Below are 57,018 nucleotides of genomic sequence, written 5' to 3'. Positions count from 1 at the left end.
TCACTTTACGCGTAACGATGATATTCGCCAGGCCATTCTGGCGCTGGGCCCACCGGGGACCTTCATGACCCAGAATGTGGATGTGATCCAGCAGCAGATTGAGCGTTTACCGTGGATCAAGCAGGCCAGCGTGCGCAAGCAGTGGCCGAATGAGCTGAAAATCCACGTGGTGGAGTATGTCCCTGTGGCGCGTTGGAATGACTTGCGGTTGGTGGATAACGAGGGCAAGTCATTCAGCGTTCCGGCCGATAGAACCGGCAAACAGCCATTGCCGTTGTTGTATGGGCCGGAGGGCAGTGAAATGGATGTCCTGGAAGGTTATCGCGCGATGAGCAAGACGCTGGCGAAAGATAACTTTACGCTGAAAATGGTAGCGATGAGCGCGCGTCACTCCTGGCAACTGGGGTTGGCCGACGACATTCGCTTGGAGTTGGGCCGCGAGGATGTCGCCGGTCGCTTGGCTCGCTTCGAGGAGCTTTACCCGGCATTGCAACAGCAGGCCGAGGCCACGCATCAGCGTATCAGTTATGTGGATCTGCGTTATGACAGTGGCGCTGCGGTAGGCTGGGCGCCGGCGTACAGCGATACGCCGCCGTCCGGTGCGAATCAGCAACAGAATCAGCAACAGAATCAGGCACAGGCTAAACAACAATGATCAAGTCGACGGACAGAAAACTGGTAGTTGGGCTGGAGATCGGTACGGCAAAAGTCGCTGCGCTGGTAGGGGAGGTTCTGCCCGATGGCATGGTCAATATTATCGGCGTGGGCAGTTGCCCATCACGCGGCATGGATAAGGGCGGCGTTAACGATTTGGAGTCGGTGGTAAAATGCGTGCAGCGTACCATCGATCAGGCTGAGCTGATGGCCGATTGCCAGATCTCGTCGGTGTATCTGGCGCTCTCCGGCAAGCACATCAGTTGCCAGAACGAGATCGGTATGGTGCCGATCTCAGAGGAGGAGGTCACCCAGGAAGACGTGGAAAACGTGGTGCATACCGCAAAATCGGTGCGTGTCCGCGACGAACACCGCGTTTTACATGTGATTCCGCAGGAATACGCCATTGATTATCAGGAAGGAATTAAAAATCCGGTGGGACTGTCTGGCGTGCGTATGCAAGCCAAGGTCCACCTGATTACCTGTCATAATGATATGGCGAAAAATATTGTTAAGGCGGTGGAGCGCTGTGGGCTAAAGGTCGATCAGCTGATTTTCGCCGGCCTGGCCTCCAGCTATGCGGTCTTGACCGAGGATGAGCGCGAGCTCGGGGTCTGCGTGGTCGATATCGGCGGCGGCACCATGGATATGGCGGTCTATACCGGCGGAGCCTTGCGTCATACTAAGGTGATCCCTTACGCGGGCAACGTGGTAACCAGTGATATCGCCTATGCCTTCGGTACTCCCCCGACGGATGCCGAGGCGATTAAGGTGCGCTATGGCTGCGCTCTCGGCTCACTGGTAAGCAAAGACGAAAGTGTCGAGGTGCCGAGTGTGGGGGGACGCCCGCCGCGTAGCCTACAGCGTCAGACATTGGCCGAGGTGATCGAACCGCGTTATGCCGAGTTGTTGAACCTGGTGAACGATGAGCTGTTGCAGTTACAGGAGCAGTTGCGTCAACAGGGCGTGAAGCATCACTTGGCGGCGGGGATTGTGCTGACCGGTGGCGCCGCGCAGATCGAGGGATTGGCTGAATGCGCCCAGCGCGTATTCCATACCCAGGTGCGTATCGGGCAGCCGTTGAACATCACGGGCCTGACGGATTACGCTCAGGCGCCGTACTATTCCACGGCGGTTGGGTTGTTACATTACGGCAAAGAGACTCATCTGAGCGGTGAGGCTGAAGTCGAAAAGCGTGCCTCAGTTGGCAATTGGTTTAAGAAAATCAATGGCTGGTTGAGAAAAGAGTTTTAATGTTTGAAAAAAGGGATCATTCTACGCGTTAATGATTCCGCAGCGACAGGCACAAGACGGAGAGAAACTATGTTTGAACCAATGGAATTAACCAATGACGCGGTGATTAAAGTCATCGGCGTCGGCGGTGGCGGTGGTAACGCCGTTGAACACATGGTACGTGAGCGTATCGAAGGTGTTGAATTTTTTGCGGTGAATACCGATGCGCAGGCTCTGCGTAAGACGGCCGTTGGCCAGACTATCCAGATCGGTAGCGGTATTACTAAAGGACTGGGCGCGGGCGCCAATCCGGAAGTCGGACGTAACGCGGCGGAAGAGGATCGCGAAGCGCTGCGCTCAGCGTTGGATGGCGCTGATATGGTCTTCATCGCTGCCGGTATGGGCGGCGGTACGGGTACCGGTGCGGCACCGGTGGTGGCGGAAGTGGCGAAAGAGCTGGGTATCCTGACGGTCGCCGTGGTCACCAAGCCGTTTAATTTCGAAGGTAAACGCCGTATGGCCTTTGCTGAGCAGGGGATCGCCGAGCTGTCCAAGCACGTTGACTCGCTGATCACCATTCCTAACGACAAGCTGCTCAAAGTGTTGGGGCGCGGCATCTCGTTACTGGACGCGTTCGGGGCGGCTAACGATGTGCTGAAAGGTGCGGTGCAGGGTATCGCCGAGCTGATCACCCGTCCGGGGCTGATGAACGTCGACTTTGCCGACGTACGTACCGTGATGTCCGAGATGGGCTACGCCATGATGGGATCCGGTATGGCTAACGGGGAAGATCGTGCTGAAGAAGCGGCCGAGATGGCCATCTCTTCACCGCTGTTGGAAGATATCGACCTGTCAGGCGCGCGCGGCGTACTGGTCAACATCACCGCCGGCTTTGACTTGCGTCTGGATGAGTTTGAGACCGTGGGTAATACCATTCGCGCCTTCGCCTCGGACAACGCCACGGTGGTGATCGGGACCTCACTTGATCCAGATATGAATGATGAGCTGCGCGTAACCGTCGTGGCGACCGGTATCGGCATGGACAAGCGTCCGGAGATCACCTTGGTGTCCAATAAGCAGGGACAACAACCGGTGATCGACCAGCGCTACCAGCAGCACGGTTTGTCGCCGTTGCCGCAGGAGAGCAAGCCGGCTGCGGCGAAGGTCGTTAACGATCAGAGCGTGCCGAGTGGTAAAGAGTCTGACGATTACCTGGATATTCCGGCCTTCCTGCGTAAGCAGGCCGATTGAGTATTGGGGAACTCCGCTCTTTGTGCTAAACTGTCTCGCCACCTTTAATGTATAGTCATTATCATTTAGAGGTGGTTGGACGGATAAACACTGCGAGATAACACGATGATCAAACAACGGACCATAAAACGTATTGTTCAGGCGACCGGGGTCGGGCTACATACCGGCAAGAAAGTCACGCTGACCATGCGCCCGGCGGCAGCAAATACCGGGGTCATCTATCGTCGCACTGACTTGAATCCTCCGGTTGATTTCCCGGCCGATGCCAAATCGGTACGTGACACCATGCTCTGTACTTGCCTGGTTAACGAGCATGACGTGCGTATTTCCACTGTGGAACATCTGAACGCAGCCCTGGCTGGACTGGGGATCGATAACTTGGTTATCGAGGTCGATGCGGCAGAGATCCCCATTATGGACGGCAGCGCCGCGCCTTTCGTTTTCCTGTTGCTAGACGCCGGGATTGATGAGCTGAACTGCGCCAAGAAGTTCTTGCGCATCAAGCAGGCGGTACGGGTCGAGGACGGTGATAAGTGGGCCGAGCTGGCGCCTTATAATGGTTTTAGCCTGGATTTCACCATCGACTTTAACCATCCGGCCATCGATGCCAGCACGCAGCGCTACAGTCTGGACTTCTCCGCCGATTCGTTCGTGCGTCAGATCAGTCGAGCGCGAACTTTTGGTTTTATGCGTGACATCGAGTATCTACAGTCGCGTGGTCTGTGCCTGGGCGGTAGCTTCGATTGCGCTATCGTGGTTGATGATTATCGTGTCTTGAATGAAGATGGTCTGCGTTTTGAAGACGAGTTCGTGCGTCACAAAATGCTGGATGCCATCGGTGACCTGTTCATGTGTGGGCACAACATCATCGGTGCTTTCACCGCATTCAAGTCAGGCCATGCCCTGAACAACCGCTTGCTGCAAGCCGTTCTGGCTAAGCAAGAGGCTTGGGAGCTGGTGACGTTCGAAGATGGCGAGGAAATGCCGTTGGCATTCCGCGCGCCGTCCACCGTGTTGGCCTGACGGGTTTCCCTCAGGAGCGGCGGTTCTTATTGCGACTGGTTGCGTCGGTACTCTCTCCGGCCAATGCAGCCAGTCGTTCCAATTTCTTGCGTAATCCCTCCGGGCTTTGGCTCGCCAACCAACGTAGCTGCTGCGCGCTCTCAGTACTCAACGTCCGCATCATCACTGTTTCGGGTTCCTTCGCCTGGCATGGCGTGGCGTCCGATTGTGCATTTTTCCCACATTGGCGCATCAGGTCGGGATTAATCCTGGTGTCGATCGATGACAATGATGGTAAAATCTCAGCCCTGAGTGCGGAAAGTAGGCGGCTCTGCTCATAGCGTAGACGCATCAGCCAACTGGCGTTAGCCACTTCCAACACCAGAACGCCCTGGCGAAAGTTAGCGACGCGGCAGAACGGCTGTAGCGGCGTCGGCAACAGGGCTTGTACTGCCCGATCGAGTCGGAGTAATGCCACTGCGCGTTGCTGAACGTTTTTGAGGATGCCGTCGGCGGCGGCATTGTCATCCAGCAGGGTATCCAGGGATTGTGGGCGACTATCACGCATAAATACGGCTCCGCGGCTATATAGGGCTATTGATTCGGTACGGCATGTGATTGCTATTCTAAAGCGTTGGCGACAGTTTGGCAGACGTTATTTTTGGCCGCATCTCCTGTGGGGGATGGTGGCGGCGACGCTTGGCGTGCCGTCATGGGCCAATGCCGAGCAGCCACGCCCTTCGGCCCAGACCATCACGCTCCAGCGCCTGATCGCCGCACACCATAGCCACGCTACGCTGCAATTGTTCTCCGGCAAGCGGCGGGGGCATGGCGTCGACTACTGGCATCAATACGCCCTGCGCATCGCCATTCGCCAACTGAGCACGCCTTGCATCGCGCTCCGTAGCCTATCACCCGAACAGCAGTGTCAGCATCTGGTATTGCTCTCATCGCTTAGTTCGCTGCTGACCCGTCAACCGCCACGTTATGCGCCGCCCCGTCGTCAGATGCTGCCCCGTTATACGGTGCAGCCTACGATGCCGCTTCCCGCGCTCTGGCTGGCCCGTATCCAAGGGATCCGGGCAGGCCCCGGCGTCGCCGTCTAATTTAATTTCTTGCGTTTCTTTTTGTCCTATTTTGACCCGGGCAGCCGATGCTGCCCATGAGAGATTACATAATTATGTTAATTAAATTATTGACTAAGGTTTTTGGCAGCCGTAACGATCGTACCCTGCGTCGCATGCGTAAAGTGGTCGAACAGATCAATCGCATGGAGCCAGAGATGGAGCAACTCAGCGACGAGCAGCTCAAGGGCAAGACCGCCGAGTTTCGTGAGCGTTTGGCGCAAGGCGCCACGCTGGAAAGCCTGCTACCGGAGGCCTTCGCCACCGTGCGCGAGGCCAGTAAGCGCGTATTCGGTATGCGCCACTTCGATGTGCAGTTGCTGGGCGGCATGGTGTTGAACGAGCGCTGCATCGCCGAGATGCGTACCGGTGAAGGTAAGACCCTGACCGCGACCCTGCCGGCCTACCTGAATGCCCTGACCGGTAAAGGGGTGCATGTGGTGACGGTCAACGACTACCTGGCACAGCGTGACGCCGAAAATAACCGTCCGTTGTTCGAGTTTCTCGGCCTGAGCGTCGGCATCAACCTGCCGGGGATGGCCGCGCCGGCCAAACGTGCCGCCTATGCCGCCGACATCACTTACGGCACCAACAACGAGTACGGTTTTGACTACCTGCGCGATAACATGGCGTTCAGCCCGGAAGAGCGCGTTCAACGTAAGCTGCACTATGCGCTGGTGGATGAGGTGGACTCCATCTTGATCGATGAGGCACGTACCCCGCTGATCATCTCCGGCCCCGCCGAGGACAGCTCCGAGTTGTATATCAAGGTCGACAAGCTGATCCCGCACCTGAAGCGCCAGGAGAAGGAGGATTCCGATACCTTCCAGGGCGACGGTCACTATTCTGTCGATGAAAAGACCCGTCAGGTCAACCTAACGGAGCGCGGTTTGGTGTTGATCGAAGAGTTGCTGGCTGGCGCCGGGATCATGGCTGAAGGTGAATCGCTGTACTCACCGGCTAACATCATGTTGATGCACCATGTTACGGCGGCCTTGCGCGCCCACGCGCTGTTTACCCGCGACGTCGACTACATCGTCAAAGAGGGCGAAGTGATCATCGTCGATGAGCATACCGGGCGTACCATGCAGGGGCGTCGTTGGTCCGATGGCTTGCATCAGGCGGTGGAAGCCAAAGAAGGTGTGCAGATCCAGAACGAGAACCAGACGTTGGCTTCCATCACCTTCCAGAATTACTTCCGTTTGTATGAGAAGCTGGCGGGGATGACGGGAACCGCCGATACCGAAGCCTTTGAATTCAGCTCGATCTACAAGTTGGACACCATCGTGGTGCCGACCAACCGCCCGATGATCCGTAAGGATCTGCCGGATCTGGTCTATATGACCGAGCAGGACAAGATCGCGGCGATCATCGAAGATATTCGCGAACGCACCGCCAACGGGCAGCCAGTACTGGTGGGGACCGTCTCGATCGAGAAGTCGGAGACTGTCTCCCATGAGCTGAAGAAGGCCGGCATCGCCCATAACGTGTTGAACGCTAAGTTCCACGCCAAAGAGGCGGATATCGTGGCTCAGGCCGGCCAGCCGGGGGCGGTGACCATCGCCACCAACATGGCCGGTCGTGGTACCGATATCATGCTGGGGGGAAGCTGGCAGGCTGAAGTCGCCGAGCTGGAGGCACCGACCCAGGCGCAGATCGACGCTATCAAGGCGGCATGGCAGGAGCGGCACGATGCGGTGTTAGCCGCCGGTGGGTTGCACATCATCGGTACCGAGCGTCACGAATCGCGCCGTATCGATAACCAGTTGCGTGGGCGTTCTGGCCGTCAGGGCGATGCGGGCTCTTCCCGTTTCTATCTGTCACTGGAAGACTCGCTGATGCGTATCTTCGCCTCCGATCGTGTGGCTAACATGATGCGTAAGTTGGGGATGAAGCCGGGCGAGGCCATCGAGCACCCATGGGTAACGAAGGCTATCGCCAATGCTCAGCGCAAAGTGGAAAGCCGTAACTTCGATATTCGTAAGCAGTTGCTGGAGTACGATGATGTGGCGAACGATCAACGCCGTGCCATCTATACCCAGCGTAACGAATTGCTGGACGGCGGCGATGTGGTCGATACCATCAACAGCATCCGTGAAGATGTCTTTAAGATGGTGATCGACAACTACATTCCGCCGCAGTCGCTGGAGGAGATGTGGGATGTGCCGGGGCTGGAGGAGCGCCTGCGCAAGGACTTCGATCTGGATCTGCCGATCGCCGATTGGCTGGACAAGGAGCCGGAGCTGCATGAAGAAACTCTGCGTGAGCGTATCCTCAACATGGCCGTTGAGCGCTACCAAGAGAAAGAAGAGGTGGTCGGCAGCGATATGATGCGCAACTTCGAGAAAGGGATCATGCTGCAAACCCTAGACTCGTTGTGGAAAGAGCATCTGGCGGCGATGGACTACCTGCGCCAAGGGATCCACCTGCGCGGCTATGCGCAGAAAGATCCCAAGCAGGAGTATAAGCGCGAATCCTTCGCTATGTTCTCGGCCATGCTGGAGTCCCTCAAGTATGAGGTGATCAGCGTGCTGAGCAAGGTGCAGGTGCGGATGCCGGAAGAGGTGGAGGCGCTGGAACGTCAGCGTCGAGAAGAGGCCGAGCGTCTGGCACGCCAGCAGCAATTGAGCCACCTGGACGATCAGAGTGCCGCCGCTCAGGCGATGGCCGCGCAGACCGGCGAACGCAAGATCGGGCGTAACGATCCGTGCCCGTGCGGCTCGGGTAAGAAGTATAAGCAGTGTCATGGCCGCCTCACCGCCTAACGCGATGAACGGAGCCGTATGACCGCCGACAGGGAAGCGCATTGCGTTTCCCTGTTTTTTATCTCGGGAACCGTAAGAGAGGAGCGTATGCGTGAGTCACACTGAGACACTACAGATCGCCGTTGGGATCATCCGCAATGCACAGCATCAGATTTTTATTGCCCGGCGTCAGGCGGGCCGTCACCTTGCTGGTTTATGGGAGTTTCCCGGCGGCAAGATCGAGGCAGGGGAGAGCGCCGAACAGGGACTGGCGCGCGAGTTGTTTGAAGAGGTCGGGATCGTGCCGCAAGCCGATGGCGTGCGCCTGTTACAGTGTGTCGAGCATGCTTTTAGCGAGCGGCGGGTGAAACTCTATTTCTTCTTGGTCAGTGCCTGGCAAGGAGAGCCGGGCGGGCGTGAGGGGCAGGAGACGCGTTGGGTTGACCAGCAGGCACTGCGTGTCGCGGATTTTCCTGCGCCCAACCGGGCGATCGTTGAGGCCCTACGCGCTCAAGGATAACCCGGTGTGTAAGCCAGCGCCCCGTTGCGGCAGCGGGCGGGGGCACGCGGCTGCGGTTACCTTAACGCTCCGGCTCCTCGCTCCAGCCCTCGCTGTCGGAATGCTCCGCCTCGCTAGCGATGCGCTTCTCTTCATTGGCCCACTCGCCCAAATCGATCAACTGGCAGCGTTTGCTACAGAAAGGGCGAAAGGGGCTTTGTTCCCCCCAGATGACCGACTTGCCGCAAGTCGGGCAGGCGACGGTGATGATTTCGTTTTCCATTGATGACTCCATGAAGCTCGCCGCTTAGCAGCAGGCCAGATTAAATGATAGGCGATCCGGCACCACCCCCTGCTCGCTGTCCAAAGGAAGGAAGCGGATAGCGAAGCGGGTCTTATGGCCGGAGACCTGAGGGTAAACCTGGAGATCCAGAGGCAACTGAATGCGCAGCAAATCCGCGCCCTCGGCATTGTCTTGGTAGAAGCCGTGTAGGCTGGTCATCGGCTTGAAGGCTGCCGCCTTACGCAGCAGATCCAGTACCAGGCTGAGGCTGTCGTTCAACGGTGCCAGCGAGGTCAGCCAGTGATCGATCTGGGCATCACGCACCGCTTGGCTTTGCTTCAGCCACAGATAGAGCGTCGGCAGGTCGAAGCTACAACAGCCGCCCGGAATACCCAGACGTTGGCGCACTAGGGCGATCAGCCGATCTTCTCGTAGCGCCTGGCCGATGCGCGGTGCGGCCATCAAGGTCGCCGCCTGCTGTTTTAGACGCTGGCTTAAGGTATGGATCATCGCCTGATCGACCCCCGGAACATTAAACCACTGCATCAACTTACGCTGCTGGCGCTCCATCTCTTTGAGCAGATCGGTACGCACTTCGCCGCGTTCGAGCACGTCGAGCAGATCGGACAGGGTACGGAAGAAGGTCAATGCCGCAGCGGCTTCGCCTTGCGGACGATTGGGTAACAGCTGCTGCAACAGAAACTCCAGGCGTAACCAGGTACGCATCTTCTCGTTGAGCGGGTGTTCGAACAGTATGGTCGGAGTGACGTCACTCATGCTTGGGTCCTGTCGGGGATGAGGCCGCCAGTGCCAGCGCCAGATAGTGGCGATGCAACGCGGCGACCTGCGGGATAAGCGCCTCGGCTGACCCGCTGTTATCAATAATATCATCGGCCCAGGCGAGCCGCTGTTGCCGCGAGGCCTGGGCGGCCAAAATACGTTGCGCGTGTTCGGCACTGACACCGTCGCGCGCTTGGGTGCGAGTCAGTTGCTGCTCGACAGGGAGATCGACCACCAGAATGCGATCGGCCTGCGCCGTGAGTCGATTCTCCACCAGTAGCGGCACCACCCACAATGCATAGGGGGCGGTGATGTGGGTCAGTTGACGCCGTGTCTCTGCCTGGATCTGCGGATGCAGCAGAGCATCGAGCCAAGCCTTCTCGGCGGGATGGGCGAAGACGATGCGTCGTAGCGCCGCTCGATCCAGATGACCATCGGCTTGCAAGAGTGCCGGGCCAAAATGGGCGACGATCTGTGCCAGCGCCGGGCTGCCTGGGGCGACCAGTTGGCGGGCGATGACATCGGCATCGACCAACGGCACGCCGAGGCGAGCGAAGGCGTCGGCGACGGTCGACTTGCCACTACCGATACCGCCGGTGAGAGCAACTGTATACGCCATGAGGAGATCCTGCGAGAGTAGGCGATGGCATGAAGGCATCGCAAAAAAATCGGCTGACCTGCGGATCATAATGGTCTAGACGGCAAGTGCAAGCCGCAGATACGCGTACGGCGGTGCCGCCGCGGATAAATTTAGACGAGTTTACCTGAAATTTTGTTGAAAAAGCAGACTTGTCGCCAGGTTATTCCTGCGTATGATAGCGTCACTGGAACTGGCGTCATACGGCGAAGCAATCGTTTGTATGATCACATTTTCCCTAGGACGTGTTCCACGAGGTGCGGGCACGGCTTACATTGTCGCCATTAACCAGGGAAGTCCCTCATGCGTATTGAAGAAGATCTGAAGCTGGGTTTTAAAGATGTCCTGATCCGCCCGAAGCGTTCTACGTTGAAAAGTCGTTCGGATGTCGAGTTAGCTCGTGAGTATCGCTTTAAGCACAGTGGCTGGCAGTGGTCTGGTGTACCGTTGATCGCTGCGAATATGGATACTGTCGGTACTTTCCGCATGGCGCAGGCGTTGGCGGCTTTCGATGTGCTCACCGCCGTCCATAAACACTATAGTGTTGAACAGTGGCAGGCATTTGTTGCCAGCGCCGGCGAAGAGACGTTGCGTCACGTTATGGTCTCTACCGGTACGTCGCAGGCGGACTTTGTTAAGCTACGTCAGATCCTGGCGCTCTCTCCGGCATTGAAATTTATCTGCATCGATGTGGCCAATGGCTACTCCGAACACTTCGTCGATTTCCTGCGTCAGGCACGCGAGGCTTGTCCCGATAAGGTGATCTGCGCCGGTAACGTAGTGACGGGGGAGATGGTCGAGGAGCTGATCCTCTCCGGTGCCGATATCGTCAAGGTCGGAATTGGCCCTGGCTCCGTGTGCACCACGCGGGTGAAGACCGGTGTCGGGTATCCTCAACTGTCTGCGGTGATCGAATGCGCCGATGCGGCACACGGCCTGGGGGGCCAGATTGTTTCCGATGGTGGCTGCACGGTGCCGGGCGACGTTGCTAAGGCGTTTGGTGGCGGTGCTGATTTCGTCATGCTGGGCGGCATGTTGGCGGCCCATGAAGAGTGCGAAGGACGTATTGTTGAAGAGCAAGGCCGCAAGATGATGATGTTCTACGGCATGAGCTCCGCTTCGGCGATGAACCGCCATGTCGGTGGGGTAGCCGACTATCGCGCGGCTGAAGGTAAGACCGTTAGCCTGCCGTTACGCGGCCCGGTGGAAAATACCGTGCGTGATATTTTGGGGGGCTTGCGTTCGGCCTGTACTTATGTCGGAGCCTCGCGGCTGAAAGAGTTGACCAAGCGCACCACGTTTATCCGCGTCGCCGAGCAGGAGAATCGAGTATTCGGTCAGGCGGAGTGATCCCCCTTATTTCCCGCAATCACATCCATCATGACGCCGGCGATAGCCGGCGTCATTGCATCACATCCCCTAAGTGCAGGATCGGCAGGTATAGCGCCAGTACCAACAAGGCGATCAGCGCGGCGCAGAGTAGTAGCATCGCCGGTTCGACTAAGGTCGTCAGTGTCTCGCCACGGCGCTGCGCTTGTTGTCGATAATACTCGCCCAGGTGTGTGCAAAGCAGGGCGAGGCGGCCCGAGGCCTCGCCCTGGCGGATCAACTGATGGCATTGCGCGGGAAACAGTCGTCGCTCCGCCAGGGTCGCCGACAGCAACTCGCCCTGACGCAGATGTAATACCGCGTGATGCAGGGCGCGGCGATAAACTTCCAGGCGCAGGGCGTGGCGGCAGGCGGTCAATGCCTGTGGCAGGGCGATGCCCGCGTGCAGCAGCAACGCCAAGGTGTGAAACAGTTGGGCCAGCGTTGTGTCGCGCAACAGCGGGCCATAGCCTGGCAGGCGTAAGGCCAGACGTTGCAGCAGGCGGCGCAGGGTTGCGGCGTAGTGGCGTGCCATCCCGGCGCTCAGTAGTGCTAGTGCGCCGGCGCTGCCAAGTAGTCCCAGCCAGTGCGATTGTAGCCCCGCGCCCAGCGCTAATAGACGCTGAGTCAGCCAGGGCAACGGGGCGTTCAGTGAGGCATAGAGCTGTGCGAATTGCGGCAATAGGGTGACAAGCATCGCGAGAGTGATCAGCAGCGCGACAGTCAGCAGAAATAGCGGATAGCGCAGGGCGCGTAACAGGCGCTGGCGTAGGGCGAGGGCCTGGCGTTGATGCTGGGCCAATTGGCGGCAGACGGCGGCCAACTCTCCGCTCTGCTCCGCCGCCGCCAGAGAGCGGCCATACAGCGCTGGAAAGACGTGGTGGTGCGCACGTAAGGCCTGGGAGAATGATAAGCCTTCGGTGATCGCCTGGTGCAACTGGTGGATGAGAGCCTGCCATTCTGGATAAGGATGGCTGTCGGCCATCAACGCCAGCACCGCCGCCAGCGCTAGGCCGGTATCCAGGAGATCGGCCAGCTGAGTGATGAAATCACAACAGGCATCCGCTTGCCAGTGGTAGCGCCGTGGGGGCCAGGCAGCGTTGATGGCGAGCGGTATGGCTCCGCTCTGTTGGAACTGGTGCCACAGTTGGCGCCGGTTGAGGCCGAGCACCGTCCCTTGTCGGTAGACTCCGTCGCGTGCCAGTATGCGATAGTGAAATAGGCGGGGCTTCATGTTAGTGATCCGGAGGGACCGAGGACTCGCATCACCTCGCTCCAGGCGGTGACCCCCTGCTGCGCCAGGTGTTGCGCTGTCGCGCGTAGTGGCTGCATGCCATGCTCTTCGGCCAACTGTTGGAGGCGGGTACTGCTGGCACCGTTACGGATAGCATGGCGTAACGCGGGCGTCAGCGGCAACAGCTCGAACAGGGCCCGTCGTCCCCGGTAACCGCCATTACAGCGTGGACAATCGCCCGGCTGCCAGCGTAGCGGGGCGGATTGCGGCGTTTGGCGCCGGCAATGGCGGCATAGACGGCGCACCAGACGCTGGGCGATAACCAGCGACAGACTATCGGCCAAGAGGTAGGGGGCGATGCCGAGCTGAAGCAGGCGCGTCACGGTTTCCGCCGCACTATTAGTATGCAGGGTAGAGAGAACCAGATGACCGGTCTGCGCCGCATCGATTGCGATGTGGGCCGTGGCTTCGTCACGGATCTCGCCGATCATGATCACGTCGGGATCTTGACGTAACAGGGCGCGCAGCACCGTCGCGAACTGGAGGCCGGCGGCGGGGGCGATGGCGGTCTGGTTGATATTATCCAGCGGTGTCTCAATGGGATCTTCCACACTACAGATGTTTAGCGCCAGCGCATCTAACCAACGTAGTCCGCCATACAAGGTGGCTGTCTTGCCGCTGCCCGTTGGCCCGGTAACCAGGATCAGCCCCTGAGGGCGCGTTAGCGCCTGCTCCAACAGCCGCCGTTGTTCCACGGTGAGGCCCAATTGCGCCAGGGTACGTGGCGCTTGCCAGTTATCCACCTGGCGCAGCACAGCCTTTTCGCCATGCAGGGTTGGCAGGGTGGAGAGGCGAAAACTGATCTCGCGCTGCGCCAGAGTGAGGCGTAGCTGCCCATCCTGCGGCAGACGCCGTTGGGCGATGTCCAGTCCAGCGAGGACTTTCAAGCGAATGACTAAGCGTGCGAATTGGCTGGTGGGATAATGCGCTACCGGATGCAGCACACCATCGATGCGCAGACGTACACGCCCTTGCTGGGCGAGTGGTTCCAGGTGAATGTCTGAGGCGCGGCGCGCGAGCGCATGTGCCAACAACTGTTCCAATTGCGGGGCCGTGGCCTGCTCGTCCATCCGTGGCGCGCTCTCCGCCTGCTGTGGGCTGAGCGCACGCCAGACTGGGTCGATACCGGTCGCGAAACGGATCGCGGCGCAGAGCGCTTCAGGTGCCTCGCCCGAACCACCGATGATGATGCTGTGAGCGTCCTGGTGGAGGAGGCGGCAGTGATAGTGTTGGCATAGCTGTGCTAAGTCGCTCATAGCGGGCTGACGCCGTCATCGTGCAGGATGCTGCGGCACGACTCCAGTAAGGCGGGCGCTGCATTATCGCTCTGACAGCGCTGGTGCCAGCGTAGGGTACCGGCATCGCGATCCAGCTCCGGTGTTAGCGTCACCTGTAACCCGGCCAGGGTTTGTTGACCACTGAGGCTGATGACTCCCTGTGCGACATCGAGGTTGGCGATATAGCTGGAGGGAGGTAACGTCGCCAGTCCCAGTTGCGCCGCACTGCATCCCGCGAGAGCGCCTTGTTCTAGGGCGCATAGCTCGACCTCCGTCTTATAGGGAGCCAGCGCCTGTAACACGTCAGTCATGGCGGCCTTTTGCAGGTAACGCTGGTAGGCGGGAACGGCGATGGCACCAAGAATGGCAATGATGGCGATCACCACCATCAGTTCGAGTAGGGTAAAGCCGTGCTGTGATGACATGGGGGCCTCCACGGGGTGATTGCGGGTAGTGTGCCCAGCGATGCGGATATCGGCCAACGAAGATGTCTTGCCTTATGTATCCCGCCGCAGATAAAGCGCGTGTGGCGACAATGAGCTCATGCTATCTGCGTAAGCGTGCGCAAAGGGAGCGGCGGCTTTTGGCCGGCAGAGGCTGGGGAGGATTGCGGTGGGGGGCGGGAATCATGCTACCCTGTAGGGTATTTCCCTCTGTGACAAGTGAGTTTGGCGATGCGACTGGAAAACGGATGGCTACGTGGCGTCAGGCGGGTAGTGTCGCCTCATTGCGATATGCGCCCACAGGGCGAGTTACCCTCTTTGCTCGTAATTCATAATATTAGCTTGCCGCCAGGCGAGTTTGGTGGCCCCTATATCGATCGCCTGTTCAGCGGAACGCTGGCGGCGGCGGATCATCCCTTCTTCGCCGAACTACAAGGGTTGCGGGTGTCGGCACATTGTCTGATCCGGCGCGATGGGCAGATCGTCCAATACGTACCGTTTGATGCGCGTGCGTGGCATGCGGGGGTATCACGTTACCAGGGACGTGAGCGCTGTAATGATTTTTCCGTGGGTATCGAACTGGAGGGGACGGATAGCTTGCCCTATACCCCGCAGCAATATCAGGCACTGGCCGAAGTGAGTGCGACACTCATGCATTATTACCCGATATCGCCGGCGCGAGTGACCGGTCACAGTGATATCGCGCCCGGGCGCAAGAGCGATCCTGGCGCGGCTTTCTGCTGGCAGACTTTCCATCGCCAGTTGCGGATGGCGCTCGCCGCTATCGAGGCGGCAACGCCACCATCCCACCGTCCATAAAATACGAAGAGAGCTACCGGAGATGACGTTATTCTCGCTACTACTGGTCCTGGGCTGGGAGCGGTTGTTTAAGTTGGGCAATCACTGGCAGATCGATCAGCGTTTCGCCCCGTTGTTCGCCTTGGGTAAAGGGGTGTCGTTGGCGAAAAGTCTGGCGTTATTGCTGCTGTGGATGCTGTTGCTCGTCTTGGCGTTACGAAGTTTGCACGGGCTGTTTTTCGGTCTGCCGACGTTGCTGCTGTGGCTTGTCGTCGGGCTGTTCTGCTTCGGCGCCGGCGAGATCCGCCGAGACTACCGCGTCTATATGAAGGCGGCGCGCCGCGGAGAGCAGAATGCCATGACGCAGATGGCGGCCGAGTTAGCGTTGATCCCCGGTCTGTCCGCTGATGGACGGCCTGAGGTGCGGCTACGCGAGTTGCAGAGCGCACTGGTGTGGATCAACTACCGTTTCTATCTGGCTCCCCTGTTTTACTTTGTGTCGGCCGGCCCTTATGGGCCGGTGGCGCTGGGGGGCTATGCACTGTTACGCGCCTACCAGAGTTGGCTGATACGCCAGGGAGATCCGCTGGCACGCGCCCAGTCGGGCATCGATCGCTTGTTGCATTGGGTTGATTGGCTTCCGGTGCGTGTGGCCGGTGTCGCCTATGCGTTGTTGGGACACGGCGAGCGGGCGTTGCCGGCTTGGTTGGCTTCGCTGGGAGATTTACGTAGCAGCCCCTACCAGGTGCTGACCGGTCTGGCACAGCTTTCGTTGGCGCGCGATCCCCATCTCGACGCGCTGAAGACACCGCTGGCGGCAGTGATGCTGGCACGGCGTATCACCGTGGCATTGATCGTCGTAGTGGCGCTGTTGACTATCTACGGCGCGTTGCTGTAACGGCGGTGAACCGGTGATAAAAATAAAACCCCGGCATGGTGGCCGGGGTTTTATTTTGGAGGGATTGGCGCGCCGCTTAGCCGTGGCTGGAGAGGCTACCCTGCTGTCGGGCTCGTTGCTTCTTGATGGCATAGCCGATGGCCAATACCAGTAGCCACAGTGGGATCAGTAATACCGAAATTTGGATCCCCGGCGTGAAGAACATGATGACCAGAATCGCGGCCATAAAGAGCAAGCACAGGTAGTTGCCTGCCGGGTACCAGAAGGCACGGAAGCGCGTCACTACACCTTCGCGGTCTTTCTGGGCGCGGAAGCGCAGGTGCGCTACGCTGATCATCGCCCAGTTGATCACCAGCGCCGAGACGACCAGCGCCATCAGCAGTTCAAAGGCTTTACCGGGCATCAGGTAGTTGATCAGAACGCACAGCAGTGTCGCCGCCGCCGATAGACCAATCGCCACCACGGGCACGCCACGCCCATCGACTTTGAGCAGAGCCTTCGGCCCGTTGCCTTGTTGTGCCAGGCCGAACAGCATTCGGCTATTGCAATAGACACAGCTATTGTAGACCGACAGGGCGGCGGTCAAGACCACGATATTGAGAACGGTCGCCACCAGGTTACTGTCCAGGGCGTGGAAGATCATCACGAACGGGCTGCCGCCTTCCACGACCTTCCCCCAGGGGTAGAGCGAGAGCAGAATAGCCAACGCTCCGATGTAGAAGATTAGAATCCGGTAGATGACCTGATTGGTCGCTTTCGGAATGCTGCGTTGCGGATCATCGGCTTCCGCCGCGGTGATCCCGACCAACTCCAACCCGCCGAACGAGAACATGATCACCGCCATCGCCATCACCAACCCCATGATACCGTTGGGGAAGAATCCTCCCTGATCCCACAGGTTGCTAACCGAGGCTTCGGGGCCTCCCTGGCCGCTGAGCAGCAGCCAGCCGCCGAACAGGATCATCCCGATAATCGCGACCACTTTAATGATGGCGAACCAGAACTCCAATTCACCATAAATTTTGACGTTGGCTAAATTTATTGCATTGATTAATAAGAAGAAAACAGCAGCGGAGACCCAGGTAGGGATCTCGGGGAACCAATACTGTACATAGATACCGACGGCGGTGAGTTCCGCCATGGCGACCAGGACATACAGTACCCAGTAGTTCCAGCCGGAGGCGAAGCCGGCGAAGTCACCCCAATATTTATAAGCGAAGTGACTGAAAGAGCCGGCGACCGGCTCTTCGACCACCATCTCGCCCAGTTGGCGCATGATTAAAAAGGCAATAAAGCCGCCGATGGCGTAACCCAGCAGTACCGCCGGTCCGGCCATCTTAATCGTCTGTGCGATGCCGAGAAATAATCCGGTACCGATGGCCCCGCCCAGGGCGATCAGTTGGATGTGGCGATTCTTCAGGCCGCGCTGTAACTGCTCGCCGTGTTGCTCACTCATATGTCCTTGTCCTCTCCCGGTTCGTTCAGTGCGCTGCCCGTGCCAGGCTGTCATAGTATCGCTACGAATTTCGTAATTTTATGTTTACATTGATTGGTAATCTAAATGCTAACGATGACTACCAATAATCTTAGAATAATGGTAGCCGAAAAAAAATTCACCTGATTTCTTGTCTAAGCCGTAAAAGCGGATGGGGCGCTTGAGCGCGGCGTTTCTTGGCCGGGGATGCCGTGATCGGCGAGCACCTGGCTCATTGATGCGTGAACATTGGCTGTTTAGCCGGCAAGCTGCCACGATTAGGCTAGGCTTACACGCTTCAGCTCGGTCAGGCGGGTTGAATTTGCGTTAATTGATACATGACGGTCGTAAATGGTAATACCCTGCTTTGGTTGCCTTTATGCTGTGTCGTTGGTTCGATTTTGTTAAAAAACGTCCGTTTTATGATTTGCATCAATAGCTGTATGGACAAGTGGTGAAGATTTTGTTACTTTGTCGTCATGTTTTTGAAATTGGTAATACCAATTTACTTTGCGACTCTCCGATGAGAACGCGTTTACGCTCAGAGAAGACATTGCCACATGGCCTACAGCAAAATCCGCCAGCCTAAATTGTCAGATGTGATCGAACAGCAGTTGGAATATCTGATCCTGGAAGGAACGCTGCGTCCCGGCGAAAAGCTACCGCCGGAGCGCGAGTTAGCGAAGCAATTCGATGTCTCTCGACCCTCTTTGCGTGAGGCGATTCAACGCCTGGAAGCTAAAGGATTGTTGCTGCGCCGTCAGGGCGGCGGCACCTTTGTTCAGAGCAATCTTTGGCAGAGTTTCAGCGATCCGCTGGCCGAACTCCTCGCCGCTCACCCCGAATCTCAATTCGATCTGTTGGAAACGCGACATGCTCTGGAAGGGATCGCCGCCTATTACGCCGCGCTGCGGGGTACGGAGGAAGATTTCGCCCGTCTGCGTGAGTGTCACTTGGCGATCGAGCATGCCCAGGCCGCGGGTGATCTGGAGCGTGAAGCGGACGCGGTGATGCAGTATCAGGTGGCGGTGACCGAGGCCGCGCATAACGTGGTGTTGCTCCACCTATTGCGTTGCATGGCCCCGATGCTAGAGCAGAACGTGAAGCAAAACTTCGAGTTGCTCTACTCGCGGCGCGAAATGCTCGCGCTGGTGAGCGACCATCGCGCCAGTATCTTTGCGGCTATCGTGGCGCGTGAGCCGGAGCGGGCGCGTGAGGCGTCGCACCGTCATCTGGCCTTTATTGAAGACATTCTGCTGGAGATGAGTCGTGAGCATAGTCGCCGCGAGCGCTCGCTGCGGCTGCTCCAGCAGCGTAAAGATTGAAAATTGGTCCGTGCATGACCCGTAAGGGGTGTACACCGATGTTAATGCTAGGCAACTAACCGATTGGGCCTGTCTTCGTGCGTTTTTGCTAGGAAAATGCAGGGAGACAGGCTCCAGATAACCCATTAGACAGATAAGGAATACCACCATGTCAGATCGTTTACTCAATGACGTGGATCCGATCGAAACCCGCGATTGGCTGCAGGCGATAGAATCGGTCATCCGTGAAGAAGGCGTAGAGCGTGCGCAATATCTGATCGATCAGGTATTGAACACCGCCCGTCAAGGCGGCGTTAACCTGCCTTCCGCCACGCTGGACCGCGATTATGTGAACACCATTGCCCCGGAAGACGAACCGGCTTATCCGGGAAACCTGGAGCTGGAGCGGCGTATCCGTATCGCGATGCGTTGGAACGCGGTGATGATCGTCCTGCATGCGTCGAAGAAAGATCTGGAGCTGGGCGGTCACATGGCCTCCTATCAGTCTTCTGCTACCGTTTACGAGGTGGGCTTCAACCACTTCTTCCGCGCGCGTAACCAGAAGGATGGCGGCGATTTGGTCTACTTCCAGGGCCACATTTCTCCAGGGATCTATGCGCGCGCCTTCCTGGAAGGGCGCCTGACGGAAGAGCAACTGAACAACTTCCGCCAGGAGGTGCACGGCAAGGGGTTGTCCTCCTATCCGCACCCGAAACTGATGCCGGAGTTCTGGCAGTTCCCGACCGTCTCCATGGGCTTGGGGCCGTTGGGGGCAATCTATCAGGCTAAGTTCCTGAAGTATCTGAATCATCGTGGCCTGAAAGATACCACGGCACAGCGTGTCTATGCGTTCCTGGGGGACGGGGAGATGGATGAGCCGGAATCCAAGGGCGCCATTACCATCGCCACCCGCGATAAGCTGGATAACCTGTGCTTCGTTATCAACTGTAACTTGCAACGTCTGGACGGCCCGGTCACCGGTAACGGTAAGATCATCAACGAACTGGAAGGCATTTTCGCCGGTGCTGGCTGGAACGTCATCAAGGTCATCTGGGGTTCCCGTTGGGATGCGCTGCTGCGTAAAGACACCAGTGGCAAGCTGATTCAGCTGATGAATGAGACGCTGGACGGCGATTACCAGACCTTTAAATCGAAGAACGGTGCCTATGTGCGCGAACACTTCTTCGGTCGTTATCCGGAAACGGCGGCACTGGTCAAGGACATGTCCGACGACGAGATCTGGGCGCTGAACCGTGGCGGTCACGATCCGAAGAAAGTCTATGCCGCCTTCAAGAAGGCCGAAGAGACTAAAGGCCAGCCGACGGTGATCCTGGTGCATACCATCAAGGGTTACGGTATGGGCGATACCGCCGAAGGTAAGAACATTGCGCATCAGGTGAAGAAGATGAATATGGAAGGGGTACGCCACTTCCGCGATCGCTTCAATGTCCCGGTGGCCGACGCCGATCTGGAGAAACTGCCTTACGTGACCTTCGAGGCTGACTCCGAGGAAGCGCGTTATCTGCATGAGCGCCGTGCGGCGTTGCAGGGCTATGTGCCGACCCGTCTGACGCACTTCAGCGAGAAGTTGGCGTTGCCGACGCTGGAAGACTTCTCTCCGCTGTTGGAAGAGCAGAACAAAGAGATCTCGACCACCATCGCCTTCGTCCGTGCGCTGAACGTGATGCTGAAGAACAAATCCATCAAGGATCGCCTGGTACCGATCATCGCCGACGAGGCGCGTACCTTCGGTATGGAAGGTCTGTTCCGTCAGATTGGTATCTATAGCCCGAATGGTCAGCAGTATACCCCGCAGGACCGCGAGCAGGTTGCTTACTACAAAGAAGATGAGAAGGGACAGATCCTGCAAGAGGGGATCAACGAGCTGGGTGCCGGTGCCTCTTGGCTGGCGGCGGCGACCTCCTACAGCACCAACGATCTGCCGATGATCCCGTTCTATATCTACTACTCCATGTTTGGTTTCCAGCGTATCGGCGACCTGTGCTGGGCGGCGGGCGATCAGCAGGCGCGCGGTTTCCTGATCGGCGGTACCTCTGGGCGTACTACCCTGAACGGCGAAGGCTTGCAGCATGAAGATGGTCATAGCCATATTCAGTCGCTGACGATCCCGAACTGCATCTCCTACGATCCGGCCTACGCCTATGAAGTGGCGGTGATCATGCACGATGGCCTGGAGCGCATGTACGGTGAGAAGCAGGAGAACGTCTACTACTACATCACCACCCTGAACGAAAACTACCATATGCCGGCGATGCCGCAGGGCGTCGAAGAGGGCATCCGTCGCGGGATCTACCGTCTGGATACGCTGGCGGGCGACAAGGGTAAGGTTCAGCTGCTGGGCTCCGGCTCCATGCTGCGTCATGTCCGTGAAGCGGCACGTATCCTGTCTGACGAGTATGGCGTAGGCAGCGATGTATACAGCGTCACCTCCTTCACCGAGCTGGCTCGTGATGGTCAGGATTGCGAGCGCTGGAACATGCTGCACCCGCTGGAAACCCCGCGTGTGCCGTATATCGCTCAGGTGATGAACGATGCGCCGGCCGTGGCATCGACCGACTATATGAAACTGTTTGCCGAGCAGGTTCGTACCTATGTACCGGCCAGCGACTATCGCGTGCTGGGGACCGACGGTTTCGGTCGCTCCGACAGCCGTGAGAATCTGCGTCACCACTTCGAGGTCGATGCCTCCTATGTGGTCGTGGCGGCCCTGGGCGAACTGGCGAAACGCGGAGAGATCGCCGCTTCTGTGGTGGCGGACGCCATCAGCAAGTTCAACATCGATCCGGAAAAAGTAAACCCGCGTCTGGCATAAGAGGTACGGAATAATGGCAATTGCAATCAATGTACCGGACATCGGTGCGGATGAAGTTGAAGTCACTGAGATTCTGGTGAAAGTCGGTGACCGCGTCGAGGCGGAGCAGTCGTTGATCACGGTCGAGGGCGATAAGGCCTCGATGGAAGTCCCCTCGCCTCAGGCGGGCGTGGTAAGCGCGCTGAAGGTAGCGGTTGGAGATAAAGTCTCTACCGGCTCCCTGATCATGGAGTTCGAGGCGGCGGATGCGGCCCCGGCTCAGCCGGCTGCCTCGGCCGCGCCGGCAGTTGCACCGGTCGCGGCCAGTGCCGCGGCGCTGCGTGAAGTACAGGTGCCGGACATCGGTGGCGATGAAGTCGAGGTCACCGAGATTTTGGTTAAGGTCGGCGATAGCGTCGAGGCGGAGCAGTCGCTGATCACCGTCGAAGGCGATAAGGCTTCAATGGAAGTCCCCGCCCCGTTCGCCGGCGTGGTGCAGTCAATCACTATCGCCACTGGCGACAAGGTGAAGACCGGCTCGCCGATCATGACCTTCAGTATTGGCGGTAGTGCGCCGGCCGCCGCCGAGCCCGTCGCTGCTGCGGCCTCTAGTGCACCCGCAGCCAGCGCCGAACAGCCGGTCAGCGTGCCGGACATTGGCGGCGATGAAGTGGAAGTGACCGAGATTATGGTGAAGGTCGGTGACAGCATCAGCGCCGAGCAATCCCTGATCACCGTCGAAGGCGATAAGGCTTCGATGGAAGTCCCGGCTCCCTTCGCGGGGATCGTGAGCGCGATTAGCGTCAAGGTGGGCGATAAAGTTAAAACGGGCTCGCCGATCATGACCTTCAGCGTAGTCAGCAATGCTACCGCTCCGGCCGCCGCAGCGGCAGCTCCGACCGCGAGCGTTGCCGTGGCGACGCCGCCGGCTACGCCGTCTGTCGCGGCTTCGCAGAGCACCAGCGCGGCGAAGAGTGAGTTTAGCGAAAACGCCGCCTACGTTCATGCGACGCCGGTGATCCGCCGTCTGGCGCGTGAGTTTGGCCTCGATCTGGCGAAGGTAAAAGGCAGCGGGCGTAAAGGCCGTATCTTGCGTGAAGACGTACAGGCTTACGTTAAAGAGCTGGTCAAGCGTGCCGAAAGCGCGCCAGCCACCGCAGGGGGCGCACTGCCGGGCCTGCTACCGTGGCCGAAGGTCGATTTCAGTAAGTTTGGTGAGGTGGAAGAGGTCGAACTGGGTCGTATCCAGAAGATCTCTGGCGCTAACTTGCATCGTAACTGGGTGATGATCCCGCATGTGACCCAGTTCGACGAGACCGATATCACCGAAGTGGAGGCGTTCCGTAAGCAGCAGAATGTCGAGGCTGAGAAGCGTAAGCTAGGTGTCAAGATCACGCCGCTGGTGTTTATCATTAAGGCCGTGGCGAAGGCATTGGAAGCGATGCCACGTTTTAACAGTTCGCTGTCGGAAGATGCGCAGCGCCTGACGCTGAAGAAATACATCAACATCGGTGTGGCGGTGGATACGCCGAATGGCTTGGTGGTTCCGGTGCTGCGTGATGTTAACAAGAAGGGCATTATCGAGCTGTCGCGCGATCTGGCCGAGCTCTCCGCCAAGGCGCGAGCGGGTAAGCTGACCGCCAGCGATATGCAGGGCGGCTGCTTCACCATCTCCAGCCTGGGGGGCATCGGCGGTACTGCGTTTACGCCGATCGTCAACGCGCCGGAGGTGGCGATCCTCGGCGTATCCAAGTCGTCGATGAAGCCGGTATGGAACGGCAAAGAGTTTACGCCGCGGCTGATGTTACCGCTGGCGCTGTCCTATGATCACCGGGTGATCGACGGGGCCGATGGTGCTCGCTTTATCAGCTTGATCAACAGCGTGATGTCGGACATTCGCCGTCTGGTGATGTAAGTCCGAGGCCGGCCAGCGGGCCGGCCTTTTTCTGGAATCGATGGCAGGGTTGACGCTGGCTCGCATCAGCCCGATAGCCAGAGCCACTTGGCGACAGATCATCCCTTTACAGAATTATTAACATTTCTGTAAACTGTGATGCGCGACAGGTGTCCCGGCGGAAGCCGCGTCCCCACGGTGAGTGTTAAATGTGGGGGACGGCGGTAGGCGTGCAGGCCAGGATGCCGCCACGGTGCATCCACACCGCCGGAAAAACAATAAAGAGGTCATGATGAGTACTGAAATCAAAACACAGGTCGTGGTACTTGGCGCAGGCCCGGCAGGGTATTCTGCGGCGTTCCGCTGCGCGGATTTAGGGTTAGAGACGGTTATCGTTGAGCGCTATTCTACCCTGGGCGGGGTATGCCTGAATGTCGGTTGTATCCCTTCTAAGGCACTGCTGCACGTGGCTAAAGTGATCGAAGAGGCCAAGGCGTTGGCGGATCATGGCATCGTCTTCGGCGAGCCGAAGACCGACATCGATAAGATCCGTACCTGGAAAGAGAAGGTCATCAGTCAGTTGACCGGTGGTTTGGCCGGTATGGCGAAGGGCCGTAAAGTTCGCGTCGTGAATGGCCTGGGTAAGTTCACCTCGGCAAACACGTTGACCGTGGACGGTGCCGATGGCCAGACGGTCATTCGTTTCGATAACGCCATTATCGCTGCCGGCTCGCGTCCGATCCAACTGCCGTTCATCCCGCATGATGACCCGCGCGTCTGGGATTCAACTGACGCCCTAGCGCTGAAATCGGTGCCGAAGCGGATGTTGGTGATGGGGGGCGGTATCATCGGCCTGGAGATGGGGACTGTTTACCATGCACTGGGTTCCGAGATCGATGTGGTCGAAATGTTCGATCAGGTGATCCCGGCGGCGGATAAAGATGTGGTGAAGGTCTTCACCAAGCGTATTGGCAAGAAGTTTAATCTGATGCTCGAGACCAAGGTCACCGCCGTTGAGGCGCGTGAGGATGGGATCTACGTCGCGATGGAAGGCAAGAAGGCACCAGCGGAAGCTCAGCGGTATGATGCGGTGTTGGTGGCCATCGGCCGCGTCCCGAACGGTAAACTGATCGATGCCGGCATGGCGGGCGTTGAGGTGGATGAACGTGGCTTTATCCATGTCGACAAGCAGTTGCGTACCAATGTGCCGCACATCTTCGCCATTGGCGATATCGTCGGTCAGCCGATGCTGGCGCACAAAGGGGTGCATGAGGGGCATGTCGCCGCCGAGGTGATCGCCGGAATGAAGCACTACTTCGATCCGAAAGTGATCCCATCCATCGCCTACACCGAGCCGGAAGTGGCATGGGTCGGTATGACGGAGAAAGAGGCGCGCGAGAAGGGGATCAGCTATGAGACGGCGACCTTCCCGTGGGCGGCCTCTGGCCGTGCCATCGCCTCCGATTGCGCAGATGGGATGACGAAGTTGATCTTCGACAAGGAATCACACCGCATCATCGGCGGTGCGATTGTCGGGACCAACGGTGGCGAGCTACTCGGTGAGATCGGCCTGGCCATCGAAATGGGCTGCGACGCGGAAGACATCGCCCTGACTATCCACGCTCACCCGACCCTGCATGAGTCGGTGGGTCTGGCGGCGGAAGTCTACGAAGGTAGCATCACCGATCTGCCGAATCCGAAGGCGAAGAAGAAGTAAGCGTGCGAGGCATGGCAAAAACGGCGCCCATTGGGCGCCGTTTTTTTTGCTTGCTGTTGCGTTTACTGGTTGCTGCGTTTAATCGTGCCGGAAACCGATAAAAAAGGCGATCGCTGGCACGCAGATCCCCAATCCGAGGGCGATGAGGAAGTAGTTCATTCCCCATAGTAAACCTTCATGATCCAACACCTCTTGTCCGGGTAGACAGCGGTCCAGCGCCAGCGCGTGCGTGCTGTGACTGATCTTGAGCAGATAGAATAGCGCGCCGACGGCCAAGAACAGAGAGAGGATTTGCAACAGGGTCAGGGCGCGTCGCTTATTGGTTGTTAATGACATAGTCGCTCCCAGGCTGGTGAAAGCGAGGCATGATACAGAAAAATTGGCTGAGATAAATACACAACCGCGCAAATCTGTGTATTAATCATCCATACTTGGCGAGGTAAAAAGGTTTTTATGGTGTTATGTTGCTTTTTTGTAAAGCATTTAACACTATGGCTAAATACTGATATGCTGGGAAAGCACATCCGGGTATCCGGCGAACCGCAAGGTTAACGTCAGGCGGCGGTACTCCACCGGCATCCCGGTACTTACAATGACAATGAGAGCGAGGAGTCGAGTCGTGCTAAAAGAATATCGTGAGCACGTCGCCGAGCGGGCGGCCTTGGGTGTGGTTCCGAAGCCGCTGGATGCGGCGCAGATGGCGGCATTGGTCGAGTTGCTCAAAGTACCCCCGGCGGGGGAAGAGGCATTATTGCTGGATCTGTTGATCAACCGTGTTCCGCCGGGTGTCGATGAGGCTGCTTATGTTAAGGCCGCTTTCCTGACCGCCTTAGTGAAAGGTGAGGCGCACTCTCCGTTGATCAGTGCGGCTAAGGCATTGGAACTGCTGGGAACCATGCAAGGCGGCTATAACATTCATCCGCTGATCGAGGCATTGGATGATGCGGCATTGGCCCCGATCGCGGTACAGGCGCTCTCCCATACTCTGTTAGTGTTCGATAGTTTCCACGATGTCGATCAGCGTGCACGTGCCGGTAATCCTTTCGCCCGCCAGGTGTTGCAATCCTGGGCCGATGCCGAATGGTTCCTGTCGCGTCCGGCGCTGGCAGAGAAGCTGACGGTGACGGTGTTTAAGGTTAGCGGCGAAACCAACACCGACGATCTCTCACCGGCGCAAGACGCCTGGTCTCGCCCGGATATCCCGTTGCATGCTCAGGCGTTTTTGAAAAACCCACGCGAGGGGATTACGCCGGATCAACCCGGTGTCGTTGGCCCCATTAGCCAGATACATGCATTGGCTGAGCAGGGGTATCCGCTCGCCTATGTCGGTGACGTCGTCGGTACCGGTTCTTCGCGCAAGTCCGCCACTAACTCGGTGCTCTGGCTGATGGGGGAAGATATCCCCTTCGTACCCAACAAGCGCGCCGGTGGGGTGGTTCTGGGCGGCAAGATTGCCCCGATTTTCTTCAATACCATGGAGGATGCCGGTGCGTTGCCGATCGAGGTCGATGTCAGTCAACTGCATACTGGTGAGGTGATTGACATCTATCCTTATCGCGGCGAGATCCGCCGCCATGCCGATGACGCGCTGCTCGCCAGTTTCGCCCTGAAGACCGAGGTACTGCTGGACGAGGTTCGTGCGGGTGGGCGTATCCCCTTGATCATTGGCCGAGCCTTAACTGCGCGGGCACGTGAGGCGCTGGATCTGCCGCCGAGCGAGGTATTCCGTCTATCGAAGGCGGTCGACGACAGCGACAAAGGCTACACCTTGGCACAGAAGATCGTTGGGCGCGCCTGTGGCGTGGCCGGGGTGCGTCCAGGCCAATATTGCGAACCACGGATGGCCTCTGTCGGCTCGCAGGATACCACTGGGCCGATGACACGCGACGAACTGAAGGATCTGGCCTGCCTCGGTTTCTCCGCTGATCTGGTGATGCAATCCTTCTGTCATACTGCCGCCTATCCGAAACCGATCGACGTGCAGACACACCACTCGTTGCCGGATTTCATCATGAATCGTGGTGGGGTCGCGCTGCGTCCGGGCGACGGTATCATTCACTCCTGGCTTAATCGCATGTTGCTGCCGGATACTGTCGGTACCGGAGGGGACTCCCATACTCGCTTCCCGATTGGCATCTCCTTCCCGGCCGGTTCCGGTCTGGTAGCCTTTGCCGCCGCGACCGGGGTGATGCCGCTGGATATGCCGGAGTCAGTGTTGGTGCGCTTTAAGGGGCAGATGCAACCGGGGATCACTCTGCGTGATTTGGTGCATGCCATCCCCTACCAGGCGATTCAGCAAGGGCTATTGACCGTAGAGAAACAGGGTAAGAAGAATATCTTCTCCGGTCGTATTCTGGAGATCGAAGGGCTGCCGCAATTGAAGGTCGAGCAGGCCTTTGAACTGGCCGATGCGTCGGCTGAGCGTTCGGCGGCCGGTTGCACCATTAAGCTGGATCAGGCACCGATCGTCGAGTATCTGGAGTCGAATATCGTATTATTGCGCTGGATGATCGCCGAGGGCTATGGCGATCGTCGGACTCTGGAGCGCCGTATTCAAGGCATGGAGAAATGGCTGGCTGATCCGCAGTTGTTGGCGGCGGACAGTGACGCAGAATACGCCGCGGTGATCGAAATCGATCTCGATAGCATCAAGGAGCCTATCCTGTGCGCGCCGAATGATCCCGATGATGCGCGTCCACTATCACAGGTGGCGGGAGCTAAGATCGATGAGGTCTTCATTGGTTCTTGCATGACCAACATCGGCCATTTCCGTGCCGCCGGTAAATTGCTCGATAACCATAAGGGGCAGATTCCGACGCGCTTGTGGGTTGCGCCACCGACGCGGATGGATGCGGCACAACTGACGGAAGAGGGCTATTACAGCGTATTCGGTAAGAGCGGCGCGCGTATCGAGATCCCGGGCTGCTCGCTGTGCATGGGGAATCAGGCTCGGGTTGCTGATGGGGCGACGGTGGTCTCCACCTCGACACGTAACTTCCCTAACCGCCTCGGAACCGGCGCTAACGTCTATCTGGCGTCCGCTGAATTGGCGGCGATAGCGGCTCTATTGGGGCGCTTGCCGGATGTTGCGCAATACCAACAGTTCATGGCGCAGGTTGATGCTTCGGCAGCGGATACTTACCGTTACCTTAACTTTAACCATCTTGCTCCTTATACCGCCAAGGCCGAGCAGGTGATCTTCCAGACAGCCGTCTGATCTGTCGTGTGAAAGCGGGGGGAACCAACCGGGTTGGCTCCCCCTTTTTTATGGTTGTTACATAATATTGCATCAGAGCGACACAACTTGACGTTTAACTTTTTAATCTACATCTAGTTTCAGTTTATTCGGCGAAGGGGATAACGCGGATGAGTAACAGCTGGTTGGATCAATTACAGTCATTGTTGGGCAGCGGCGCGCCAGTCGGTAAAACGGGAACCGAGGGGCTGAGTAAACTGCTGGCGCCAGCGGCGCTTGGCGGCTTAGCCGGTGTGCTGATGGGCAATAAATCCATGCGCAAAAAGGCGGGGAAGCTGGGGAAAAACGCCTTACTACTCGGCGGCGGCGCGGCTATCGGCACACTGCTGTGGAATCAATATCGCGCCCGAGTGAAGGCGAACCATCGCGATGAGCCGCAGTACGGCCAACAGAGCGCGCCACCTGATGCACGCGCGCGTCGCTTGGTGCAGGCCTTGGTGTTCGCCGCCAAGAGTGATGGCCATATCGATGCGCGTGAACAACAGGCCATCGACGAAAAACTGGCAGGCATGGCATTGGGCGAGGAGGCGCGTCAGTGGATCGAGCAGGCGTTGGCGCAGCCGCTCGATCCTAAGTTATTGGCGCAGGAGGTTGGCGATGAAGAGGAGGCGTTGGAGCTCTATACCTTAAGCTGCGCGGTGATCGACATCGATCATTTTATGGAGCGTAGTTATCTGGATGCGTTAGCCCAGGCTTTGGGGATCCCCGCGGATGTGGCCGGCGATCTGGAGCGGGCGTTGACGGATCGAATCGAGGCGACGCCCGCACGCTTGACCCCCTAAGCGATTTTTGCTGAAATCGCGCGGCGATACACCACGCGGAGGCCATGGCCTCCGCGTTATTTTTTGTAGATTGCGACGCGGATTTCAGGCGATCTCACCGCGCTGGTTTACACTAAAAAAACGTCCCCTTGCGGGGTAGTAAAGGAGGGACTGGCTGTGGATTATGAATTTCGCCACGATATTGGCGGCCAAGTGGTCGCCGTGTTCTCCATGGGACATGAGGCCGTAGGCCATTGGCTCAATGAAGAGGTGAAAGGCGATTTGGCTCTGGTGGCGCAGATCGAGCAGGCGGCAGCCGAGCTGAAAGGCAGCGAACGGCAATGGCAGCGAGTGGGGCATGAGTACACCCTGTGGCTGGATAGCGAAGAGGTGATGATACGAGCCAACCAACTGGCCCTGGAGGGGGATGAGTTGGACGAAGGCATGCGTTACTACGATGAGGAGAGTCTCTCGTTGTGCGGTCTGGAGGATTTCCTACAGGTGTTGGCACGCTATCGGAGCTTCATTCTGCGGCGTTAACGGCGCGCTGGCGGCTGGCGCTCCAGCATAAGAGTGATCCGATGACAACCAGGCCGACGCCGGACCACAGGCTGGCGGGCGTCGGTGCCGCCAGCCAGAATGCCGCGATGGCGATGGAGAGCAGCGGGGTGAAGTAAGAGAGGGCGGCGACCAGCGTGGCGTTGCCCTTTTTCATTGCTTGATCCCAGCAGAGATAGGCGATGGCGGTACTCCCGCCCATCAACAGCAGTTCGCCTAGCGCCGTCCCATCGAGGCGTACCGATGGCTGTGGCGTCGTCAGCCACAGTAGCCACAGACCGAGGGCGGTGACCAGCAGGAACAGCGGTAAGGCACTACGGCTCGGATGGTAACGGCGTAGCAGATTCGAATAGAGGGCCCAGGCGAAGGCGGCGGCGAAGGCCAAGCCATAGGCGAGCGGGTTGCTGCCAAGATTGTGCAGCAGTGCCGCGGGTGTGATGTCACCACTGCCGCCGACCACCCACACCACGCCGGAGAACGCCAGCAGTACGCCGGGCCACAGCCACCAACGTACGCGTAATCCCAATAGGGGGACGGCGAACAGCAGTGTGAGGCTTGGCCATAGGTAGTTGATCAGTCCCAACTCCAAGGTCTGAGTATGGCTGTGCGCCAGGCCGATAGCGAGAGCGAATGCCACCATATAGAACACGAACAGCGCGCCGCACCCCAACAGATAGCCGAGCGGTTGGCCGCGCACACTGGGCGCGCCCGCCGTACACCACACTAGCACGCCGCTGAGGGTGTAAATCGCGGCGCCGGCGCCGGTCGGTCCGAATGCCTCGGCCAAGCTACGCGTCAGCGCGACGCTCATACTCCATAATAGAATGGCGCAGACACCCCATAATGTGGCGCGTTGTTGCATGGCGATCCTCCCTGTGCTCGGCCGCGTCGATGACTGTAACATGTTTCGTCCCAGGCGACAGACGGTGCGTGATGAAATGATTTCACCTTGCCATCCATACGCGCTGGCGGGAATGACGCAGGGTAGGCGAGCGGCGCTAGCAATAGACGGCACAACTATCGCGCCCGAGTCGAGGGTGGGGCGATGGCCCAGCGGCAGGCTGGAGAGAAGAGGGGCGAGCCGTGGAAGCGAGCTCGAATAGCGATACCTCACGCCGAGCATCGAGGTTAGCGTGGTGAGGGGGCGGCTCAGCGCATGGGTTACGCCTTTTGTTGCTACTTGGGATGCATCTCCCGTGTTGCTCTGTTGCTGGGGAGATGCTAGTTGGCGTAGGCGAGCAAGCCTAATGAGTCGCGCGCCAGGTATTTGCATTTGCTTTCCAACGGCATGGCGATACGACTTAAATCGTGGTAACTCTCCTCGCCCAGTTTCTTCATCTTTTTGGTATTGTAATTACTCATATCCCAGCCGTTACGGCTGGCGAAAAAGACAATAGCTCGCTTAATCTGGCTATTAGGCAGTTCATGATAACCACAATCATTTTTTAAATAGACGAATATCGCGGTCAAGTCAGCCAAGTCTTCCGCCTGCATCTCATCGAGCGCCTGACTGGATGTGGTAAAACTTAATAAGCCCAACAGCAGTAACAGCAGCGAGGATTTTTTCATACTGGGAAACACAGTTTGTTATTGTGCTATGACGGTATCATATTTCACCGTCCAGGCTACAGCCTGATATTCATTTTTAATATGCGATATGAATAATTTATTAGATAGGGGTATCTTTTCCTAGGTCGTCAGGTGACGCGCAACCGTTTAAGAAGCCCCTTTAGCCTGCTATACTCTGCGCCCTTAACAAGACGCGCTGTTTTGTGCCCTTGGGCGGGAAGGCCCGTCGGTACAGGGCAGGTTGATTTTGCCGTCCACGCGCGACGGCACATACGCAAGGTAAAAGCGATGAAACATACCGTAGAAGTCATGATCTCGGAAGATGAGATCAAGGCACGCGTAGCCGAACTGGGACGCCAGATTTCCGAACGTTACTGTAACAGTGGCAAAGAGCTGGTGTTGGTGGGGCTGCTGCGCGGCTCCTTCATTTTTATGGCCGACTTGTGCCGCCAGATCAGCGTACCGCATGAAGTCGACTTCCTGACGGCCTCCAGCTATGGCAATGCCATGAACAGCTCACGCGATGTGAAGATCCTCAAAGATCTGGATGAAGATATCCGCGATAAAGACGTGTTGATCGTCGAAGACATCATCGACTCCGGGAATACCCTGAGTAAGGTCCGTGAGCTGTTCAGCCTGCGTGGTCCGAACTCGTTGGCTATCTGTACCTTACTGGATAAGCCGAGCCGCCGTGAGGTAGAGGTGCCGGTCGAGTATATCGGTTTCTCGATCCCCGATGAGTTCGTGGTTGGCTTCGGCATCGATTACGCCCAGCGTTATCGTTACTTGCCCTATATCGGCAAGGTCATCATGCTGGAAGCGTGAGCGTAACGGTTATCATCTTCAGATACGCAAAAGGCGGCCTAGGTCGCCTTTTGCTCACCGCCCCCCGGATCGTACGGGAAATAGTCCGTTGACGCTGCACAATTAATCCGTTGACCGGACAGCGTTTTTTTCTTGGCCACGCTGGCCGTCGTCTTACCCTTCCTGCACCTGTTGCTGTAGCAGTTTTGCCATTGCGTTGCGATAGCGCAGTTCCAGACTCTCGCGGCTGGTGGTGGTGATGTCCAGATCGTGCAAACGTCCATCCTGTAGGCCGTAGACCCAGCCATGGATCATCACCTTCTGCCCGCGCGTCCAAGCCGATTGCAGAATGGTAGAGTGGCCCAGGTTATACACCTGTTCGATGACATTTAGCTCGCACAATGTATCCATCCGTTTCTCCGGCGGCAATTCGCCCAGCAGCGTGCTGTGCTTGTACCAGATATCGCGGATATGCAGCAGCCAGTTGTTAATCAGCCCCAGTTCCGGGTTGGTAATCGCCGCTTCGACCCCACCACAGCCCAAGTGACCGCAAATGATGATGTGTTCGACTTGCAGCACGTCGACCGCATACTGCACCACGGACAGGCAGTTCAGATCGGTATGGATGACCAGATTGGCGACGTTACGGTGTACAAATAATTCCCCCGGTTGTAGACCGGTTAGCTGTTCCGCCGGGACACGGCTATCCGAGCAGCCGATCCAGAGAAAGCGTGGACGCTGGGATTCGGCCAGTTTGGTAAAGAAGTTAGGATTGTCCTTCTTCACCTGCTGCGACCAGGCCTGGTTATTCGCGATCAGTCTCTCGATTTCTTTCATCAGGGTTAATCATCTGTAACAGGAAAGACGCTAATATAGGCCAATCCGTCCGCTTTGGAAATCGGAACAGTGGCGCGCGCCATGCCGCTCACTCGATGCTAAACCCGACGCCATGATGCGTTTTTAAGGGGATGGCACGCGGTGTGATGCGTTGTAGTTTGGCGCGTAACATCTTGAGATGATGATCGATACAGCGCTCACCGCTCTTCTCATTCAACGGTGGTAGCAGGTCGGTCAGTTGGCGGCGATTGAGCACCTTACCTTGATTTTGTAACAATGTTTTTAACAAGACGTATTCCGCGCGCGTGAGCTGTAAGGCGTGGCCACAGTAGTGAGCACAGTGACGCGCTTCATTGAGCGTGAAGTCGCCATAGCACTCCAGGCGCGTTGCTCTGGCACGGGTTTTATCCGGGTGTTGTAGCAGGGTACGCAGGCGAGCACAGACTTCGCGTGCGGAGAAGGGGGCGGCGATGGCATTGCTGTGCGGCGGCGCTTCGGCGCTGATTTGTGTTAACTGTTCGCCATTGTCGGCCAAGAACAGCAATGGTAGCGCCGGATGGCGTGCTTGGAGCACCCGTCCCAGATCGATGCCACAGCCATCGGGGAGTGCGGTGTGCACGATAATCAATTGCGGGGTTTGTTGTTTCAGGGCGTCAAGGGCTGGCTGGCGGTGACTAAACCAGCATACGTTAAACCCTTCCGTTTCCAACGTATAAATCAGCGAGTCGGCGACGTCGGCCCGATCTTCGATAAGCCAAATTAACGGTGGCACAGGATGTCTTCCACGACAGCAATGAATCATTGCATCATAGCAAAGTACGTCCACCGGTGGCAGTCGCGTGATTTCACCCGCTACGCCATGTAACATATAATTATACCGTCTTCGCTTACGGAGTGCGCCGTTTTGCCGCGCTTGCGGAGCGAGTCGATGCTTACCCTGTCACTTCCAAAGCAAAACGCTTGACGTAAGGTTGACCCATCGCCATGACTAATGCTCTCGAGCTATCACAGCTCACCAAAACCTATGCCGGCGGCGTTCAGGCGCTGCGCGGCATTGATTTAACCGTCGAGGCCGGCGACTTCTATGCGTTGTTAGGGCCGAACGGCGCAGGAAAATCGACCACCATTGGTATCATTAGTTCGCTGGTTAACAAAAGCAGCGGGCAAGTGAGCGTGTTTGGCTACGATATCGATCGCGATCTGGTCAATGCCAAGCGCCAATTAGGCTTGGTACCGCAGGAGTTCAACTTTAACCCATTCGAGACGGTGTTGCAGATCGTGGTGAATCAGGCGGGCTATTACGGGGTGACGCGTCATGAAGCCATGCAACGTGCCGAGCGCTATCTGAGCCAGTTAGATCTGTGGCAAAAGCGTAATGAACGCGCGCGCATGTTATCAGGCGGGATGAAGCGCCGTCTGATGATCGCTCGCGCGCTGATGCACCAGCCAAAACTGTTGATCCTCGATGAGCCGACCGCCGGGGTCGATATTGAGCTACGTCGCGCCATGTGGGGTTTTCTCAAGGAGCTGAACGCTCAGGGAACCACCATCATTCTTACTACCCACTATCTGGAAGAGGCGGAGATGCTGTGTCGCAACATCGGCATCATTCAGCATGGTCAACTGGTGGAGAACACCTCAATGAAGGCATTGCTGGCCAAGCTTGAGTCAGAAACCTTTATCCTCGACCTGGCGTCGAAGAGCCCGTTACCCCGTCTGGAGGGGTACCGTTATCAGTTGTGCGATACCACCACCTTGGAGGTTGAGGTATTACGTGAGCAGGGACTGAATGGCCTGTTCAGCCAGCTGAGCGCTCAGGGGATCCAAGTATTGAGTATGCGTAACAAGGCTAACCGGTTGGAGGAGTTGTTTGTATCATTGCTCAACGACGAACAGGAGACGCAGTCATGAGCCGTTTGTACTGGGTGGCGCTGTGCAGCATCTGGAGTAAAGAGGTTCATCGCTTCGCCCGTATCTGGGTGCAGACCCTGGTGCCACCGGTGATCACCATGACCTTGTATTTCATCATCTTCGGTAATCTGATCGGTTCGCGCATCGGCGAAATGCATGGCTTCAGCTACATGCAGTTTATCGTGCCGGGACTGATCATGATGTCGGTGATCACCAACGCTTATGCCAACGTAGCGGCTTCATTTTTTAGCGCTAAGTTTCAACGCAGTATTGAGGAGTTGCTGGTGGCACCGGTGCCGACCCATGTGATCATCGCCGGTTATGTCGGTGGTGGGGTGGCTCGCGCCGTATGTGTCGGCTTCCTGGTGACGTTGGTCTCTCTATTCTTTGTCCCGTTAGTCGTCAACAGCTGGCTGGTGGTGGTGATGACGCTACTGTGCACCGCGATCCTGTTCTCCTTGGGGGGATTGATCAACGCGGTATATGCGCGCACTTTCGATGATATCAGCCTGGTGCCAACCTTTGTGTTGACGCCATTGACCTATTTGGGCGGGGTGTTTTATGCCCTGAGCCTGTTGCCGCCGTTCTGGCAAGCGGTCTCCAAGCTCAACCCGATCGTCTACATGATCAGTGGCTTCCGCTATGGCTTCCTAGGAATCCATGACGTCTCGTTGGCGCAGACCTTCGCCGTTCTGCTGGGCTTTATCGTCGGACTCTATCTTTTGGCTTGGTATCTTATCGAGCGAGGCCGCGGATTACGCAGTTGATTATGCGAGATCTTGCAGTACCTGCCGCTGATCGCAGGGTAGGTGCTGCAAAATACATCATTTCCGCCTAACTTCACACTCCTGACGCACTGTTGCCGGCGATTGCTGCCAGCGTCGCCATTTCCTGCTACACCATGTCTATTGAGCATAACCGCATGGTCTGGCGGCGATGTGCAGAGTGAATGGGAGAGATCTATGCTGGGTATCGTATTCGCCGGTCATAGCGGTTTCGGTAGTGGAATAATGAAGGCGTTGACGCAACTGTTGGGTACGCGCCCAATCCAGTGCATCAGCGTGGAATTCAGCGATGGGATAAGCAGCAATATGCTGAGCCGTATGATGTGCGATGCGCTGCATCAGGTGGATAGCGGCGACGGTGTCGTGATCGTCGCGGATATTCTCGGCGCTCCGCCATTCCGTGCCGCCGCATTGATGTGCCATAAACACCCACACTGTGAAGTGGTGGTCGGCGTCAGCCTAGCGGCGTTAGCCGAGCTGTGGCCACAGCGCGGCATCGGTGATGCGGTCGCTTTCCGTGAGGCGCTTCTGGCGCAGACGCGCACTCACGTCACAAGTCTATGGCATGAACAGAGCCGCCAGGCGGCGCTATTTATCCCTCCGGCGCCTTAAGCGGGCGCGTCCGCATCCTCTTAGACCGCGCCTTGCCCCATGCGCGGCACCGCCTTCCCCTATCAGTAATACAGGATAACGCCATCACAAGGCTGACTTTGCCATGTCCACGTTTCAATCACGGCTCTTATGGTGATCGCCGATGGCGATTGCTGGCCTGTGCCGTTGCCCGTACGGTCATCCCAAGTCTTACGTAGTGTGCATGATCGATCGGCAAAAAACAAAAATGTGATCTCCATCGGTTAGACAACGTAACTTTCATTCGTCATTTTCATCTGATGGATCTTTCGTTTGCTCAGTAATTGCGGGAGGGGATAAGGACGTTTGTTGAGCGTTTTTTTACTTAAGTGCTAGCGCCGAAAATCTTTCACTTGGCAACTAAGCGAAAGGTTTTGGGGCACTTTCTGGCGGGAAAACAAGCTGTAACTGTGATCACACCTTGCTCAGTATTCCTTTGTTGTAATTCTCGGGTCATCGTATGAAAACGGTTACCTCTGTGATTGATTACACCTGGAGGCTGACATGGGCATCGATACCGTAAAGCGCCGCGAACAGATCATCGATCAGTTATGTTTGGAGGGGAGTGTGCGGGTTGAGCAGTTGCGCCACCATTTCGGTGTCTCCAGTGTGACTATCCGCAACGATCTGCGTTATCTGGAACGCAAAGGGTGTGCCCTGCGCTCTTATGGTGGCGCGATGCTCAACCAACAGTTTGTATTTGATCGGCCACTGCACGATAAGGGGCGTCTGAATCTTGATGTGAAATCGCGCATCGCTGCTTGCGCGGCAACGTTAGTGCAGGATGGCGATACCCTGATCCTCGACTCGGGCTCGACTACCGCGCAGATCGCCCCCTTTCTCAAAGCGCATCGTGATCTGGTAGTGATGACCAACGCTCTGAATATCGCCTGTGAGTTGACGGGGTATGAGCAGATAGAGGTGCTGGTCTTAGGGGGGAACGTGCGTTCCAACTCTTATTCTCTGTATGGTCATGCCGCTGAACAGCAGTTGCGCCAGTATCGCTTCGACCGCTTATTTCTTGGCGTTGATGGCTTTGATTTGGAATGCGGTATTACCACACCGCACAGTGGTGAGGCGCAACTCAACCGGGTGATGTGTGATGTCGCCAGCGAAGTTATCGCCGTCGTTGATGCTAGCAAATTCGGGCGAAAAAGTTTTTGTACTATTCGATCTGCCTCGCAGATCCAGCGGCTGATCACCGACAGTCGCATCCCGGAAACGTATCACCGCACGCTGCTGGATTTAGGGGTGGACGTAATCATTGCCGACGGTTGAGGACGTTCACCTATCGTCTTTTTGTCATAAGAGAACGCAACCGCTCTGCGGCTATGCGGGGCGTCGTTTACCTAGCGTTTGACCACGCGGTGTTTTGCGTTATGAGTCAGTCGAAGGAGTCAGTACATGAGTGATGATGTTTTAGGTTATTCCTCAACGTGGTTGCACGCGCATGGTGCTTGGCATACTGCACATGAGATTGCACAACAGCCGCGGTTATGGCAAAGGTTACATCGTGAGCTGAATGCAACGCAGGCGCGTTGGCAGCCTTTTTTAGCAACTGTACTGGCTCAACCCGATCTCCAGATTGTACTGTGTGGTGCAGGATCGTCGGCGTTTGCCGGGCGGGCACTGGCTCCTTGGCTACGTGAACAGTGCGTCCATGAAGTGGTAGCCTATGGCACCACTGATATCGTACCGTCACCGCTGCAATACCTCGAGCCTCGCCGGCCTACCTTGCTGGTTTCCTTTGGGCGGTCGGGCAATAGCCCGGAGAGCGTGGCAGCGTTGGCGCTTGCCGATCGTTTACTCCCCCGCTGTTTTCACCTGTTGTTGACTTGTAACCCCGACGGCGCATTGGCTCGTTATGCCGCTGGGCGCGTTAATGCCTGTTCGCTGCTTATGCCTCAGGGATCGCATGATCAAGGTTTTGCCATGACCTCCAGCTTCAGTTGCATGATGTTGGCTTGTGCACTGTTGCTCGGCTCATGCTCTCTCACACAGAGCGCCGCCGCGTTGCAACAGATGACGGCGTTGTGCCGTCAGGTGTTACCGTTGTGGCAGCCAGCGATCAAACAGCTGGCGGGAAGCGGGTTTCAACGTCTGCTGGTGCTCGGTAGCCGCGCCTTTACCGGTGTGGCCGAGGAGGCGGCGTTGAAAATGTTGGAGTTAACGGCGGGACGGATTGTAACCCGTTACGACTCCGCCATGGGATTACGTCATGGACCGAAGTTTATGATCGGCCCGCAGACGCTGGTGGTGATGATGTTGAGCGCCGAGCCTTACTGCCGTTGTTACGATCTCGACTTGCTGGCTGAGCTGCGTCGGGATGGGATGGCGCAGCATATCGTGGCGTTGAGTGGAACCGCACAACCTGATGCGCTCTCCCTGGCAAGCGAACTCGATGAGCTTTGGTTGTTATTCCCTTTTCTACTGTATCTGCAAATGCTGGCCTTTGAGACTTCACTAGCCCTGGGCATCACGCCTGATAACCCTTGCCCGAGTGGCGAGGTCAATCGCGTGGTGCAGGGGGTGGTGATCCATGATTATCCCTTAGCGTATTCCACGATAACTGAGATGGAGGTGTGAATCATGTCGCAACCCAACATCCTAATGACCCGGATCGATAACCGCCTAGTACATGGGCAGGTCGGCATCACCTGGACCAATACCCTGGGTGCCAATCTAGTTTTGGTCGCTAACGATGCCGCCGCGGTCGATCCTATCCAACAGAATCTGATGGACATGGTGGTCGCCGACGGCGTACAGACCCGCTATTTCACGCTACAGAAGACCATCGATGTGATCCACAAGGCCGCAGAGCGTCAAAAGATCTTCCTGGTCTGTAAGACGCCTCAGGATGTGTTGACCCTGGTACGTGGCGGTGTCCCGATCCAGTTTGTCAATGTCGGCAATATGCATTTCTCTGAGGGAAAACGCCAGATCCACAAGACGGTCTCGGTCGATGACGCCGATGTGGCGGCCTTTCAGGCACTTGATGCGTTAGGTATCGCTTGCGAAATTCGGCGGGTACCAGATGAAGCCGGCGAGCCGATTAACCGGCTGTTGGGCTGAGTAGTGGAGGCGAATTATGTTAACCGATGCCTTGTTGATCGGGCTACTGGCGGGAATTGCCGGTATCGATCTGTTCGATGGTTTGACCCATATTCACCGTCCGGTGGTAATCGGCCCGCTGGTAGGGTTGATCTTGGGTGATGTGCATACCGGTCTGCTGGTCGGGGGAACGTTGGAGCTGGTGTGGATGGGGATGGTACCGCTAGCCGGCGCGCAACCGCCTAACGTCGTGATCGGTGGCGTGATCGGTACGGCTTTCGCCATCTTGACACACGCTGACCCCAAAGTGGCTATTGGGGTGGCGGTGCCCTTCTCCATCGCGGTACAAGGGGGTATCACACTGCTGTTTACCGCCTATTCGCCGATGATGCATCGCTGCGATGAGATGGTGAAAAATCTCAACTGGCGTGGTGTCGAATGGGTGAACTACGCCGGGTTGATGATCCTATTCTGTTTTTATTTCATCGTGGCTTTCCTGCCGATCTACTTTGGTGCTGATGTGGCCAGTGCCATGGTAGCGAAAGCGCCGACATGGTTATTGGACGGTCTCTCCGTCGCTGGCGGGATGATGCCCGCCATCGGCTTCTCTCTACTGATGAAGATCATGATGAAGAAGAGCTATGTGGCCTATTTCATTTTGGGGTTCATCTCGGTCACCTTCCTCAATATGCCGATTATCGCGGTGGCATTAGGGGCTCTGGCAATTGCCATGATCGACTTCTTTAACCGTACCCGTCATGACACGGCGTCGGTGCCGCGTGCGCACGCCTCTCAAAATCAGGAGATGGAAGAAGATGGCATTTAACGATAGCGATGATATACAACGAGCCAAGGCAGAGAAACACATGACGCAGGCGCTGGCCACCAGCCAAGTGGAGCGCGACGACTATGTCGACCAGACGCCGGGGCCGGCGTTGAGTCGGCGCGATATTAACATTATGGCCTTACGATCCCTATTATTGCAGGCCTCTTTTAACTACGAGCGTATGCAGGCTGGCGGCTGGTTGTACACGCTGATCCCAGGGTTGCGTAAGATCCACCGCAATCCGGAGGATCTAGCCAACTCGATGAAGATGCATATGGAGTTTATCAACGTCCACCCATTCGACGTGACCTTCCTCTCCGGTCTGGTACTGGCGATGGAGCGTGGTAAGGAGCGTATCGCCACCATCCGTGCGGTCAAGGTGGCCCTGATGGGACCGCTGGGCGGTATTGGCGACGCCTTATTCTGGTTGACACTATTGCCGATCTGCGCCGGCATCGGCGCGTCGCTGGCGTTAGAGGGAAGTCTGTTCGGGCCAGTGGTATTCCTACTGCTATTTAATGCGGTTCATTTCGCTCTGCGCTTCGGTCTAGCGCATTACGGCTACCGAGCAGGGACCCGTGCCTTGGTGTTACTGAAGATCCATACTAAGAACATCTCCCATGCTGCCTCGATCGTCGGCATGACGGTGATTGGGGCGCTGGTGGCCTCCTATGTGCATCTTTCGACGCCATTAGTGATGCAGGCGGGCAAGGCAACGGTAGCGTTGCAGAAGGAGGTGCTGGATAAGTTGATGCCCAATCTTCTGCCACTCTGCTTTACCCTATTGGTGTATTGGCTGATGAAGCGTGGCTATTCACCAATCAAGCTGATTGGGGTGACGGTGTTGATCGGCATTGCAGGGAAGTGGGGCGGCTTGCTCTAAGGAGGTCTCATGTTGGGCATCGTGATGACCGGGCATGGTTGTTTTGCCAGCGGCTTGCTACAAGGCGTGGAGCAGGTGGTGGGCCCCCAGATGCAGTGCCAGGCGGAGGGTATAAGTACGGTCGAATTGGCGCAGGCGTTAAATGCGGCGTGCCGCGCCTGTGACAGTGGGGAGGGCGTGGTGATCCTCAGCGTCTGTTGGGGGGCTCGCCGTTTCGCCAGGCGGCTCTGTTGGCTGCGTGTCATGGTTATGAAGTGCTGAGCGGTACCAATATGCAGTTGGCGGTAGAGATGATGCTTGAGCGTGAGGGGCTCAGTGCTGCTGAGTTTCGTGATCAGGCGCTGGCATGCGGGCGAAGGGGCGTGACCAGTCTGTGGCATGAGGGGCGTCATGAGCGGGCGCATGGCACCCAGCCCGAAGACACCGACGGTATCTAGGTGGGGGACATTAGCCTGGCCGGCAGCGAGATGAATCTGTGTCAAAGAATATGCGGAGAAGTGGGGAAAAGCATAATGTGCGGTGTATTCACTAAGGTAGGGGAAGCGTCATGTATCTGATTGCCAATCGTGAGATGTTATACCGCGCGCAGCGTGGGGGAGAGGCGGTACCAGCGTTTGACATTGATAAGCTGGAGACGCTCCAAGCGGTGACTGAGGCTGCCGCCGAGCTGGCCTTGCCGGTTGCCGGGTATGTTTAGCTATGTTGGTACTGGTAATCTGGTCGCTCTCTGTCGCTAGGCCGCTGCCCGCCACAACTTGCCGTTGGCCTTGCACCTAGATAACCATATATCGCTTGCCGATATCGTTACCAAGGTACGCGCTGGCGTGTGCTCGGTTTTTCCAGCAGCTTTTTGCTAAGAAGATGGCTACGGTGGTGGAAGTAGTGCGCTTTTGCCAGCGTTATGGCGTTAGTGTGGAGGCGGAGTTGGGGCGTTTAGGCGGTCAGGAAGATGACGTACAACTCGATGCGGCGGCGAGTCAACTGACCGATCTCGAGGCTACCGCCCAATTCGTCACGCGTAGTGAGCCCGATTCTTTGGCGGTGGCGAGCGGTTCGGCGCACAGATTGTATCGGGGCATGCCGCACCTTGACTTCACTCGCCTGGCGGCGATCTGCCAACGGGGGACGATCCCGCAGGTGCGTGAGGCGATCGCCTTAGTGAGCAGCAAGGTGTGTATGGCGACGGAGTGCGCCGACACGTTAAAGCGGTATTTCAAGAATCCCCCTGAGGCGAATGCTCTCCGCCAATATATGACGGTGGGGAAACAGACGAGGCGTGAGGTGATCGCCGAGAAGATCGGGCTTTGTGGGAGCGCCGGGCGCGTGTAACGCTCGATAGCGAGCTGCGTCGATTTTGGCCCGTGTCGCCTGCGCGTGTTATGCTGAAAACATCACTCATTGGGCAGTGGATGCCCCATATTGATTGTTTTCATGTATAAGTTTTTCCTCTTGCTCGGACTTGCTTTGTTCACGTCGCTTCCCGCGTTGGCACGACCATCGGTGCCATCGTCGTTGCCTACGCCGGACCCGATGGCTGCTCGCTATATGGTCACTACCCGTGACAGTACGATCTATTCGCCAGTCGGCGATCGCATCATCCCGGTCGCTCGCCTCCAGGCGGGGACACTGCTCGACGTGCAGCCGGATGAGAAAGGCTACTTTATCTTTCGTTTCGCCAATGCCAGCGGCTTTATCGCCCGTGATGTGTTAAGTGCGGCGGCGCCACCTCTACCCGCGGCGCGGGATGTGGCGTTGCTGCACCGTAACAGCCGGGATTACCTGCTGACGTTGCATCCGGTAAGCGTCTATGCGCGCGCCGACTCTCAGGCGCCGCTATTGGCGACCCTCGCCGCCAACCTGCGTTATCCTATTCTGACCCGGGAGACCGATACGACGGGGCTGCGTTGGATGGTGATCAATCTGGGCGGACGTCTGGCCTATGTGCGTGCCGATGAGGTCGAACTGGATAACGGCATTCCGATCCTTACCTACCATCACATCCTGCGTAACCGAGATAATCGGCGCTTCCGCCATACCTCGACGACCACCTCGGTCGAGGCCTTCGACCGCCAGATGGCCTACCTGCGCCAGGCGGGTTATCTGACTATCTCCCTCTACCAGTTGGAGGGCTATTTGCGTGGTAATGAAAATCTCCCGGCGCGGGCGGTGGCCCTGACGTTTGACGATGGGCTGAAGTCGGTTTACCGCTATGCCTATCCGATTCTGAAGAAAAACGGTCAGCGAGCGACGGCGTTTATCATCTCCTCGCGTATTAAGCGCCACCCACAGCCGTGGGACCCTAATGGCTTGCAGTTTATGAGCCTGTCGGAGCTGCGCGCCATCCAGTCGGTATTCGACATTCAGTCGCACACCCATTTTCTGCATCGTCTCTCGGCGAATAAACGCCCGATCCTGTTACAGCGCAGCCAACACAACATCCTGTTCGACTTCGCGCGTTCGCGTCGCGCCTTAACGCAGTTTAATCCGCATGTTCAGTATCTCTCTTATCCCTTTGGCGCCTTCAATCGTAAAGCGATCGAGGCGGCGCACCAGGCAGGCTACCACATGGCGGTGACCACCATGCGCGGCAAGGTACGGCGTGGCGATAACCCCTACACCCTGAAGCGACTGTATGTGTTGCGGACTGATTCGGTGCAGACCATGGCGCGCTTGATCGCCAATCGGCCGCAGGATGTGCCGCCGGTCGATACGCCGGTGCCTATCCGTCTACCGCCGTTGATGCAGAGCGTTATGCCACTGGATTAATGGGACGCGATGCCGGGACGAGGCGGGGCGGCATGTGACCTGAGGGGAGGGCGAGATGGTGTTGCCGACAGAACCCGGCGGGAAGCTAGACTGCGGAGCCTAAGCCCCGCAGCCGGCGATCAGGCGACCTGAACCGGGACGGATTTGGCCAGACGTTTCATCTGGTTGTCCCCTTCGAAATAGGCCACTTTCGGGTGATGAGTACGGGCCTGCTCGTCGGACATCTGCACATAGCTACAGATGATCAGCTTGTCGCCGACACAGGCGCAGCGTGCGGCGGCGCCATTGACGGAGATGATTTTCGAGCCGGGTTCGGCGGCGATAGCGTAGGTGGAGAAGCGCTGACCGTTATCGACGTTGTAGATGTCGATGGCCTCATATTGCAGGATACCGGCCGCGTCCATAAAATCCTGATCGATAGCACAGGAGCCTTCATAATCCAGGTCGGACTGGGTGACTTTCACGCGGTGCAGTTTGCCCTGTAGCATTGTACGTACCATAGTGTAATACCTGTCATCATCGTAATGGAGCCGCCGAGCGGCCCGGTAAAAAATATGCCGTAAACCACCCATTCGTATCGGCGGTTTACGCCATGGTTGCGCATTTGCTCGTCGCTGTCTAGCCGCCAGGCATTACGCGTCGGCGTTAAGCGGCACGCGCACGTTGTCGATCAGGCGTGCCTGGCCCAGCCATGCGGCCATCAACACGATCGCCGACCGGGTCTCTAGCGTCACCTCGCCGAGGGTATCTGCGTCGCGGATGAACAAGACGTCGGGACGGAAGCCCGCCTGGCGCAGACGCCCTGCGGTCTGCTCCAGCAGTTCATCCAGATTGCGTTCGCCGTTTTCCAATTGATTGGCCAACTGCATCATGATGTTATACAAACGGGGCGCTAGGCGGCGTTCGTCGCTGTTGAGGTAGCCATTGCGTGAACTCAGCGCCAGGCCATCGTCGCCGCGCACGATGGGCACACCGATGATGTCGATCCCATACCCCATGTCCGCCACCAGCTTGCGGATCAGCTGGAGCTGCTGGTAGTCCTTCTCGCCGAAGCAGGCCAGATCCGGTTGCACCAGGTTAAACAGCTTGCTGACAATGGTGGCGACGCCGCGGAAGTGACCCGGGCGGCTCTCACCTTCGAGGATGGTGGAGAGGGCAGGAACGTCGACATAGGTTTGCTGCCCGATGCCCTGCGGGTAGATCTCGTCGGCGGCCGGGGCGAAGACCAGATCCACCCCATTGCGGTTTAGCTTCTCGCAGTCCTCTTGCAGGGTGCGTGGGTAGCGCGCCAGATCGTCGGGGCGATCGAACTGCATCGGGTTGACGAACACCGATACGATCACCACATCGGCTCGGGCGCGCGCTTCGCGCACCAGCGTCATGTGTCCCTCATGCAGGTTACCCATGGTCGGCACCAGCGCAATACGTTTCCCCTCCTGGCGCCAGCGGCGTACTTCGCGGCGCAACAGCGGGATAGTCTCGATAATCAGCACAGCTTGTTCTCCAGCAGATAAAAAGGGCGGCTTTGCGAAGCCACCCGACGGGATGTTACTCAGTTAAAGGTATGTTCGTCGCCGGGGAATTGCCCCTGCTCGACGGCATCGACGTAGCGGCGCACCGCCGCGCGGATGTCACCACCGTCGGCCAAGAAATTCTTCACGAAGCTCGGCATGCGTCCGCTGCTGATCCCCAGGGCATCATGCATCACCAGGATCTGGCCGTCGGTCTCTCGGCCGGCACCGATGCCGATCACCGGGATACGCAGCGCCTGGGTGATGGTCTTGGCAACCACGGACGGGACACACTCCAATACCAGCAGTTGGGCGCCCGCGCCTTCCAGGGCTAAGGCATCGGACAACAGCTGATCCGCCGTATCTTGATCGCGTCCTTGTACGCGGTAACCACCGAGAATATTGACGGACTGAGGCTGTAGCCCCAGGTGGCCGCATACCGGCACCGCCCGCTCAGTCAACATCCGCACGGTGTCGCTCAGCCAGGCGCCCCCCTCCAACTTGACCAGATTGGCCCCGGCACGCATCAGTTCGGCGGCGTTGGCGCAAGCCTGTTCTGGCGTGGCGTAAGACATGAATGGCATATCGGCCATCAACAGGCAGTTCGGCGCGCCACGGCGTACTGCTCGGGTATGGTAGGCGATATCCGCCACCGTCACCGGCAGGGTGGTGTCATAGCCCTGTAGGGTCATCCCCAGCGAGTCCCCGACCAGCATCACATCGATGCCCTGCTCGGCGAACAGCCGGGCGAAGCTGGCATCGTATGCGGTGATCGTGGCGAACTTATGCTTTTCCTGCTTGCGCTTACGCAGGAGTGATAGCGTGGTTGGCGTCATCACTGTCTCCCATTGTCGACCGGCCAACGGCCGGGCAAATAAAGTTGGGCGCTACGCTGTCATCGTCTGCGGCAGCGCTCGCCATGGTGTACGGCGCCGTCGCTGACGGACACCCTGCTGGCGTATTCTACTGCAAGAAAAACGATTGCGGTGGAGATGAGATCAAGCAAACACATCACTTTTTGTGTTTTGTTTTGCCGCGGAAAACGGGCTTGAGGCGGCAGGACGGGGCGTAGAAAACCACCGCCCCACACCGTGAGGTGGCGGGGCGAGGACTCAGGACGACGGCGTGGCGTCAGTCTGGGGGGGCAACACGATGAGATCGTCACCGTCGCCGAGACGGGCGATGGCCGCACGCAGTGTCTCCCCCGTCGGGAATACGAGATCGGGGGCGATCTCGGCCAGCGGTAGCAACATGAAGCGGCGATTCATCATGTCATAGTGGGGCACGGTCAACCGCTCGCTGGCGATCACCTGACTGCCGAATAGCATGATGTCGATATCCAGGGTACGCGGTCCCCAGCGTTCGGCTTTCCGCTCCCGGCCATGGGACAGCTCGATATGTTGGGTGCAATCCAGTAACGCCTCCGCCGCCAACGTGGTGTCGAGCGCAACGGCGGCATTGATATAATCCGGTTGCTCTTGAGGTCCGAGTGGGCGGGTACGGTACAGCGAGGAGACCGCCGCTAACTGGCAGTGCGGCAGCGCTGCCAGCGCCTGGATGGCCTGGCACACCTGGCGTTGCGGATCGGCCAGATTGCTGCCCAACGCCAGATAGACACGGGTCATGCGCCGCTTCCCTCGCGACGTGGCGCGCGACGTCGCGGCCGTCGACGGCGACGAGCGCCGGCATTGCTCTCCCCCTCGTCATCCAGCGTACTGACCATCGCCTTCTGCTGCGAGACGCTGGCGAGCTGGAAGGAGCCCCACCAGTCGGCCAAGCGTTGTAACTCGGCGCTTCGCTCTGCCTCAGCGCGCAGGACTAACAGATCGTAGGCGGCGCGAAACTTGGGCTGCTCCAATAGCTTGTGGGCGCGTTTGCCCTGGCGGCGCGACAGGCGCAGCTGTAGGGCCCAGATATCGCGGATCAGCGCGGTAATGCGTTTGGGGATCGCCAGCGAACGACATTGTTCGTCCAGAATGTCATTCATCGCCAAGGCGAAGGCATCATGATAGGTCAGCCCTCCCTCTTGGGTTATCTTCTGCGCCAGCTCGATCAGCGGATACCACAGCATGGCGGCGAACAGGAACGCCGGATTGACGCGCATGTCGTTCTGGATACGCTGATCGGTGTTTTTCAGCACCTGCGCCAGAATATTCTCCAGCGGGCTGTCGCCGTCGGGGGTAAAGTGGCGGCAGATCACCGGGAACAGCGGTTGGAATAACTGGTATTCGCGCAGCTTGAGATAGGTCTCATAGCCATAGCCCGCTTGTAGCAGCTTCAGCGCCTCTTCAAACAGACGGGCGGCCGGGATGTCGCGCAGTAGCGGTGCTAGGCGCGCGATCGGGGCGGCGGTTTCCGGGCTAATGTCCATCTGTAGTTTGGCGGCGAAACGTACCGCTCGCAGCATCCGCACCGGATCTTCGCGGTAGCGCGTCTCAGGATCGCCGATCAGACGGATCAGGCCGGCGCGCAGATCGTTCAGGCCGCCGGTATAGTCACGCACTGTGAAGTCGGCCACGCTGTAGTACAGGCTGTTAATGGTGAAATCGCGGCGTTGGGCGTCTTCCTCGATGTTGCCGTAGACATTATCGCGCAGCAGCATGCCGTTCTTGCCCTGTTGGGCGATGTTCTTGCCCTCGTCGGCGTGCTCGTGATGGCCTCGGAAGGTGGCGACCTCGATGATTTCCGGGCCGAACATGACGTGGGCCAGGCGGAAGCGACGCCCGACCAGACGGCAGTTGCGAAATAGTTTCCGCACCTGTTCCGGGGTGGCGTTGGTGGTCACGTCGAAATCTTTCGGGCGTTTGCCCAATAGCAGATCGCGTACGCCGCCGCCGACCAGATAGGCGTCGAAACCCGATTTATTCAGGCGATATAGAACCTTCAGCGCATTTTCGCTGATCTGCTGGCGTGAGATCGTGTGCTGATCGCGCGGGATCACGCTCAGATGGGAGGACTCTGGCTCCGGTGCGCTGTCCGTCTCGCGGTTTAACACTCTACGGCAAAAGTTGGCGACTCGGGTAAAAATGGTACACCTCGATAGTGTCTGGTAAATAGCTCCGTCATCGCTCGGGCGGTCGCGTCGGCACGCAGGCCGACGGGCTCATCCAGGGCCTGTCGCAGGCGATGGGGCATGATATGCAGAAAAATAAGCGGCTAATCATAGCTCACGTAGGGGAATTTGAGAATGGTGCAGACGGAATCGTTGCCGGCGTTGTGGCATTTAGCGGTACATTTTCCAAGCGCCAGGTCGCGACGGCATGCGCTAATAGCGCCTCGGTCGACAGATCGCGCAGCGCCGCGGGATGCGGTTGGCCGAGGAAGGCCAGAGCCTGCAACAACAGCGGACGGGGATCGTGCAACGGAATCGGCTGCGCGTGATTCTGCTTGGAGAGTTTATTGCCATCATCGTTGAGGGCTAACGGTAGATGCAGGTAGGCCGGCGCCTGCCAGCCTAGCTGACGATATAACGCGATCTGACGCACCGTCGGCGCAATCAGATCGGCGCCACGCACGATCTCATTAACCCCTTGATCGTGATCGTCCACCACCACCGCCAGGTTATAGGCGAACAGTCCATCCTTGCGGTGAATGATGAAGTCCTCACCAGCCAGCGCGGCGTCGGCGTCGAGCCAGCCACGCAATTGGTCGTAGAAGCGGTAGACCGGTTGGGTCTGGCGCAGACGTAGCGCCGCCTGCTGTGGCCCAAGGCCTAGCGAGCGGCAGTGACCGTCATAGACACCGCCCAGCGCGTGGATGCGTTGGCGGGTACAGCGGCAGTAGTAGGCCAGTCCTTGTTGATGCAGACGCGCGAGGATGGCGCGATAGGCGTCGTGGCGTTGTGACTGATACAGCACCTCGCCATCCCAGTGCAGACCGTAGTGCTCCAGGGTTCGTAGGATGCGCCCAGCGGCGCCCGGAACCTCCCGTGGCGGATCGATATCCTCGATGCGTACCAGCCAGCGGCCACCACAGGCGCGCGCGCGCAGGTAGCTGCCGAGCGCGGTAATCAACGAGCCGAAGTGTAGATCGCCAGAGGGAGAAGGGGCGAAACGGCCCACATAGCCTGACGGAATAGGGTGAGAATATGACATTTTTTGCAACGACATGTACACCGGGGAAAAGCCCGGATCGTCAACGCGCCCCCAAGCGACCAGGATGTCATTGGTCGCCGGGGGCAAGGATGGAACACTCGTCTCTGGAGTCCTGGCGAGGTCAGCCCGCCATCTGTTTTTCGCGGATTTCGGCCAGTGTCTTACAATCGATGCACAGATCGGCAGTCGGGCGCGCTTCTAAGCGGCGGATACCGATCTCGACGCCACAGGATTCGCAGAAGCCGAAGTCGTCATCTTCGATTTTCTGTAGGGTCTTCTCGATTTTTTTGATCAGCTTACGTTCGCGATCGCGGTTACGCAGTTCCAGACTGAACTCCTCCTCCTGGGTCGCGCGGTCGGCGGGATCCGGGAAGTTGGCAGCCTCTTCCTGCATATGGGATACGGTACGATCCACTTCATCCCTGAGCTGGTTACGCCATGCCTCAAGAATTCGCTTGAAGTGCGCCAACTGGGCTTCGTTCATGTACTCTTCGCCCGGTTTTTCTTGATACGGCTCCACCCCAGCAATGGCGAGAATGCTCAAGGACGACGGTTTACGGTTTTGCCCTTCTTGCATGCTGCTTCTCCTAATAACACGCATTAGCGATCCCCAAATGGGGGAAAAAATCAGGCCGCTATAAATAGCAGATGCGCTAGAGGTTGGCAATTATTCCTGCCTACGGCTTGACAAGGGTGTGAAGGGCGGCGTATTTAGCCGCGATTCCCCTTTTTCGCCGTGATTCTCCGCGCCAGAGCACCCTGACGATTCAAACGGCAGCGGCTGTGTCAAGGTAATACCGTTCGGCGTTATCCGCGCCGCGTAACAGATTACCTCTACCCCGAGATCGCCTGCTTGGGCCAATAGTTGCGCATAGTGAGGATCGATGTGGCGGGCCGCCCGCACACGCTCAATACCACTGTGCAGCACGGCGAAAAACAGCACCGCGCGTGCACCACTTTGCACCTGTTGCTGCAACTCCCGCAGATGCTTCTGCCCACGGCTACTGACTGCATCGGGAAAGTAGCCACACCCTTGTTGCAGCAGGGTGACCGACTTCACCTCAATATAGCAGTCGGGACGATCTTCCGCCTGTAATAACAAGTCGATGCGGCTATTTTCTGTACCATAACACACCTCGCGGCGTAGTTTGGTATAACCGGACAATTCCGCGATGCGTCGCTCGGTGAGCGCCTCGTGAAGTAAGGCATTGGCGCGCTGGGTATTGACGCAAATCCATGCTCCCGTCTGGCTTTCGGTTAACTCCCAGGTCGCAGGGTATTTACGCCGCGGGTTGTCCGAGATGGAGTACCACACAGTGTCGCCCGGCGTGGCACAGCCGGTCATGGCTCCGGTATTGGCGCAATGCAGTGTGAAGATCTGGCCGTCGGGACGACGCACATCGGCCAAGAAACGTTTGTAGCGTTTAATCAGGGTGGCGGATTGTAGAGGCGAGGTAAACTCCATAGGGCTTCCTGTCGATTATTGTGCGGCGTTGTGGCGTTGTAGGGGCCAACTGGCCAGTGACTGATAGTGGGTGCGCCCCTGAATGCGCTGTGAGCGGAAGAGGGCGAACTGCGTCATCTCGACTTGCCAACGGAAATTGGCCGCGGGGATGGCGACCGGCTGATAGGCGTGGCGCAGCAGGGTAATGTGTGGATGAAAGGGCAATGCGTTTTGCTGGCAGCCACAGCGGGCGGCTTGCGAGCGCAGCAGTTCGGCCAACTGAATCAATCCACGCGGTGCCCGGCGTAACCCGAGCCACACCACCCCGGCGCGCGGCCACTGCCCGGCATCATCCAGCGTCAGGCTAAACGGTGCCTGGCGGATACGTTCGGCACCGGCAATGAGTTGCCGCTGTTGCGCCGGGCCGACGTCGCCGAGAAAAGCCAGGGTCAAGTGCAGATTGGCGGCGGCGATCGGCCGCCCGGCCTCCGGCGGAAAATGCTGCGCGCGCCACTGGATCAACGATTGCTGTAGCGTCGCCGGCAGGGCGAGGGCGAAAAAAAGGCGTTGCGACATGATGGGTTCCCGTTAACGGCATCGCCCGATGCTACAATGCGCGGCAGCAATTGTTAATAGGTGTGGGGCGGCGTGGCCAGATGGTGCGCACGCCGGTCGCCCATACCCCTGAAGAGAGTGGAGTCCCGCGTGTCCTTATTACCCGTCGCCGCCGTCTTGCCCGAGCTGCTCGCCGCCTTGCAATCGGCCCCGCAGGTGCTGCTTAACGCCCCGACCGGGGCGGGCAAATCGACCTGGCTGCCGTTGCAGTTATTACACCATCCGGCGCTACAGGGGCGCATCATCATGTTAGAGCCACGGCGACTGGCCGCGCGTAGCGTGGCGCATCGCCTGGCGCAACAGTTGGGGGAGCCGTTGGGCGAGACGGTCGGTTACCGGATGCGCGGTGAGAAACGTGTCGGGCCGCGCACCCGTTTAGAGGTGGTGACAGAAGGCGTGCTGACTCGCATGTTACAGCGCGATGCGTTGCTGGAGGGGGTCGCGTTGGTGATCCTGGATGAGTTCCATGAGCGCAGCCTACAGGCGGACTTGGCCTTGGCCTTATTGTTGGATGTGCAGTCCGGCCTGCGTGACGATCTCCGTCTCCTGATCATGTCGGCGACGCTGGACGATGCACGCCTGCGCACCCTGTTGCCCGCTGCACCGACCATTGTCTCCGCCGGGCGCAGTTACCCGGTGGCGCGTCACTATCATCCCGTTTCGCCCCATGAGCGCATTGAGCAGGCGGCGGCGAGCGCGGTGCTTAATCTGATGAGGCGCGAGTCTGGCTCGTTACTGCTGTTTCTGCCCGGCGTCGGCGAGATCCGTCGTTGCGCGGCGTTGTTGCAGGAAAGCGTGGCGGCGGATACCGACATTTGCCCGCTGTATGGCGCGTTATCGCTGGCCGAACAACAGCGAGCCATCGATCCCGCGCCGCCGGGACGGCGTAAGATCGTCTTGGCGACCAATATCGCCGAAACCAGCCTGACCATCGATGGCATCCGCCTGGTGGTCGACAGCACCTTGGAGCGCAGCAGTCAGTTTGATGTCCGTAGTGGCCTGACGCGTCTGGTAACCCAGCGCGCCAGTCAGGCGGCGATGACTCAGCGCGCCGGGCGTGCCGGGCGTCTGAGCGCGGGGATCTGTTGGCACTTAGTGTCGGCGGAGCAGGCCGAGCGCGCCAGCGACTACGCGCAGGCGGAGATCTTACGCAGTGATCTCAGCGCATTGTGGTTAGAGCTGCTCAATTGGGGCTGCCGGGAGGCCGGACAGCTCGCCTGGCTGGATAGTCCGCCAACGGCCGCATTGGGCGCGGCCCAACGTCTACTTCAACAGCTGGGTGCCGTAGACGGTCAGGGCGCGTTGAGTCCCTTGGGGCGCGAAATGGCGCGCATCGGCAGCGAGCCGCGTTTGGCGGCGATGCTGTGCGCCGCGCGTGAGGCGGGCGATGCGGCGTTGGCCTGTGCCGCTTTGCTGGCGGCGATCATCGAAGAACCGCCGCGTCAAGGGGAGAGCGATCTGCGTCAAGCGTTGTACCACCCACAGCCGCACTGGCGTCAACGTGCCGCTCAGTTGGTGACGCGCCTCGGCGGACGGGGGGGACCGGCGGATCTCGATGCGGCGGCACGGTGGTTGGCCCATGCCTATCCCGATCGTATCGCGGCCGCCCGTGGTCAGGATGGCCGTTATCTGTTGGCCAACGGTCTGGGCGCGGCGTTGGCGGCGGATGATGCCCTAGGACGCATGCCGGGGCTGATCGCCGCCAGCTTGTTGCAGGGCGCCGCCGGTGGCGAGCCACGAATCTTACTGGCCTTACCCTGTGACATTGAGCAGCTGGCGAACCAGTTGCCCCATTTGGTCAGCGAGGAAACCGGGGTCGAATGGGATGAGGCGAAAGGCACGTTGCGCGCCTGGCGGCGTGTCCAATTGGGGCGTCTGGTGTTGCGCGCCCAGCCATTGGCGCGCCCCGATGAGGCGACGCTGGCGCAGGCACTGTTGGCGTGGGTACGAACGCAAGGGATCGCAGCGCTCGCCTGGGACGAGGCGGCGACACAACTGCGTCTGCGTCTGTGTTGTGCGCGCCAGTGGCTGCCGGAACAGCATTGGCCGGCGGTCGACGATGACAGCCTATTGGCTACGCTAGAGCAGTGGTTGCTTCCCTCGCTACATGGGGTGCGGGATCTGCGCGCCCTGCGCCAGATCGATCTGGCGGCGGCGCTGTTGCGGCTGCTCGACTGGAACACGCGTCAGCGGCTGGATAGTGAGCTGCCGACTCATTACACTGTGCCGACCGGATCGCGCCTGGCGATCCGTTACTTTAGCGATAAACCGCCAGTGCTGGCGGTGCGCTTACAGGAGATGTTCGGTGAACGTCAGAGCCCACGCATCGCCCAAGGGCGGGTGGCCTTGGTGTTGGAGCTGCTCTCGCCGGCTCAGCGCCCCTTGCAGATCACCCGTGATCTGGCAGGATTCTGGCAAGGCGCCTATCGTGAAGTACAGAAAGAGATGAAAGGGCGCTATCCCAAGCACGTCTGGCCGGACGATCCGGCCAACGCACAGCCAACGAGGCGCACCAAACGGCATTAAATTCAGAGCTTTTCCCTGTTATCGGCGGGGAAGTGAGCGCATATTAGGCGGTTTACGCCGTAGCACAGCCGGAGAAACAGGATATGTCTGGGGACGATCGCCAGCCAATCGGGCGTAAAGGAAAAAAACGGGCTCCCTTGCCAGCGCGCCAGGGGCTCTCTCGCCGTCGCCGCCGTGACCAGGAGGATGACTATGACGAGGATGACCAGGCGCTCAATGAGCGCGATGACGATGAGTATGACGATGACGAGGATGATGTGGCGCGTAAACAGCTAAAACGTTCACGCCGACGCCGTGTATGGTGGTTGCTGTTCCGTTTGGCGCTGGTGGCGCTGGTGGTGATCGGTGCCTACGGCGTCTATCTTGATCAGCAGATCCGCAGCCGTATTGACGGTAAGGTCTGGCAATTGCCGGCGGCAGTGTATGGCCGGATGGTCAGCCTTGAGCCGGGGATGAACTACAGCAAGAAAGAGATGATCAACCTGCTGGAAGGGATGCAGTACCGTGAGGTCAACCGCATCACGCGTCCCGGTGAGTTCACTGTGGCGGGCAACAGCATCGACATGCTGCGTCGTCCTTTCGATTTTCCCGATGGTAAAGAGGGGCAGATCCATGCCCGTCTGGTGTTCGATGCCAGTGGCTTGAGCGACATTATCAACCTGGAAAATAAGCGCCAGTTTGGTTTCTTCCGCCTCGATCCCCGCTTGATCACCATGCTGCAATCGCCCAACGGCGAGCAGCGGTTGTTCGTGCCGCGCAATGGCTTCCCGACGCTGTTGGTGGATACCCTGCTGGCGACGGAAGATCGTCACTTCTATCAGCACGACGGCATTAGCCTCTACTCGATCGGTCGCGCCTTGTTGGCGAACCTGACCGCCGGCCGCACGGTGCAGGGGGGCAGTACCCTGACGCAACAGTTGGTCAAGAACCTGTTCCTGAGCAACGAGCGCTCCTTGTGGCGTAAGGCGAACGAGGCCTATATGGCGTTGATCCTTGACTATCGCTACAGCAAGGACCGCATCCTCGAGCTGTACCTGAACGAGGTGTACCTCGGCCAGAGCGGCAACGATCAGATCCGCGGCTTCCCGCTGGCGAGCCTTTACTACTTTGGTCGTCCGGTGGAGGAGTTGAGCCTGGATCAGCAGGCGCTGTTGGTCGGCATGGTTAAAGGCGCCTCACTGTATAACCCGTGGCGTAATCCTAAACTGGCGTTGGAGCGGCGCAACGTGGTGCTGCACCTGTTGCTGGAGCAGAAGATCATCGATCAGGATCTGTACAACATGCTCAGCGCTCGCCCGCTCGGGGTACAGCCGAAGGGGGGGGTGATCTCGCCGCAACCGGCCTTTATGCAGTTGGTACGTCAGGAGTTGCAGGCCAAGCTGGGCGATAAGGTACAGGATCTCTCCGGCGTGAAGATCTTTACCACCCTCGATCCGGTGTCGCAGGACGCCGCGGAGAAGGCGGTCGAGACCGGCATCCCTGCGCTGCGTGCTGCGCGGCATCTGAATGACCTGGAGGCGGCGATGGTGGTGGTCGATCGCTTCAGCGGCGAGGTACGCGCCATGGTGGGCGGTGCTCAGACCCAGTTCGCAGGCTTTAACCGCGCGCTGGATGCCCGCCGCTTGATCGGCTCGTTGGCCAAGCCGCCAACCTATCTGACGGCGTTGGCTGAGCCGGACCAGTATCGTCTCAATACGCCGTTACAGGATCAGCCGCTGTCGATCAAACTCTCCAACGGCACCTATTGGGAGCCGAAGAACTACGATCGCCAGTATCGTGGTCAGGTGATGTTGATGTCGGCGTTAGCGCAATCCCTTAACGTGCCGACGGTGAACCTGGGGATGGCGCTGGGACTGGATAAAATCAGTGCGACCTGGCAACGGTTGGGGGTACCGAAGACGGTTATCGATCCAGTGCCGGCGATGCTGCTGGGGGCGATCAACCTGACGCCGATGGAGGTGGCGCAGGCTTATCAGACCATCGCCGCTGGCGGTAATCGGGCGACCCTGTCGGCGCTGCGCTCGGTGATCGCCGAGGACGGTACGGTGTTGTACCAGAGCCTGCCGCAGGCGCAGAGCGTGGTGGCGCCGCAGGCCGCCTACCTGACGCTGTATGCGATGCAGCAAGGGGTGGTGAGTGGGACTTCGCGCTCGCTGGCCGGCAAGTTTGGCCGTTATCATCTGGCGGCTAAGACCGGGACCACCAACGATCTGCGTGATAGCTGGTTCGCCGGCATCGACGGCAAAGAGGTGGCGATCACCTGGGTTGGCCGCGACAATAATGGCCCCTCCAAGTTGACCGGGGCCAGTGGCGCCTTGACGCTCTATCGCCGCTATCTGGAGAACCAGACGCCGCTGGCGCTGGATCTGGTGCCGCCGCAGGGGATCAGTATGGTGGGTATCGATGCCGCCGGTAACTTCCAGTGCGGCAGCGCGCAGACCATTCCGGTCTGGAGCGATGATCCGCAGGCGTTGTGTCGTGCGTCGTCGACATCGGCCTCGGGTAGCGCGCCAGCACAGCGTGGTGACGGCGTGGCTAGCTGGATAAAGGAGATGTTCGGCAGCAATTGAGTCGTCGTGCAACATACTCGAAAGGGCCTCCCATGGGAGTAATGCCGATCAGTTAAGGATCGGTTGACCGATCCAGTGGCGGTGTAAGAATCCGGAAATGCTCACCCGTTTCCGGATTTTTTTTATGCACATTTG

Annotated in this window: 50 protein-coding genes and 3 pseudogenes (1 of these 53 only partly in view); 31 read left to right on the top strand and 22 right to left on the bottom strand. The window is 58.3% G+C overall.

The genetic code is table 11. The features are described 5' to 3' along the window. The 4 genes from ftsQ to lpxC all read left to right on the top strand — a co-directional run. A protein-coding gene (gene ftsQ / locus EHO01S_RS11280) for a cell division protein FtsQ (RefSeq protein ID WP_024524047.1) crosses the window boundary here: on the top strand, positions 1-655 show its 3' portion. 209 nt of this gene lie to the left of the window's left edge; only the last 655 of its 864 coding nucleotides appear in the window; the start codon falls outside the window, past its left edge; the stop codon is at positions 653-655. After that, positions 652-1,908 carry a cell division protein FtsA gene (gene ftsA, locus EHO01S_RS11275; RefSeq protein WP_024524046.1) on the top strand — a complete coding sequence of 419 codons (1,257 nt, stop codon included), beginning with the start codon at positions 652-654 and terminating at the stop codon, positions 1,906-1,908. Before ftsQ ends, ftsA begins: the two co-directional genes overlap by 4 nt. A gap of 69 nt (positions 1,909-1,977) precedes the next feature. Beyond that, entirely contained in the window at positions 1,978-3,138 is a 1,161-nt protein-coding gene (gene ftsZ, locus EHO01S_RS11270; protein WP_024524045.1) for a cell division protein FtsZ, read from the top strand. Positions 3,139-3,243: 105 nt separating this feature from the next. Beyond that, positions 3,244-4,161 (top strand): UDP-3-O-acyl-N-acetylglucosamine deacetylase, encoded by a 918-nt coding sequence (lpxC, locus tag EHO01S_RS11265; RefSeq protein WP_024524044.1) that lies wholly within the window; start codon positions 3,244-3,246, stop codon positions 4,159-4,161. Positions 4,162-4,171: 10 nt separating this feature from the next. Here lpxC and EHO01S_RS11260 read toward each other — a convergent pair whose 3' ends face one another. Next, positions 4,172-4,708: a DUF721 domain-containing protein gene (locus tag EHO01S_RS11260; protein WP_024524043.1), complete on the bottom strand. Its 537-nt coding sequence runs from the start codon at positions 4,706-4,708 to the stop codon at positions 4,172-4,174. Positions 4,709-4,754: 46 nt separating this feature from the next. Between EHO01S_RS11260 and secM the strand changes: the two genes are divergently transcribed. The 3 genes from secM (at position 4,755) to mutT (ending at position 8,528) form a co-directional block, all read left to right on the top strand. After that, entirely contained in the window at positions 4,755-5,246 is a 492-nt protein-coding gene (gene secM, locus EHO01S_RS11255) for a secA translation cis-regulator SecM (protein ID WP_024524042.1), read from the top strand. 74 nt (positions 5,247-5,320) lie between these two features. Next, a complete protein-coding gene (gene secA / locus EHO01S_RS11250; protein ID WP_024524041.1) occupies positions 5,321-8,029 on the top strand; it encodes a preprotein translocase subunit SecA in 2,709 nt (902 codons plus the stop codon). Positions 8,030-8,120: 91 nt separating this feature from the next. Then, positions 8,121-8,528, top strand: coding sequence for an 8-oxo-dGTP diphosphatase MutT (mutT, locus tag EHO01S_RS11245; RefSeq protein WP_024524040.1), 408 nt, complete (start codon positions 8,121-8,123; stop codon positions 8,526-8,528). A gap of 61 nt (positions 8,529-8,589) precedes the next feature. Here the strand turns inward: mutT and yacG are convergent, their stop codons facing one another. From yacG to coaE, 3 genes are read right to left on the bottom strand one after another with little or no spacing between them, the layout of a single operon-like run. After that, positions 8,590-8,790: a DNA gyrase inhibitor YacG gene (gene yacG / locus EHO01S_RS11240; RefSeq protein WP_024524039.1), complete on the bottom strand. Its 201-nt coding sequence runs from the start codon at positions 8,788-8,790 to the stop codon at positions 8,590-8,592. Between the two features lie 24 nt (positions 8,791-8,814). Then, positions 8,815-9,567, bottom strand: a complete 753-nt coding sequence (gene zapD / locus EHO01S_RS11235) for a cell division protein ZapD (RefSeq protein ID WP_024524038.1) — start codon at positions 9,565-9,567, stop codon at positions 8,815-8,817. Next, positions 9,560-10,189: a dephospho-CoA kinase gene (coaE, locus tag EHO01S_RS11230; RefSeq protein WP_024524037.1), complete on the bottom strand. Its 630-nt coding sequence runs from the start codon at positions 10,187-10,189 to the stop codon at positions 9,560-9,562. Before coaE ends, zapD begins: the two co-directional genes overlap by 8 nt. 321 nt (positions 10,190-10,510) lie before the next feature. On the opposite strand from coaE, the gene EHO01S_RS11225 reads away from it, so the two are divergent. After that, positions 10,511-11,557, top strand: coding sequence for a GMP reductase (locus EHO01S_RS11225; protein ID WP_024524036.1), 1,047 nt, complete (start codon positions 10,511-10,513; stop codon positions 11,555-11,557). 52 nt (positions 11,558-11,609) lie between these two features. Here EHO01S_RS11225 and EHO01S_RS11220 read toward each other — a convergent pair whose 3' ends face one another. The 3 genes from EHO01S_RS11220 to ppdD are packed head-to-tail and all read right to left on the bottom strand — an operon-like array spanning position 11,610 to position 14,571. Continuing rightward, the gene (locus EHO01S_RS11220) at positions 11,610-12,809 is read right to left on the bottom strand and encodes a type II secretion system F family protein (protein WP_024524035.1); all 1,200 of its coding nucleotides are present in this window, start codon (positions 12,807-12,809) and stop codon (positions 11,610-11,612) included. Then, the gene (locus tag EHO01S_RS11215; protein WP_024524034.1) at positions 12,806-14,125 is read right to left on the bottom strand and encodes a GspE/PulE family protein; all 1,320 of its coding nucleotides are present in this window, start codon (positions 14,123-14,125) and stop codon (positions 12,806-12,808) included. Before EHO01S_RS11215 ends, EHO01S_RS11220 begins: the two co-directional genes overlap by 4 nt. After that, positions 14,122-14,571, bottom strand: coding sequence for a prepilin peptidase-dependent pilin (gene ppdD, locus EHO01S_RS11210; protein ID WP_024524033.1), 450 nt, complete (start codon positions 14,569-14,571; stop codon positions 14,122-14,124). Before ppdD ends, EHO01S_RS11215 begins: the two co-directional genes overlap by 4 nt. 249 nt (positions 14,572-14,820) lie before the next feature. Between ppdD and ampD the strand changes: the two genes are divergently transcribed. Then, complete coding sequence (gene ampD / locus EHO01S_RS11205) at positions 14,821-15,408, top strand: 1,6-anhydro-N-acetylmuramyl-L-alanine amidase AmpD (protein WP_024524032.1); 588 nt, start codon at positions 14,821-14,823, stop codon at positions 15,406-15,408. A 22-nt stretch (positions 15,409-15,430) separates the two neighbouring features. Then, a complete protein-coding gene (gene ampE / locus EHO01S_RS11200) occupies positions 15,431-16,285 on the top strand; it encodes a beta-lactamase regulator AmpE (protein WP_024524031.1) in 855 nt (284 codons plus the stop codon). Positions 16,286-16,361: 76 nt separating this feature from the next. Here the strand turns inward: ampE and EHO01S_RS11195 are convergent, their stop codons facing one another. Further along, the gene (locus tag EHO01S_RS11195) at positions 16,362-17,741 is read right to left on the bottom strand and encodes an amino acid permease (protein WP_024524030.1); all 1,380 of its coding nucleotides are present in this window, start codon (positions 17,739-17,741) and stop codon (positions 16,362-16,364) included. 578 nt (positions 17,742-18,319) lie between these two features. Here EHO01S_RS11195 and pdhR point away from each other — a divergent pair. The 4 genes from pdhR (at position 18,320) to lpdA (ending at position 25,486) form a co-directional block, all read left to right on the top strand. Continuing rightward, a complete protein-coding gene (pdhR, locus tag EHO01S_RS11190) occupies positions 18,320-19,084 on the top strand; it encodes a pyruvate dehydrogenase complex transcriptional repressor PdhR (protein WP_024524029.1) in 765 nt (254 codons plus the stop codon). A gap of 148 nt (positions 19,085-19,232) precedes the next feature. Further along, positions 19,233-21,896, top strand: a complete 2,664-nt coding sequence (gene aceE / locus EHO01S_RS11185) for a pyruvate dehydrogenase (acetyl-transferring), homodimeric type (RefSeq protein WP_024524028.1) — start codon at positions 19,233-19,235, stop codon at positions 21,894-21,896. Positions 21,897-21,909: 13 nt separating this feature from the next. Next, positions 21,910-23,790: a pyruvate dehydrogenase complex dihydrolipoyllysine-residue acetyltransferase gene (gene aceF / locus EHO01S_RS11180; protein WP_024524027.1), complete on the top strand. Its 1,881-nt coding sequence runs from the start codon at positions 21,910-21,912 to the stop codon at positions 23,788-23,790. Positions 23,791-24,061: 271 nt separating this feature from the next. Beyond that, entirely contained in the window at positions 24,062-25,486 is a 1,425-nt protein-coding gene (gene lpdA / locus EHO01S_RS11175) for a dihydrolipoyl dehydrogenase (protein WP_024524026.1), read from the top strand. Positions 25,487-25,564: 78 nt separating this feature from the next. On the opposite strand, the gene EHO01S_RS11170 is transcribed toward lpdA, so the two are convergent. Then, complete coding sequence (locus EHO01S_RS11170) at positions 25,565-25,822, bottom strand: hypothetical protein (protein WP_024524025.1); 258 nt, start codon at positions 25,820-25,822, stop codon at positions 25,565-25,567. Between the two features lie 283 nt (positions 25,823-26,105). Here EHO01S_RS11170 and acnB point away from each other — a divergent pair, with 283 nt between their 5' ends. From acnB to yacL, 3 genes are all read left to right on the top strand, one after another. Continuing rightward, positions 26,106-28,703: a bifunctional aconitate hydratase 2/2-methylisocitrate dehydratase gene (gene acnB / locus EHO01S_RS11165; RefSeq protein WP_024524024.1), complete on the top strand. Its 2,598-nt coding sequence runs from the start codon at positions 26,106-26,108 to the stop codon at positions 28,701-28,703. A gap of 149 nt (positions 28,704-28,852) precedes the next feature. Continuing rightward, on the top strand, positions 28,853-29,524 hold the full coding sequence (locus EHO01S_RS11160) for a tellurite resistance TerB family protein (protein ID WP_024524023.1): 672 nt from the start codon (positions 28,853-28,855) through the stop codon (positions 29,522-29,524). A 156-nt stretch (positions 29,525-29,680) separates the two neighbouring features. Further along, on the top strand, positions 29,681-30,043 hold the full coding sequence (gene yacL / locus EHO01S_RS11155) for a protein YacL (RefSeq protein ID WP_024524022.1): 363 nt from the start codon (positions 29,681-29,683) through the stop codon (positions 30,041-30,043). Here the strand turns inward: yacL and yddG are convergent. Both yddG and EHO01S_RS11145 read right to left on the bottom strand, forming a co-directional pair. Next, positions 30,027-30,923, bottom strand: coding sequence for an aromatic amino acid DMT transporter YddG (gene yddG, locus EHO01S_RS11150; RefSeq protein ID WP_024524021.1), 897 nt, complete (start codon positions 30,921-30,923; stop codon positions 30,027-30,029). The two genes, yacL and yddG, sit on opposite strands and share 17 nt — an antisense overlap. Before the next feature lie 359 nt (positions 30,924-31,282). Beyond that, positions 31,283-31,630, bottom strand: coding sequence for a YacC family pilotin-like protein (locus EHO01S_RS11145; RefSeq protein WP_024524020.1), 348 nt, complete (start codon positions 31,628-31,630; stop codon positions 31,283-31,285). A 288-nt stretch (positions 31,631-31,918) separates the two neighbouring features. Between EHO01S_RS11145 and hpt the strand changes: the two genes are divergently transcribed. Then, complete coding sequence (hpt, locus tag EHO01S_RS11140; protein ID WP_024524019.1) at positions 31,919-32,455, top strand: hypoxanthine phosphoribosyltransferase; 537 nt, start codon at positions 31,919-31,921, stop codon at positions 32,453-32,455. A 153-nt stretch (positions 32,456-32,608) separates the two neighbouring features. Here the strand turns inward: hpt and can are convergent, their stop codons facing one another. Then, on the bottom strand, positions 32,609-33,271 hold the full coding sequence (gene can, locus EHO01S_RS11135; RefSeq protein ID WP_024524018.1) for a carbonate dehydratase: 663 nt from the start codon (positions 33,269-33,271) through the stop codon (positions 32,609-32,611). An 88-nt stretch (positions 33,272-33,359) separates the two neighbouring features. After that, entirely contained in the window at positions 33,360-34,043 is a 684-nt protein-coding gene (locus tag EHO01S_RS11130) for a winged helix-turn-helix domain-containing protein (RefSeq protein ID WP_024524017.1), read from the bottom strand. A gap of 212 nt (positions 34,044-34,255) precedes the next feature. Here EHO01S_RS11130 and EHO01S_RS11125 point away from each other — a divergent pair, with 212 nt between their 5' ends. The 11 genes and pseudogenes from EHO01S_RS11125 (at position 34,256) to EHO01S_RS11075 (ending at position 44,123) form a co-directional block, all read left to right on the top strand. Next, entirely contained in the window at positions 34,256-35,182 is a 927-nt protein-coding gene (locus tag EHO01S_RS11125; protein ID WP_024524016.1) for an ABC transporter ATP-binding protein, read from the top strand. Beyond that, the gene (locus EHO01S_RS11120) at positions 35,179-35,949 is read left to right on the top strand and encodes an ABC transporter permease (protein WP_024524015.1); all 771 of its coding nucleotides are present in this window, start codon (positions 35,179-35,181) and stop codon (positions 35,947-35,949) included. Before EHO01S_RS11125 ends, EHO01S_RS11120 begins: the two co-directional genes overlap by 4 nt. A 195-nt stretch (positions 35,950-36,144) precedes the next feature. Beyond that, positions 36,145-36,579 carry a PTS sugar transporter subunit IIA gene (locus EHO01S_RS11115; protein WP_024524014.1) on the top strand — a complete coding sequence of 145 codons (435 nt, stop codon included), beginning with the start codon at positions 36,145-36,147 and terminating at the stop codon, positions 36,577-36,579. A gap of 522 nt (positions 36,580-37,101) precedes the next feature. Next, positions 37,102-37,875 carry a transcriptional repressor AgaR gene (gene agaR, locus EHO01S_RS11110; RefSeq protein WP_024524013.1) on the top strand — a complete coding sequence of 258 codons (774 nt, stop codon included), beginning with the start codon at positions 37,102-37,104 and terminating at the stop codon, positions 37,873-37,875. A gap of 126 nt (positions 37,876-38,001) precedes the next feature. Beyond that, positions 38,002-39,183: an SIS domain-containing protein gene (locus EHO01S_RS11105; protein WP_024524012.1), complete on the top strand. Its 1,182-nt coding sequence runs from the start codon at positions 38,002-38,004 to the stop codon at positions 39,181-39,183. Positions 39,184-39,186: 3 nt separating this feature from the next. After that, a complete protein-coding gene (gene agaV, locus EHO01S_RS11100) occupies positions 39,187-39,669 on the top strand; it encodes a PTS N-acetylgalactosamine transporter subunit IIB (protein ID WP_024524011.1) in 483 nt (160 codons plus the stop codon). 16 nt (positions 39,670-39,685) lie between these two features. Continuing rightward, the gene (gene agaW, locus EHO01S_RS11095; protein WP_024524010.1) at positions 39,686-40,474 is read left to right on the top strand and encodes a PTS N-acetylgalactosamine transporter subunit IIC; all 789 of its coding nucleotides are present in this window, start codon (positions 39,686-39,688) and stop codon (positions 40,472-40,474) included. Next, on the top strand, positions 40,464-41,357 hold the full coding sequence (locus tag EHO01S_RS11090; protein ID WP_024524009.1) for a PTS system mannose/fructose/sorbose family transporter subunit IID: 894 nt from the start codon (positions 40,464-40,466) through the stop codon (positions 41,355-41,357). Before agaW ends, EHO01S_RS11090 begins: the two co-directional genes overlap by 11 nt. A gap of 9 nt (positions 41,358-41,366) precedes the next feature. Next, a pseudogene (agaF, locus tag EHO01S_RS17605) lies at positions 41,367-41,794 on the top strand (PTS galactosamine/N-acetylgalactosamine transporter subunit IIA). A gap of 110 nt (positions 41,795-41,904) precedes the next feature. Further along, positions 41,905-42,686 (top strand): annotated as a pseudogene (locus tag EHO01S_RS17600) (class II fructose-bisphosphate aldolase). Positions 42,687-42,788: 102 nt separating this feature from the next. Next, positions 42,789-44,123 (top strand): polysaccharide deacetylase family protein, encoded by a 1,335-nt coding sequence (locus EHO01S_RS11075; protein ID WP_024524008.1) that lies wholly within the window; start codon positions 42,789-42,791, stop codon positions 44,121-44,123. Between the two features lie 119 nt (positions 44,124-44,242). Here EHO01S_RS11075 and panD read toward each other — a convergent pair whose 3' ends face one another. From panD to thpR, 9 genes and pseudogenes are all read right to left on the bottom strand, one after another. Next, positions 44,243-44,623, bottom strand: coding sequence for an aspartate 1-decarboxylase (panD, locus tag EHO01S_RS11070; protein ID WP_024524007.1), 381 nt, complete (start codon positions 44,621-44,623; stop codon positions 44,243-44,245). Positions 44,624-44,755: 132 nt separating this feature from the next. Next, positions 44,756-45,616, bottom strand: coding sequence for a pantoate--beta-alanine ligase (panC, locus tag EHO01S_RS11065; RefSeq protein WP_024524006.1), 861 nt, complete (start codon positions 45,614-45,616; stop codon positions 44,756-44,758). 59 nt (positions 45,617-45,675) lie between these two features. Then, complete coding sequence (gene panB, locus EHO01S_RS11060; RefSeq protein ID WP_024524005.1) at positions 45,676-46,470, bottom strand: 3-methyl-2-oxobutanoate hydroxymethyltransferase; 795 nt, start codon at positions 46,468-46,470, stop codon at positions 45,676-45,678. A 276-nt stretch (positions 46,471-46,746) separates the two neighbouring features. Further along, positions 46,747-47,259, bottom strand: coding sequence for a 2-amino-4-hydroxy-6-hydroxymethyldihydropteridine diphosphokinase (gene folK, locus EHO01S_RS11055; protein ID WP_024524004.1), 513 nt, complete (start codon positions 47,257-47,259; stop codon positions 46,747-46,749). Beyond that, positions 47,256-48,662, bottom strand: coding sequence for a polynucleotide adenylyltransferase PcnB (pcnB, locus tag EHO01S_RS11050; protein WP_209437419.1), 1,407 nt, complete (start codon positions 48,660-48,662; stop codon positions 47,256-47,258). Before pcnB ends, folK begins: the two co-directional genes overlap by 4 nt. Before the next feature lie 139 nt (positions 48,663-48,801). Next, positions 48,802-49,728: a tRNA glutamyl-Q(34) synthetase GluQRS gene (gluQRS, locus tag EHO01S_RS11045; protein WP_024524002.1), complete on the bottom strand. Its 927-nt coding sequence runs from the start codon at positions 49,726-49,728 to the stop codon at positions 48,802-48,804. 121 nt (positions 49,729-49,849) lie between these two features. Next, positions 49,850-50,305, bottom strand: a complete 456-nt coding sequence (gene dksA / locus EHO01S_RS11040; protein ID WP_005282810.1) for an RNA polymerase-binding protein DksA — start codon at positions 50,303-50,305, stop codon at positions 49,850-49,852. A 195-nt stretch (positions 50,306-50,500) separates the two neighbouring features. Further along, a pseudogene (sfsA, locus tag EHO01S_RS11035) lies at positions 50,501-51,193 on the bottom strand (DNA/RNA nuclease SfsA); the annotation flags it as partial. 15 nt (positions 51,194-51,208) lie between these two features. After that, complete coding sequence (gene thpR, locus EHO01S_RS11030) at positions 51,209-51,748, bottom strand: RNA 2',3'-cyclic phosphodiesterase (protein WP_024524000.1); 540 nt, start codon at positions 51,746-51,748, stop codon at positions 51,209-51,211. Positions 51,749-51,877: 129 nt separating this feature from the next. Between thpR and hrpB the strand changes: the two genes are divergently transcribed. Together hrpB and mrcB are read left to right on the top strand one after the other, a co-directional pair. Next, complete coding sequence (gene hrpB, locus EHO01S_RS11025) at positions 51,878-54,313, top strand: ATP-dependent helicase HrpB (protein WP_024523999.1); 2,436 nt, start codon at positions 51,878-51,880, stop codon at positions 54,311-54,313. Positions 54,314-54,396: 83 nt separating this feature from the next. Then, a complete protein-coding gene (gene mrcB / locus EHO01S_RS11020; protein ID WP_024523998.1) occupies positions 54,397-56,883 on the top strand; it encodes a bifunctional glycosyl transferase/transpeptidase in 2,487 nt (828 codons plus the stop codon). The last annotated feature ends 135 nt before the right edge of the window (positions 56,884-57,018 follow it).

Source organism: Edwardsiella hoshinae NBRC 105699 = ATCC 33379 (assembly GCF_000474215.1).
Lineage (GTDB): Bacteria > Pseudomonadota > Gammaproteobacteria > Enterobacterales > Enterobacteriaceae > Edwardsiella > Edwardsiella hoshinae.
The sequence above is the reverse complement of the archived record's forward strand: the minus strand, read 5'-3'. Positions and strand labels throughout refer to the sequence as shown.

What these genes read in the sequence shown, in the direction of transcription:
- ftsA (WP_024524046.1), top strand. Translation starts at nt 652, where the DNA reads ATGATCAAGTCGACGGACAGAAAACTGGTAGTTGGGCTGGAGATCGGT.
- ftsZ (WP_024524045.1), top strand. Translation starts at nt 1,978, where the DNA reads ATGTTTGAACCAATGGAATTAACCAATGACGCGGTGATTAAAGTCATC.
- lpxC (WP_024524044.1), top strand. Translation starts at nt 3,244, where the DNA reads ATGATCAAACAACGGACCATAAAACGTATTGTTCAGGCGACCGGGGTC.
- EHO01S_RS11260 (WP_024524043.1), bottom strand. Translation starts at nt 4,708, where the DNA reads ATGCGTGATAGTCGCCCACAATCCCTGGATACCCTGCTGGATGACAAT.
- secA (WP_024524041.1), top strand. Translation starts at nt 5,321, where the DNA reads ATGTTAATTAAATTATTGACTAAGGTTTTTGGCAGCCGTAACGATCGT.
- yacG (WP_024524039.1), bottom strand. Translation starts at nt 8,790, where the DNA reads ATGGAAAACGAAATCATCACCGTCGCCTGCCCGACTTGCGGCAAGTCG.
- zapD (WP_024524038.1), bottom strand. Translation starts at nt 9,567, where the DNA reads ATGAGTGACGTCACTCCGACCATACTGTTCGAACACCCGCTCAACGAG.
- coaE (WP_024524037.1), bottom strand. Translation starts at nt 10,189, where the DNA reads ATGGCGTATACAGTTGCTCTCACCGGCGGTATCGGTAGTGGCAAGTCG.
- EHO01S_RS11225 (WP_024524036.1), top strand. Translation starts at nt 10,511, where the DNA reads ATGCGTATTGAAGAAGATCTGAAGCTGGGTTTTAAAGATGTCCTGATC.
- EHO01S_RS11220 (WP_024524035.1), bottom strand. Translation starts at nt 12,809, where the DNA reads ATGAAGCCCCGCCTATTTCACTATCGCATACTGGCACGCGACGGAGTC.
- EHO01S_RS11215 (WP_024524034.1), bottom strand. Translation starts at nt 14,125, where the DNA reads ATGAGCGACTTAGCACAGCTATGCCAACACTATCACTGCCGCCTCCTC.
- ppdD (WP_024524033.1), bottom strand. Translation starts at nt 14,571, where the DNA reads ATGTCATCACAGCACGGCTTTACCCTACTCGAACTGATGGTGGTGATC.
- ampD (WP_024524032.1), top strand. Translation starts at nt 14,821, where the DNA reads ATGCGACTGGAAAACGGATGGCTACGTGGCGTCAGGCGGGTAGTGTCG.
- ampE (WP_024524031.1), top strand. Translation starts at nt 15,431, where the DNA reads ATGACGTTATTCTCGCTACTACTGGTCCTGGGCTGGGAGCGGTTGTTT.
- EHO01S_RS11195 (WP_024524030.1), bottom strand. Translation starts at nt 17,741, where the DNA reads ATGAGTGAGCAACACGGCGAGCAGTTACAGCGCGGCCTGAAGAATCGC.
- pdhR (WP_024524029.1), top strand. Translation starts at nt 18,320, where the DNA reads ATGGCCTACAGCAAAATCCGCCAGCCTAAATTGTCAGATGTGATCGAA.
- aceE (WP_024524028.1), top strand. Translation starts at nt 19,233, where the DNA reads ATGTCAGATCGTTTACTCAATGACGTGGATCCGATCGAAACCCGCGAT.
- aceF (WP_024524027.1), top strand. Translation starts at nt 21,910, where the DNA reads ATGGCAATTGCAATCAATGTACCGGACATCGGTGCGGATGAAGTTGAA.
- lpdA (WP_024524026.1), top strand. Translation starts at nt 24,062, where the DNA reads ATGAGTACTGAAATCAAAACACAGGTCGTGGTACTTGGCGCAGGCCCG.
- EHO01S_RS11170 (WP_024524025.1), bottom strand. Translation starts at nt 25,822, where the DNA reads ATGTCATTAACAACCAATAAGCGACGCGCCCTGACCCTGTTGCAAATC.
- EHO01S_RS11160 (WP_024524023.1), top strand. Translation starts at nt 28,853, where the DNA reads ATGAGTAACAGCTGGTTGGATCAATTACAGTCATTGTTGGGCAGCGGC.
- yddG (WP_024524021.1), bottom strand. Translation starts at nt 30,923, where the DNA reads ATGCAACAACGCGCCACATTATGGGGTGTCTGCGCCATTCTATTATGG.
- EHO01S_RS11145 (WP_024524020.1), bottom strand. Translation starts at nt 31,630, where the DNA reads ATGAAAAAATCCTCGCTGCTGTTACTGCTGTTGGGCTTATTAAGTTTT.
- hpt (WP_024524019.1), top strand. Translation starts at nt 31,919, where the DNA reads ATGAAACATACCGTAGAAGTCATGATCTCGGAAGATGAGATCAAGGCA.
- can (WP_024524018.1), bottom strand. Translation starts at nt 33,271, where the DNA reads ATGAAAGAAATCGAGAGACTGATCGCGAATAACCAGGCCTGGTCGCAG.
- EHO01S_RS11125 (WP_024524016.1), top strand. Translation starts at nt 34,256, where the DNA reads ATGACTAATGCTCTCGAGCTATCACAGCTCACCAAAACCTATGCCGGC.
- EHO01S_RS11120 (WP_024524015.1), top strand. Translation starts at nt 35,179, where the DNA reads ATGAGCCGTTTGTACTGGGTGGCGCTGTGCAGCATCTGGAGTAAAGAG.
- EHO01S_RS11115 (WP_024524014.1), top strand. Translation starts at nt 36,145, where the DNA reads ATGCTGGGTATCGTATTCGCCGGTCATAGCGGTTTCGGTAGTGGAATA.
- agaR (WP_024524013.1), top strand. Translation starts at nt 37,102, where the DNA reads ATGGGCATCGATACCGTAAAGCGCCGCGAACAGATCATCGATCAGTTA.
- EHO01S_RS11105 (WP_024524012.1), top strand. Translation starts at nt 38,002, where the DNA reads ATGAGTGATGATGTTTTAGGTTATTCCTCAACGTGGTTGCACGCGCAT.
- agaV (WP_024524011.1), top strand. Translation starts at nt 39,187, where the DNA reads ATGTCGCAACCCAACATCCTAATGACCCGGATCGATAACCGCCTAGTA.
- agaW (WP_024524010.1), top strand. Translation starts at nt 39,686, where the DNA reads ATGTTAACCGATGCCTTGTTGATCGGGCTACTGGCGGGAATTGCCGGT.
- EHO01S_RS11090 (WP_024524009.1), top strand. Translation starts at nt 40,464, where the DNA reads ATGGCATTTAACGATAGCGATGATATACAACGAGCCAAGGCAGAGAAA.
- EHO01S_RS11075 (WP_024524008.1), top strand. Translation starts at nt 42,789, where the DNA reads ATGTATAAGTTTTTCCTCTTGCTCGGACTTGCTTTGTTCACGTCGCTT.
- panD (WP_024524007.1), bottom strand. Translation starts at nt 44,623, where the DNA reads ATGGTACGTACAATGCTACAGGGCAAACTGCACCGCGTGAAAGTCACC.
- panB (WP_024524005.1), bottom strand. Translation starts at nt 46,470, where the DNA reads ATGACGCCAACCACGCTATCACTCCTGCGTAAGCGCAAGCAGGAAAAG.
- folK (WP_024524004.1), bottom strand. Translation starts at nt 47,259, where the DNA reads ATGACCCGTGTCTATCTGGCGTTGGGCAGCAATCTGGCCGATCCGCAA.
- gluQRS (WP_024524002.1), bottom strand. Translation starts at nt 49,728, where the DNA reads ATGTCATATTCTCACCCTATTCCGTCAGGCTATGTGGGCCGTTTCGCC.
- dksA (WP_005282810.1), bottom strand. Translation starts at nt 50,305, where the DNA reads ATGCAAGAAGGGCAAAACCGTAAACCGTCGTCCTTGAGCATTCTCGCC.
- thpR (WP_024524000.1), bottom strand. Translation starts at nt 51,748, where the DNA reads ATGTCGCAACGCCTTTTTTTCGCCCTCGCCCTGCCGGCGACGCTACAG.
- mrcB (WP_024523998.1), top strand. Translation starts at nt 54,397, where the DNA reads ATGTCTGGGGACGATCGCCAGCCAATCGGGCGTAAAGGAAAAAAACGG.